Below are 51,052 nucleotides of genomic sequence, written 5' to 3'. Positions count from 1 at the left end.
CTCGCACTCCACCGTTCGGAGGCTCAGCGACCGGTTGGGTCGGCATTGTCTGCTGTTCCACGAGTCCATGCGGCCGAATACGTGCCCGAACGAGCCCCTCGTTCTGGACGGCTTCCGGACCTTCGAGCACAGCCCGTACTGGCCGATGGACCTGAACCTGGTCGTGGGAAGAAGCCTTTTCGTCTACGGCTTCAACGAGGCCGAGCTTCGTCGAAGCGGCACGATGAGGCCTTCTCAGGCCGTGAAACGACAGATCCTGGAGAAGAGATTCGGCCGCCCGGACCCGCAGGCGACGCGGAAGCGGGTGGAGGAGCTACTTCGCCGAGTCGTCCCGCCGAGAGGCGTCGTGGAGCTACGGAGCGACGAGCACCAGGCCTACCCGCGGGCGATGGCGCGTCTTACGGATCGGAAGTTCGTTCATGGGCAGACGAGCTCGAAGGAAGCGAGGACGCCCGAGAACCCGCTCTTCCCGGTGAACCTGTCGGACCTGCTGATCCGCCACTGCAGTGCGAACCACAAGCGAGAAACGATCGCGTTCTCGAAGCGGCGGCAGTCGGCGCTGTACCGGATGGCGATCTGGGCGGTGTGGCGGAACTACCTGAAGGATCGGTCGGAGAACCGAAGGAAAGGGACACCGGCGCAGGCGTTGGGGATCACGAGGCGGGTGCTGGAACTGAAGGACGTGCTTCGTGAGCGGCTGTTCGCAGGTCGGATCGCTTCGGTCCGGGGCTGGCTGGCGGAGTGTTACTTCGGTCGGATCCGGACGCGGGCGATCGAGAACTGCCGAGAGCATCGGGCGAGGTTCGCGATCTAGGGAGTTCGGGGGGGGAGACGTCGCGTTCCGGGCGAGTCTGGTCAGGTGAGGCGCAATCATCGGTCCACGTCTCACGGATCGGGCCCTTGACCGGCCCGTTCGTCCCAGCGGGGCGAACGAACGGAAGGGCCGACTCGTCTACGGAGTCGTCGACGACCGCATGGGCGATGAGATCCGCGCGCTCCGCATAGAGAGGTTCCCGAACAACCACCCAATCACCACGTTCCCCACAAGATCGGGAGTCGGCGCTGGGTTAGGTGTGTTTCAGGAGGAACACGCATGCCTCGCTTCTACCGTGTTCACACGATTTTCTTCGTCCTCGCGCTACCCCTGGGACTCCTGGGGCTCGGACCGCAGGGAGTCGCCGCCGCGACGGTCTTCGGTGGCGATCAGTCGATCACCGCGACCGCCACGCAGCCGGCGCAGGCCGTGCCCGCGGACCTCGACGGCGACGGTGACCTCGACGTCCTGACGACCGCTTCCGGCGACGACACGGTGGCCTGGTTCGAGAACGTCGACGGAGCCGGACTCTTCGGGCCGGAGCGGGCCCTCTCGGCCCTGGCCGACGGCGCCTGGGGCGTGGCGGCCGCTGATCTCGACGGCGACGGAGACCTCGACGTGCTGGTGGGCGCGGAAATCGCAGACACCGTTCTCTGGTACGAGAACACAGACGGTGATGGCACCTTCGGACCCGCGCAGACGGTGGTGGCCTCGGTGAACGGCCCCCGCTTCGTGGCCGCCGCGGACGTCGACGGCGACGGCGACCTCGACGTGGTGGCGACCGCCCGCGGCTCGGACGCGGTCTTCTGGTATGCGAATACCGACGGTCTCGGCAACTTCGCGGCCGGCGTGCCGGTCGCCTCGGGTCCGAATGATCCGATCTGGGCCGAGCCCGCGGACGTGGACGGCGACGGCGACCTCGACGTGCTGGTCTCGTCGTCCCAGGACGCTACCCACGCCTGGTACGAGAACCTCGACGGGGCGGGCAGCTTCGCGCTGGGCGGGACGATCACGACCGGGGCGAACTCGGCGCGCGCGGTGGGCGCCGTCGACGTGGACGGGGACGGCGATCTGGACGCCGTGGGCAGCGCCGGCTCGGGCGATCGGCTGGCGTGGTACGAGAATCTCGACGGCGACGGCAGCTTCGGTACCGCGCAGAGCATGCCCGGGAGCCTCGCGCCGCAGTCCGCCATGGCCGCCGATCTGGACCAGGACGGAGACCTCGACCTGGTCGCCGCCGAGTTCGGTCAGGACCGCCTCGCGTGGTTCGAGAACACCGACGGCGACGGCACCTTCGCGGGACCGCTCGTCCTCTCGACCGCCGTCGACGGCGCGATCGACGTGCGCGTGGCCGACCTCGACGGCGACGGCGACGCGGACGTGCTCGGCTCGGCCCGACTCGGCGGCGACGTCGTGTGGCTGGCCAACGAATCGATCGGCCGCCGCGTGGCGTTCGGGCGAGCGGGCGAGCGGTGGGATCCGAAGTCGTTCTCCGAAGGCGTTCGGCTCGCGGCGGGCGACCTGGACGCGGACGGCGACACCGACGGCGTCGTCGTTCGCAGATATCGCGACCCTTCCACCAACGAGCTTCGATCCACGCTCGCCTGGTACCCCAACCTCGACGGCCGCGGCGGGATGGGCGTCGAGCAGGCCGTCGCGACGACAGCGGCACAAGAGCTGTTCGCCCACGTCGTCGTGGTCGACATGGATCTCGACCGTGACCTCGACCTGCTCGCGACGCTCCAGCCCTCGGGCGAGATCCTCTGGTACGAGAACGAGGACGGCGCGGGCACCTTCGGCTCGGTCCGGACGGTCTCGGATCTCGTTCCCCACACGAATCGGGTCTGCGCCGCCGACCTCGACGGCGACACGGACGTCGATGTCGTCGCGTCCTCGAACGCGCAGACGATCTACTGGTACGAGAACGCGGACTTCGCCGGGGGGGCCTGGGTCCAGCGGATCATCACGAGCAGCGCCGGAGGGCACTGGGGAACCGGCGGCCCCTCCTGTGCCGATCTCGACGCCGACGGCGACCTCGACGTGATCGCGAGCCACTACCCGGGATTCGGCGGACCGACCGAGCTCTTCTGGTACGAGAACACCGACAGCGAAGGGAGCTTCGGCGCGCCCCAACCGGTGTCGCCCGGCGCGATCGTCAGTGTGCTGTTCGGGCTCGCCGCCGACTACGATGGCGACGGGGACCTCGACGTCGCTTCGCTCAGCATCACGTCGCCGGGCAGGGTCGACTGGCACGAGAACACCGACGGTCAGGGCACGTTCGGCGCGACCCATCCGGTCACCCCGGGCGACGGCCCCACCTTTGCCGTCACGGGTCTCGAGGCTGCGGACCTGGACGCGGATGGGGACGTCGACTTCCTCGCGACCCGTGAGTCCAACGGTGCCGCGATCTGGTTCGAGAACGTCGACGGCCTGGGCTCGTTCGCGGAGGCGCGCGTCGTCGAAGGGGGCCGCCAGGGACGCAACGCCGCCTTTCCGGCCGACATGGACGGCGACGGCGACATCGACGCCCTCACGGCGTTCCAGCTCGGAAGCGGCGCCGACGCCTACTCCGAGCTCGCCTGGTACGAGATCCGCGAAACCGAATCGCCCGCGATCCGGGCTCCGACGATCGCCGGCTCGCAGAGCCTGCCGACCGACGCGCTCGACATCGGCGACCTCGATGGCGACGGCGACGACGACGTGCTCACCGCGTCCACACTGGGGGGCACCCTACGTTGGTACGGCAACCCGCAGGGCGAGGACTGGAGCTGGACCGGCGAGACCCTGACGTTCACGGCTTTCGGCCCGAGCGCCGTGCGAGCGGCCGACATCGACGGCGACGGCGACCTCGACTTCCTCGCCGCGACGGCCGACGACGACACGGTCGTCTGGTACGAGAACATCGCCGGATCCCGGCTCTATGACACGTCGCCGCAGGTCGTGACGACGGTCGCGGACGGCGCGCGAACGCTCGAGCCTGCGGACGTCGATCGTGACGGCGACGTCGACGTGATCGTCGGATCCGCCCTGGACGACGTGGTGGCCTGGTACGAAAACACGGACGGGCTCGGCAGCTTCGGTGTCCGACGGGTCATCTCGGGCGGCGCCGGGTCGGTCCGAACCGTCGCAGCGGCGGACCTCGACGGCGACGGCGACCTCGACGTGCTCTCGACGTCGCCCGACGACGACACGGTCGACTGGTACGAGAACATCGACGGCCTGGGCGGCTTCGGGATTCGCACGGTGACGACCAACCTCGACGAGGCCTGGGCGCTCGCCGTCGCCGATTTCGACGGCGACGGCGACCCCGACGTCGCCGCGACGGGCTCGACGGAGCTGGCGTGGTACGAGAACACGGACGGACAGGCGACCTTCGGACCGGCGCAGTCGATCACGCCGATCGCGGGCGCTGCCGGCCAGCTCGTCGCGACCGACTTCGACGTCGACGGCGACCTCGATCTGCTGGTGTCCTCGAGCGCGAGCGGCACGGTCTCCTGGCTCGAGAACACCGACGGCCTCGGCAGCTTCGCACCCGCTGAGGAGCTCACGCGCAACGCGGGCGGCGTCGAGGCGATCGCCTCGACCGACCTCGACCGGGACGGCAACCCCGACCTGATCTACGCGGCGCCCCCGCTCGACAGGGGGATCCGTTGGAGGCCGAGTCGAGCCGGCCAGTACTCGATGGCGACGACGAACGTGGCGCCCGCGACCGCCGGAGACGCCGAGGTGATCGAGCTGCTCACCCTCGACTTCCAGCACGAGGGAGAGGCCGGCGATCCCGACCTCGAGGTCGCTTCGATCGCGCTGCGGCTCGAGCGTGCTCCGCGAACGAGCGTGGACGTCGAGCCGACGCCGGCGCTCACCGTCGCCGAAGCGAGCGCGCTGATCGATCGCCTCGACGTCTACCGCGACGACGGCTCGGGCGCCTTCGAGGTCGGCCTCGACGCCCGGGTCGGGGACGTCGTCGCGTTCTCTCTGGTGAACGGCGTCCAGACGATCGCGCTCGACGACGGAGCGCCCGAGGCGCGACTCGCCGCCGGCGCCGGCGGTCGGTTCTTCGTCATCGCCACGCTCGGCGCCGCAGCGAGCGCCGCGGACCCGATCGCCTTGCGGATCCGCCCGCTCGCCGACGGCACAGTCGCGGAGTACGTGGGAACGCAGGTCGCGCTCCGCCGCGGTCCCGGGCCGGGCGCACTCCCGCGCGTCGTGGATCTGCCCGAGCCCGGGACCGGATCCCTGCTCGTCGCCGGCGCGCTCCTGCTCGCGGCGTTTGCGCGCTGGCGGTGATTGCCGACGGGGTGACGATCGCCGACCTCACTGGCGCGAGGACGACGATGCGCGCGACCGGAAGACGCGCAAGCACCGCCAGAGAGAAGGAGACGGCGCGAGATCTCGATCGAAACTCCCGAAGCGGGGAGGCACGCCCCCACCCCTTCGTGGCGGCCGGTTCCCCGCATGCGACCTGCTCGGCCCGGCAGGCATTCCGGACGAACTGCCTCGTGTCACCGTTGCCCGAAACGCAGCTCGAATCGGTCGTTCGCCACCGCGTCGTGTGGCTACGCCCGGCTCTCGCTTGCACGCATCGAGGCCGCGACCCGTCGTTCGAGCGCCACCGCCCCCTGCGCCTGTGCGAGCGCGAGCGCCTGTTCGAGTCGGTCCCGACCGGCCGACGGCTCGCCGCGCCGTTCCGCCAGCTCGGCATCGAGCCGCAGCAGCTCGGCGTCGACGAAACGTCCGGTCTCCTTCGCGAGCGCGAGGCCGAGCGCGATCGTCCGGGACGCATCGTCGTCGAGGCCGGCCCGGATCTGCACGCGGGCGAGGCAGGCCATCATCAGGGGCGCGCCGGACCGGTTCCCGGAGTCGCCCATCCCCCCGAGCGCGGCCGCGAAGACCTGCGCGGATCGTGCCGCCTGCGCGGCGTCTCCGCACATGCCTTCCGTCATGGCGACCACCATCCGCGCCACGGAGTCGACGACCGCGTAGCGCTCGCTCGTCGCGACCTCGAGAGACTCGCTCGCGAGTCGAGCGGCGGCCTGCCATTGCTCGCAGAGCACCTCGAAGACGGCGCTCCACATCAGGGAGTAGGCGAGTGCGAAGGAGTCACGGCCCCGCGCGAGCGCGACCGCCTCGGCGAGCGCTGCCCGGCCGGCGTCGGTCTCTCCCGTGAACCACGACGACCATCCGAGCCACTGTCGCAGGGTCACATGACAGTCCTCGGAGAATCCCGACGCGCCGAAATCGTCGCTCGGGAGGACCAGCCCGAGGCCGTTCCGCGCGTTGGCGACGCTCTCCGCGGCGCGGCCGAGATAGAGCAGCGGACCCGCCCGCACGCAGCCCGCCACCTGGAGCATGCGGTCGTCCGCGCGGTCTCCCAGCACCAGGATCTCGTCGTAGCGGTGCAGGGCCTCTTCCATCCGCCCGAGGCTCAGCAGGCCGGCCGCGAGACCGAAGCGGACGATGCCCTCGCGCCGCGCCTCCCCGTGGCGCGCACAGAGCTCTCCCGCTCGCTGCCAGGCGGCGAGGGTCTCGCCGCCCCAGCCCTGGGAGCGGGCCATGGCGCGCGCCAGCGTCATGTGCAGCTCGATCTCGAACTGGTCTCGTGTGCGACCGTCGTCGAGGTGACCCAGCGCGTCGAAGCCCCGTCGCACGTGCAGGAAAGAGGTGTCGCGCCAGTCCTGACTCTGGTCGTCCCCGTCCTGCATCCAAGCGAGCGGGTCGGTGTCCGCGGACGGGTCCTCGAGGTGGTGACCCACGCGGCGGTGGATCTCGACGCGGCGATCCGGGGGCAGCTCGGCGTAGATCGCTTCCCGCACGAGCGGCGACGCGAAGAGGAAGTCGCCGTCCGGCGCGAGGCGGCCGAGCAGGGAGCGATCCGCCGCGGCGAGCGAATCCCTTGCCGCGTCGACGGGACACTTGGCGGCGAACGCGACGTACTCCGCCCCCACCGATTCACTCCCCGTCGCGGCGGCGCCGAGGATCTCGGTTCGGGCGGGTCCGAGCGAGGCCAGTCGACCGCGCACTTCGTCTCGGACCGCGTCGGGCGGCGTCTGGTCCTCGAGCGCGACGGCGAGACCGCGCGGATCCGAGATCAGCGCGCCAAGCTGGAAGGGATTGCCGGCGGTCCGCTCTCGCAGCCGATCGACGAGCGCTTCGCTCGGCGACTCGAGGCCGAGAGGCTCCGCCAACGTCCGGATCGCATCGGCGTCGAGTCCGTCGAGGCGTAGCAGTGCGCACCACGGATGACGGTGGAGGTTCGCGAGGGTGGAAGCGATCGGATCCGAAGCGCGCGGACGCGACGTCCGCAGCGTGCCGATCACCAGGCAGGAGCCGTCGGGCAGCTCGGGCAGGATCCGCTCGAGCACGCGAAGGGAGACGCGGTCGACGAGATCGACGTCCTCGAAGACCAATACCGTCGGTCGACGCCGGGCGAAGCGCTGCACGGCCTCGACGAGCGCGGTCTCCACCGCGTTCCGGCTCGCGAGATCGTCCGGGTCGAGCTGCCCCGAGACGAGTTGCTCGAGCGCGTCCCGCGCAGCCGCGGACGCGGTGTCACCGGCTTCCCGGTCGATTGCGAGATCGGCTCGCGCGATCGGCTCCCAGAATGACAGGGGCCGCTCCTCGAGGCCGGTTCGCCCCCAGCCGCGCAGGAGATGAATGTCCTCGGACGGGGTGGCTTCGAGCAGGCGCTCGATGAGGAACGATTTGCCGATCCCCGGCTCGCCCGAGAGCAGCACCATCCGCCCCTGACCGTCGACCGCCGAGCGCATGGCCGCGTGAAGCGTCTCGAGCTCGGGTTTCCGCCCGAACGACCGATCGCGATCCACGGTGGGGGTCTCGTCGTCCGCGCTGCCGAGCGCCGCCGCCGGCGCGACGAAGCGATAGCCGCGGCCCCTGCGCGACTCGATCCAGTGCGGGTCGCTGCCGCGATCCCCGAGCGCCCGACGCACGTGCTTGAGGGCGGTAGAGAGGGCAGTGTCGGAGACCGCTACCCCCGGCCAGACGCAGTCGAGCAGCTCGTCCTTGGCGATCAGCCGATCCCGATGCTGCACGAGATAGACGAGCAGCTCGAAGGGGCGCGGCTCGAGGGCGACGGCCTCGTCCCCCCGTCGCAGCTCGAGATTCTGCAGGTCGAGGACGAACTCGCCCGAGGCCCCGAGCTTCAGGCGGAGGGGCGGTGAGGCGCGCAGCTCGCTCGACGGCGACGACATGACGCCAGTATAGAAAGTCGAGCCACCCCGGGGTGGACCGAATCCAGGGCGCGTTCTGGTCGTCGATGCGCAAGAACCAGCGGATCCCCACGTTTCCGCCAAGCAGCGCCAGGACTCCCCGAATAATCTGACAGCGTCGAGACGGCGGCGGACACCGAACGAACGAAGCGTCCGCCGGCGGTGAGCCACCCTCGGGGGTGGCGAGGGAGCGCGGGACGATGCGGAATTCCACGAGAGCAAGCGGGCGGCGGATCATGAGGCACGCGGCGCGGCTGGGCGCCATGCGGTCGAGGGTGCAGACCATGGGCAACGAGCTGCTTGCCGGGCGCCACACCCGGGCGAGGGTGGCGTGTCTCGTGATGACCGCGAGCTTCGGCTGGACGGCGGCGGTCCACGCAGAGGTGCGTCCCTATGTCGCGGACCCGGACACGGATCTGCTGTATTCGTTCGAAGAGCCGATCGGTTCGATCAGCGACCCCGGCGATCCCTTCTACGTGGTCGACGAATCGACGAATCAGCTCGATCTGAGAAACAGCGGGGGTTCGAGCCCCTTTCTCGGCACACCGGGACCGTCCGGTCTGGGCCGCGCCCTGACGGCCACCGACGCCTATCGCACCTTTCGCGGCTACACGTCCGACGTGACCGACGCGTCGCTCATCGCGGTCGACGAGTTCACCGCCGAGGCCTGGGTGCGCAACGTGGCGCCGGACGCGGGGGGACAGGCGACCGTCTTCACCGTGCACACGAGTGACTCCGTGGCCGGGCCGCCCACCTCCTTCAACGAGCTGGTCCAGCTTCAGTTCGTCGAGGAATCTCCGAGCGGAGAAACGCGGCTCCGATTGCTCTACTTCTCGTCGGGTGGGGCGGAGCAGGTGTTCTCGGACGTGCTTCCGACGCTCCTACCGGACGTGTGGTACCACGTCGCCGTCACGTACGAGGGAAACGCGCCGGGTCTGGACGACGGCGTCGCCCGCTTCTACCTCGACGCGGAGACGGATGCGGGTTCGGATCCGCTTCGACCGGGCACGCTGCTCACGACCGTGTCCGGTCTGGCGGACGTCACGCCCTTCGACGGCGCAGCCAACGGCGACATCCTCATCGGCTATACGCTCCTCGGGAGCACGCGCGCTCTCGGCGGTGAGCTGGACGAGTTTCGCTACTCCTCGGCCGTGCGAACGGAGTTCGAGCTGGCGTTCGAACCGCCCGCGAACGTTCCCGGCCTCGGGCTCGTCGGCGGCGCGCTCGCATTGCTCGCGGCCGGAGGACTCGGGGCGCGAAGTCGGGCTGTGGCGCGGGCGCACCCTGAGAGTCCTTCGCGGTCGAAATCGGCGAGCGAGACGCCGATCAGCCGAACACGATCTCGGCCAGCCCATCCAGATGCACGAGATCCGGCGTGGTCGGGACGAAGATGAACTCGTCGCACCCGATGTCCTCGAAGCGCTTGACCGTATCCCTGATCGCTTCCGGCGTGACGGTTCGGACGGCGGCGAGCAGCTGGTCGACCTGGCCGGGAAGGACGTTCGGGTAGTACTCCCGGAAGTACGCCTCGAGGTCTTCCGCGGCGCGCGGGCCGGCCGAGTAGTAGCAGCCGCAGACGAGGCGCGGCTTGCCTTCTCGCTCGGACTCGCGCCAGGAGTCTTCGGCGACGTCGAACATGCCGCGGGCCTCGACCGGGTCCGCGCCGAAGCTCCAGGTCACGACGCCGTCGCAGAAGGGGCCGGTCCGACGGAGCGCCTTGTGGCCATTCGATCCGAGCAGGATCTCGGGGCCGCCCGGGCGGACCGGGGCGGGGCCGATCGCGCGGGTTCCCTCGACGAGGGACTCGCCCTTGAAGAGCTCACGGATCGTCCGGAGGCTCTCCTCGAAACGCTGACCGCGACCTTCGCGCGGGATCGGCGCGACGTCGTAGTCGTCGAGGGGCGTGCCCAGGCCGACGCCGAGGGAGAATCGCCCGCCCGAGTAGTCGTCCAGGCTGAGCGCCTGCTTGGCGACGACGCCGGGCGGATGGATCGGCAGGATGATCACGTTCGAGAGGAGGCGGATCGTGTTCGTGACGCTCGCGGCCGCCGTGAGCGACAACACCCAGTCGTAGCCCGAGTACGTCAGGCGCTCGCCCATGCAGAGCGAGGCGAAGCCCGCCTCTTCGGCGCGCCTCGACCAATCGAGGACCAGGTCCCGGCTCGTGCCGCGCAGGTTGGTGGGTAGACCGACTCCGACTTCCATCGTTTCTCCCGTCTCGTTCGAGGTCGGAGTGAACGCTAGCGCTCGAACGGCCGCGGCGACGGCCCGGATCGGCACGGCAAAGACGCTCGCGGTCGTCCGGCGCGGCTGCGATCCTGTCGGCTCGGACAGCAAGGAGAAGATCCATGAGCGCGATCACCGAGAGCTACATCGAGATCATGAACCTCGTCTACGCCTACCCGGAGCGGATCGACGCGGGGGACTTCGAGGGGGTGGGCGAACTCTTCGCCGACGCGGTCTTCGAGACCGAGGGGGGCGAGCCGCTCGTGGGCGCGAAGGCCGTCCAGGAGAATTTCGAGCGCTGGACGCGCCGCTATCCCGACGACGGCACGCCCCACACGCGCCACTGTGTGATGAACCCGATCGTCGAGATCGACGAGCCCGGGAACACGGCGGCCGTCCGCTACTACGTGACCGTCTTCCAGCGGACCGACGCCTTCCCGCTCCAGCCGGTCTGGGCCAACCGCTACGAGGACCGCTTCGTCCGCGAGAACGGGAAGTGGCGCTACGCCCACCGCCGCGGCTTCGGACACCTGCCCGGCGACGTGCGCGCCCACCTGCTGGACACGCCGCCGCAGGTCGACTGATGGCGACGGAGGGGAAGGGCGACGACGAAGGGGAAGCGCCCGAGAGCGAGCGCCCCGTCGATCTCGACAGCGCCGGCGTCTACTACGTCAGCCTCGAAGAGTTCGGTGGCTCGTGGGCCGGACTGCGGCGCGTGGGCGACGCGGAGACGGACGCGCCGCCCGAGGCGGCGTCGCCCGGGCGGCCGTCGTCTCCGAGTCCCGCGTCCTCGGCTAGCCGACGAGATACTTGATGTCGGCGTGGAAGGTCGGGTAGGCGTAGACCCGCTCGCGGAGCTCCGACGCCTTCATGCCCTTCTCGATCGCGAGAGCGAAGGTGTGGATCGTCTCCTCCGCGCCGTGGCCGACCAGGTGGGCCCCGAGGATCCGGTCCGAGCCGCGTTCCACGAGGACCTTCGCCCAGGCGGTCTCCTCGGCGTGGGTCCGCGCCGAACGCCATTCGCGGAGGTCGTTCACGTGGGCGTCGAAGGCGAGCCCGCGCTCTCGGGCCGCTTCTTCGGTCAGCCCGACCGTCGCGACCGACGGGATCGTGTAGATCGCGGCGGGCTGGTAGCCGTACTCCGCGGCGATCGGCGTCTCGTGGGTCAGGTTGTACCCGACGACGCGTCCCTCGTAGCTCGCCAGCGGCGAGAGCTGAGGCACGCCCGTCAGCGCATCGCCCGCGAAGTAGACGTCGGGGTTCTCGAGACTCCGGAGCGCGTCGTCGCGCTTCACCTGGCCTCGATCGAGGGTGATCCCGGCGAAGTGCAGGTCGAGCCTGGAGAGGTTGGCGACGCGACCGGCACCGTTCGCGGCGACGGTGCTCGAGATGCGTCGCGGGGATCCCTTCCGGGTCCGGTAGTCGATGTCGATGCCGTCCCGGGTCGCGGCCACGCGTTCGATCGAGACGCCCGACTCGATGTTCACACCGAGCTTGCGCGTCGCGTCCTCGATCACCCGCGCCGCGTCGGCGTCGAGCGCGGGCAGGACCCGGTCGGCGACCTCGAGGAGCGTGACCCGCGTCCCCGCGCGCGCCAGGACATGGGCGAACTCGAAGGCGATCACGCCGGCGCCGACGAAGCTGATCGACTCGGGGAGCGCGGCGAGCTCGAGCAGATCGTCGCTCGTGAGCAGATGCTCCGCGCCCGGGATCGGGAGCGGGCGAGGGGACGAGCCGGTCGCGACGACGAAGCGCTCCGCGCGGAATTCGCTTCCTTCGACACAGACCGCGTTACGTTCCACGAAGCGTGCCGTTCCGCGCACGAAATCGATTCCTCGTCGCTCGAGGCTCGCCTCGAACTCGGCGGGGACGCCATCGACGAAGGTCTCCTTCCGTTCGATGAGGCTCGGCCAGTCGAGCGTCGCCGGTCCGACCGCGATCTGGTGGGACGAGGCGCGGGCGATCGCGTCGAGGGCCTGCGCCGCGGCGACGAGCACCTTCTTGGGGACGCAGCCTCGGTTCGGGCAGACGCCGCCGGCGTCCTGCGCTTCGACGATCAGCGTTCGAAGTCCTGCTTCCTGCGCCGCGCTCGCGGCGGCCATGCCCGCGTTGCCCGCGCCGAGCACGATCACATCGTATTCGTTGGTCATGTCCGATTCTCCTCGTGGTTCGTGGAACTGACCAAGCAGGAGTCGTGCCAATCGCCTCGGGCTCGAATATCCTTTGGATTCGCGCCGCCTTCCGCGCGACGGACGATCCGTCGCCACGAGGACTCGTCGTACAACGACGAATCGTCGCCCTGATGAGGATTCGATCGCGATGCAGGCCACGACGCTCGAGCTCTACGAATCGATCCAGGATCTCCTGCTCGATCTCGCGGGGCAGCGAGAGCTCGGAGCGCTTCTCGAACTCGTCGTGAAGCGCCTCGCGGCGATCGACGAAGTCGCGCTCGCCCGGGTCTGGCTCGTCCGGGAGGACGAGGCGGATTCGAAGCCCTACCTCCAGCTCGTGGCCTCCGCGGGTGCGCCGCTCGACGCGAGCAGCGGAGAATGGAGCCGGATCGACGGCGACTTCTCGCGCTTCGCGATCGGCGAGCGGAAGGTCGGGAGCGTCGCCGAGAACTCCGCAACGGTCTGGGTCCGTGATACCCGGGAGGACTCGTCGTGGATCTCGCGACCCGAGTGGGCGGAGAAGGAAGGCATCCTCGGCTTCGGCGGGCAGCCGCTCGTCTTCCGGGGCGAAGTCCTGGGCGTGCTCGGCGTCTTCACCCGTGAGGTCCTCGCCGAGGCGCCGCTCACTTCTCTCCGGGTCGTCGCCGACCACGTCGCCGCGGCCCTCGCGACGGCCCGCGCCTTCGAGGAGAACGCCCGTCTCCGCCAGCAGCTCGAAGCCGAGAACGAGTACCTGCGCGAGGAGATCGAGGACGCGCAGGCCTTCGGCGACATCCTCGGCGTGAGCCCCGCGATCCGGGACGTCGCCCAGCAGATCCGCCAGGTGGCGTCGACCGACGCATCGGTCCTGATCCTGGGCGAGTCGGGCTCGGGCAAGGAGCTCGTGGCGCGCGAGGTCCATTGCGCCAGCGACCGCTCGGAACACCCGCTCGTTCGCGTGAACTGCGCCTCGGTTCCGAAGGAGCTCTACGAGAGCGAGTTCTTCGGTCACGTTCGCGGAGCGTTCACCGGTGCCGTCAAGGATCGCGTCGGCCGCTTCGCCGCGGCGGATGGAGGCACGCTCTTCCTCGACGAGGTGGGCGAGATCCCGCTCGAACTCCAGAGCAAGCTTCTGCGTGTCCTGCAGGAGGGGCAGTTCGAGCGCGTCGGCGAGGACCGGACGCGAACCGTCGACGTGCGGATCGTGGCCGCCACGAATCGCGACCTCGCGGTCGAGGTCAAGGAGGGCCGCTTCCGCGAGGACCTCTACTATCGGCTGAACGTGTTCCCGATCCAGGTTCCGCCGCTCCGCGAACGCCGCGAGGACATCCCGCTCCTCGCCGAGCACTTCCTGGCGCGACTGACCCGGAAGCACCGCCGCCCCGCCGAGCTCGACGAAGCCAATCGCCGCGCGCTCGCGGCCTACGACTGGCCGGGCAACGTTCGCGAGCTCCAGAACGCGATCGAGCGCGCCGTCATCACGTCGCAGGCGGGCGCGCTCACGTTCCACTTCCCGGGCGCGCCTTCCGCGGCCGCCTCCCCCGAAGTGGAAGCTTCCGGTCGCGTTCTGACCGACGCGGAGCTCCGGGACATCGAGCGACGCAACCTGCTCGCCGCCGTCGAGCAGGCGGAGGGGCGGATCTACGGCCCCGGCGGCGCCGCCGAGCTCCTCGGCATGAAGCCGACGACCGTGACCTCCCGGCTCGCGAAGATCCGCGAGCAGGAAGGCGCCTGACGGCCTCCGCCGGCGGACGTCACATGTAGCGGTGCGGGATCGCGCACAGCGCGAAGTAGCCCCCCGCGATCGCGCCGCCAACGAGCTGGCGCCAGAGCTCGGCGTCCGGGAACGCGAACTGCGCGTAGAACGGACCGACGAGCGGGCCCGCGATCAGACAGACCGTCGGCAGCGGGTTCTCGCGAACCCAGGTCTTCACTCTTCCTCTTCGATCGGGCTCCTGCATTCGAGCATCCTCCTCGAACATCCCTGAGAGCAAGTCGCGTGCCGAGCGCTCGATGGCTCCTGGACGCTCTCCACCGGCGAGCCTCGGGGCGCGCCACGAAGGCGCGTTGTGGCCGCGGCCCGACAACGGCCTTTCGGTGCGCCACGACGGGTCGTCGTCGCATGCGGCGCCAGGTGGCGTTTCACGCCTGCTCGGGGCTGGCACGGGCCTTGCTCTATCGAAGATCGCGCTCGTTCCGGATCGGGCGGGAGACCCGCCCCGAAGAGGAGGTTCGACATGCGAATCGGTCTCGGAATCCTTCTGGCTCTGACCCTCTCTGGCCCGGCCTTCGCTTCGGGCGACGCGTCCCCGGTCGCCGAGGGCGACGACGCGTCCGCGCAGGCGATCATCCACACCTTCGAGGAGGCCTCCCCGGCGCGCGAGGCGAGCCCGGCTTCACCGAGCGTGGCTCGGGAGGCGGGGGCGGAGCTCCCCGTCCTCCATCCAGGCGGCGATCCGCTCTTCCATCTCGACGATGACGCGGTGGACGTGTTCTCCCTGCGGCGGTCTTTCACGCCTCGAAACGTGCTCGAAGCCTGTCTCGAGTCCCGGGACGCGCGTTGCATCGGCGTCGCCGGGCCCCGGCTCGGAGGGGAGATCGGGCACGGCCTCGTACAGCGGCCGGCTTGCCGCGTGCGTTCGGACGGCACCCCTTCACACGCGGAGGCCGTCGCCCGGGCTCGCGTCTTCGAGCGTCAGGCGCCGTTTCTGCTCGCGATCCCGATCGACGGTGTGAAGACCCGACCGATCGAACGCGCCTCGACCTGCTGAACCCGCTCCGAAGCGCTGCTTCGAGGAGACCGTCATGGACGAATCCCGGCCCCCGCTCCCGCCCTTCACCGCCGAGTCCGCTGCCGAGAAGGTCCGTCTCGCCGAGGACGCGTGGAACACACGCGATCCCGCCCGCGTGGCCCTCGCCTACACGGAGGACAGCGAGTGGCGAAACCGCTCGGAGTTTCTCCGCGGTCGCGCCGAGATCGTGCCGTTCCTCGAGCGGAAGTGGTCGCGCGAGCTCGACTATCGACTGATCAAGGAGCTCTGGGCGTTCGCGGAGAACCGGATCGCCGTCCGCTTCGCCTACGAGTGGCGAGACGACGACGACGAGTGGTTCCGCTCCTACGGAAACGAGAACTGGGAGTTCGACGAGCGCGGCCTGATGCGGCGACGGATCGCGAGCATCAACGACCTCTCGATCACGAGCGCCGAGCGCGTCTTCCTCTGGCCGCTGGGGAGCCGCCCCGAAGGTCATCCGGGCCTGGGCGCGCTGGGCCTGTGAACCCACCAAAACCATCTTCTTGGAAGGATTCATCTGATGTCTCAGTTCACGATTCTCCGCATCGATGCGAGCGCGAGGACATCGCGATCGCTCTCTCGAAGTCTTGCCGACGATTTCGTTCGAGGCTGGCAGGAGCGCCGTCCAGGTGACCGCATCCTGCTGCGCGACGTCGGGGTCGCTCCGCCGCCGCCGGTCTCCGAGCCGTGGATCGATGCGGCATTCACTTCGGACTCGGAGCGGACGCCTCGGCAGCGGGCGGTACTCTCGCTCTCCGACGAGCTGATCGGAGAGGTGCGGCAGGCGAATCTGCTGCTGATCGCGTCGCCCCTGTACAACTATGGGATGCCCGCGAGCTTGAAGGCGTGGGTCGATCAGGTCGTCCGCGTGCAGGAGACCTTCAGCTTCGATCTGGCGCGCGGCGACTGGCCGATCGAGCCGGTCCTCGAGGGGAAGACGCTCGTGCTGCTCACCTCGAGTGGCGAGTTCGGATTCGCGCCGGGCGGCGTGCGAGCCGAGCACGACCACCTCACACCCCATCTACGCACGGTCTCCCGCTACTTCGGCGTCGCCGAGATGCACCGCGTCGCCATCGAGTACCAGGAATTCGGGGACGACCGTCATCGTCGATCGGTGGAGGCGGCCCACGTCGAAGTCGGTCGGCTCGTCGACCACCTCTCGCGACACGTCACCTCCGAAGCCGCATGAAACGCGTCAGTCGATCGGCTCCGGTGCGGCCCAGATGTCCGCCGGCCACGGATCCTCGGTCGAACCGAGCTTCTCGTACTGCCGCTTCTCGGACAGGAAGGCCTGGGCGCGACCGAACCCTTCGCGGTTCGAAGTCTCGAAGCAGGGACGAAGCGTCTCCCGCGCCGCCTCGCAGGCGGCTTCGTCGTCGTAGTCGGCGTCCTCGTCGGCGTCGGTCTCGACCATGGCCCAGGCGAGCGCCTCGATCAGGTCCTCGGTCGCGTGGTGGTCGTGAACGACGTGGATGCGGTCCTGGAGACGCTCCCACTCGAGGGCGGAGAGGCCGCAGTCGGAGAGCCAGGCGTTCCGGACCTCGTCGTCGATGAAGCAGGTCATCGCGCCGCGCCACAGGTCCTGGATCAGCTCGATCGACGCCTCGCTCGGGGGCGTCTGGCCCGACAGCTCGGCGATCCGTTCGATCTCGGACCGGAGGACGCCGCCGCGTGCGATCCGCCAGTCCATCTCCTGCGCGTAGAACTCCGTGTAGACCTCGACGAATTCCTCGGGAGAGGAGGGGGTCGCCTCGAGGCCGATGGCTTCGTGGGCGAGCCGGCCGTGGAGCGCGGCCGCGTAGCCCGCCTCCGTGATCTCCGCGTCGACGCGGAAGAGCTTCGCGTGGAGCGGGCGGTCCATTCCGGTCTCGGGTGCCGTCGAGACCGTGACCGAAGTCCCGTCGAGGAATTCCTGGAACGCATCGGCCCAGAGTCCGGCCTCCGGATGGTCGTAGAGCGCGACCCAGGTGCCCGCTTCGCGGTTCCACATCGCGCGCAGCCGCACGCCTTCCATCTCGCGGATGTCGAAGTCTCCGACCGGCGTGTAGCCGATGGACTCGAAGTCGGCGGTCGCCGCGTCGATCGTCTCGCGGTCACTCCACTCGGGCGCCGCGTTGGCGTCGAGATGGATCCGGAAGGGCGGGATGCCTCCCGCCTGGACGAGCCGTGCGATCGAGTCGCAGAAGTCGCCGAGCTTCCGCTTGAGGAAGCCGAACCCGAGCACGACGAGAACGAGGACACCGAGGACGACGCCGGCGGCGACGAGCAGGATGGTCTGCATGGGGACCCTTCCGATCCGTTCGCTCCCGAACGGACTCGGGAGAGAGGTCCAGTCGGAATCGGTCGAACGCTCCAGGTGACTGACGACACGACGCGGAGATGCCGATCGGCTGCGGGCTCGCTGCCGGGCGGTCACGCCCAGCTGTCGGAAACCGGGTCCCGGGTCCTCGGTCAGCCGCGGATCGGCTAGCTCACCTCGGCCGCGTCGAGCTCCGCCGCGATCCGTTGGAACGTCGTGTAGAGCTGGGTCGCGATCGGGAAGCCGGCGTAGTGGGCGAAGTGGGCGGCGAACTCGCCCATCTCTTCGCGCGAGAGGTCTCCGCTCTCGAGCGCCGATCGGACGTGAACCTCCATCGCCGTGGCCGCCCCCGTCATGGCGATCGTCGTCAGCGTGATGAGGCGCCGCTCCTTGCGCGTCAGCCCCGGTCGCGTCCACACGTCCCCGAAGATGTGGTCGAGGGTCGTCTCCTGGAAGAAGTCCGGCGGATCCGGGGCAGGGAACCCGTTCACCTCCTCGAACATCGCCTTCGCCCTCGATCGCCGCGCGTCGTCGCTCATCGAATTCGCCTCCTCGACCGGGGACGGTAGGTGGACCCGGGGCGGCGGGGCAATCGCGCCCGCCGTCCGGGTCGTCGCTAGGCCGCGTCGATCACGCGCCGTCCGACGCGCCCGCTTCGCCGGCTCCGGACGGACGCGGCGAGCTCGCGGAGGAGGCCGTCGGTCTCTTCGAAGCCGATGCAGGCATCGGTGATCGAGACTCCGTACCGGAGCTCCCTGCCGGGCTTCCAGTCCTGGCGCCCCTCTTCGAGGTGGCTCTCGAGCATGATCCCGAGGACGTCGTTCGAGCCGTTCCGGATCTGCCGGGCGACGTCCCGGAGCGCTTCGCCCTGGAGGGCGGGGTCCTTCTTCGAGTTGCCGTGGGAGCAGTCGACCATGACCCCGCGCTTGTCGAGCTTCTCGGCGACGGCCAGGACGCTCTCGCGGTCGTAGTTCGTACGGCCGCCCCCGCCGCGCAGCACGACGTGGGTGTCGGGGTTGCCGGCGGTCTTGACGACGGCTGCGGTCCCGTCCGCGCGGACCCCCAGGAAGGAATGCGGCGCACTCGAAGCGGTCATCGCGTCGATCGCGACCTGGTGTCCCCCGTCCGTTCCGTTCTTGAACCCGACGGGCATGGACAGACCGCTCGCCATCTCGCGGTGGGTCTGGCTTTCGGTCGTGCGGGCACCGATGGCAGCCCAGGCGATCGCGTCGGCGAGGAACTGCGGCGCGAACGGATCGAGGAACTCGGTCGCGCAGGGGAGGCCCAGGTCGTTGACCTCGAGGAGCAGCTGCCGCGCGAGGGCGAGGCCTTCGTCGACGTGACACGAGCCGTCGAGGCGCGGGTCGTTCACCAGCCCCTTCCAGCCGACGGTCGTCCGCGGCTTCTCGAAGTAGGTCCGCATCACGACGATCAGCTCGCCCTCGAGCTCCTTCGCCAGCGGAACCAGGCGCTGCGCGTACTCGATCGCCGCCTCGGGGTCGTGGAGCGAGCAAGGGCCCACGATCGCCACGAGGCGGTTCGGATCGCGTCCGTGCATCGCGTCCCGGATCGCCGTCCGGGCGCGCAGGACCGTCCGCGCCCCGTTCGTCGAGATGGGATGGGCGGTCTTCAGCTCTGCCGGAGTGGGCAGGGGGTCGATCGCCGTCAGGTTGCGGTCTTCCAGGGAACTCATCGGAATCTCCGTGCTTCGTCTCGGCCGCGCCGTCCGTGCTTTCCGGCGTCGGCGAGGCCCGAAAAAGAAACGGCCCCGAGAGGTCTGTCCTCTCGGGGCCGTGAAAGCTTCGGTGGCCGTCTTCTCTTCGGTCTGTCCTGCGCTTCTCGCGTCTAGACCTCTGCTCTGAGACGGGCGCATCCTTCCACGGCCCCTTCCGCGGCGCCAAAGGCATACCAGCCCCGGGCGTCCATAAAGAAGGGATACGAAAAGAAGGTCGCCGCCATGGCCGGGTGTATACACCCGGCCGTCGGAGCGGGCAAGCGAGCGCGCCGAGGCGCGCCTGAGCGCCGTCTCATCCGGCCGCCGCCGCGTTCCAGCCCTCGACGAGCTGGGCGCTCTCGTGGATCGCGCCCTCCTTGACGGCATCGGCGATCGGGAAGGGCTCCGGTCCCTTCGACTGGACGTCGCGCCAGGACTTCGTGAGCTCCGTGCCGCCGCCCTTCGCCTCGAGCGCCCAGTCCTCGACCATCGTGAAGACCGTGTTCTCCTCGATCCGCTCGCGCGTGAACGGCGCCTCGAGACCGAAGGCGGTCGAGACCTTCACGACGACGACCGCGTCCGTCGTCTCCGCCTCGACGACCTCGAGCATCGACACGCCCATCTCGCCCCGGCACCAGATCGCGCGGCCCGGCTCGAGGACGCCGCCCTCCACGGGCTGCGGGAAGTAGTCGAGGATGCGGTCGGGCGTCATGATGAAGGCGCGGACCTGCTCCGGGGTGGCGTTCAGCTGCATGACTTCGGTGTGGACGAGACTCATTGCGTTCCTCGGCGGACGGGGGTGATTCGGGGCGATCGAGCGTAGCCGGTCGGACGTCGGTGTCGCACACTCGCGCGATGCCCCTCGATCCTTCGATCTGGTCCGATCGCTCCTTCGGCCCGGCCGCCTTCTCGCTGGAAGGCCGGGTCGCCCTGGTGACCGGCGCGGCTGCAGGGCTGGGGCGCGCGACGGCCCTCGGGCTCGCGCGCTGCGGGGCCGACGTCTCGATCTGTGATCGGGACGAGGCGGGGTTGGCGGATTGCGCGAGGTCGATCGAGGCCCTCGGGCGCCGCAGTCACTCGGCGACGATCGACGTACGCGAAGAGCAAGCCGTCGACGCGTGGGTCGAGGCGGCGGTAAGCGCACTCGGTTCCGTCGACGTGCTGGTGAACAACGCGGGGGGTGGCTTCTGGTCTCCGTTCCTCGACGTGAGCGCGAAGGGAGAGCACGCCCTCGTGCGCGAGAATTTCGGGACGGTGACCGGGTGCATCCGTGCGGCCGTTCCGCACATGCGCGCGGGGGGCTCGATCGTGAACGTGACGAGCGTCGAGGCCCACCGTGCCGGGCCGGGCTTCGCCGTCTACTCCGCCATGAAGTCCGCGGTCGCGAGTCTGACGAAGAGCCTCGCCCTCGAGCTCGCGCCGCGGCGGATCCGGATCAACTGCATCGCCCCCGACATGATTCCGACCGGCGGGATCGACGCGGTGGGCGGGGATGCGGATCCGGGGATCCCCGGGATCGAGCCGACGCCCTGGCCCGAAGCCGGACATCCCGACGACTGCGCCGCCACGGTCGTGTTTCTCGCGAGCGACGCGTCGCGCTTCATGACCGGCTCGACGATCCACCTCGACGGCGGGACCTGGGCGGCGGGCGGCTGGAAACGACGGGACGACGACGGGTTCGCCCTCTAGAAGATCGAGACAAGGAGAACACGATGCACGCCTTCCTGACCCACATGCGCGCCAAGCCCGGACAGCGCGACGAAGTGATCCGCCTGACGACGGGCATGCTCGAACAGACCCAGGGCGAGGACGGGATCCCGGTCTACGTGTTCTCCACCGCGCAGGACAGCCCCGACGACTTCTACTTCTACGACATCTACGAGTCGGAGGAGGCGCGCAAGGCCCACGAATCGACGGACAAGTTCCGGGAGACGATGCCCGCGCTCATGCAGGTCGCGGAGCTGGTCTCGGTCACGCTCCTCGATCCCTACGGTCCGATGAAGATCACGCCGCCCGGGAGCTGAATCGCGTCAGACGACGAAGTCGGCGAGCCAGGTCTCGAGCGGGACGTGGAACCCCGACGCGTTCTTGTGGCCGCCGCCGCCGTAGCGCACGGCGACCTCGGACACGTCGAGGTCGCCGATCGAGTAGATCGTCGCGAAGACCTCTGCCCCCTCGACCCGATAGACGATCCCCCACTCCTTGCCGTAGGCGGCACGCTTCGCGATCTCGTGGCCGATTCGGGACCGGTTGATCGAGGCGTTGACGCCTTCGATCCGTTCGTTTCCGAGGGCGATCGGGCGGACGTGCTCGAGGCGGCGCGCGATCTCCATCCGGTTGGCGCGCAGGATCGGCTCGCCCTCGGCCACGAGCCGCTCGACCGGCCAGGTGGCGAGGCGGTCCCAGGTCTCCCAGTCGCGGGGATAGGAAGCGATCGCGGCGTTCACCGCTTCGGAGTCGGGCAGGGCCCAGTTCCAGAGGTCCTGGTCCTCGATGTAGCGGAGCAGGTCCGGCGTCTCGGTCTCCGGATGGAAGGCCTGCCAGGCGAGCACGGACCCCGAGTGGCCCATGTCGAAGTGGAGGACGTGGCCGTCGGCTTCGTACTCGTTGACGACGCTCGGGTCGCTCGCGAGGCGATCCCGGGCGGTCACGTGGTGGTCGAGGATCAGGACCTGGGCGGCGACGTCCGCGAGCGCGCGGAGCTCGTCCTCCGCCGGGGCGATGTCGACGAAGGCGACGAGGGCGTCCTCGTGGTCGGCGAGGGTGACGCGATCGTCGTGGTTGCGCGCGATGTACCACGCGTCGTCGCCCCACGCCTGGCGGACGGACCACGCCGCGCCGAATCCGTCCGGACAGCCCGCGTGATAGATGCAGCGTTTCTTCAAGTCGGTGGTTCCGCCGAGTCCGGTCGGGCTTCGTCACGGGAGGTCGGAAGAGTGTAGCGGCCCGGAATCACAGGGGAATCGCCGGGATTCGATGACGCCGGGTGGGGCGCGAGCTAGCTTCCGCCCGCCCCTGGAGTCCGGATGTTCCACCCCATCGAACGAATCGCCCTCGCGGCCCTCGACCGGCCCGCCCAGGCCGCCGAGTGGCTCCGGATCGTCGATGGTCTGCACGCGGATCCGGGCTTCTGGTGGCTCGACAGCGCCCTCGAAGCGGGCCGGCTGGGTCGGACCTCCTTCGCCGGAACGGACCCCTACCTGCGGCTGTCGGCGCGCGTCGAACGAGACGGCGACGCGCTCGTCGAGATCGACGTCCAGCGAGGCGTGCGCGCCGGCCTCGATCGCGGGTACCACCGCGTCGAAGCCGATCCGATCGAGACCGCGCGCGCGCTCCTTCCGCGTGCGGACTCCCTCGTGTACTCCACGCGGACCTCGAGTCGTTCCGGCAATCGACGATGGCACGAGGTCGCGGGACTCTCGGCGGGGCTCGACCTGCCGTTCCTGGGCGGCGCGGTCGGGTACTTCGGCTACGAGCTCGGGAGCGCCATCGAAGAGCGGATGCACTTCGGCAATCCCGACGACGTCGGTCTCCCGGATCTCTCCCTGGCCTTCGTCGATCGCGTGCTCGCCTACGACCACGAAGCGGAGCGCCTCTGGGTCTTCGGTCTCGGCTTCGGCGACGCGCGGTCGAGCGACGGCGCCGGACCGCGCGAGACGGCGATCGCCCGCTCGCGGCACGTGGTCGACGAGGTGGCGGCCCGGATCGAGTGGATCCTCTCCGAGGGGCCGACACCGAAGCGTGTTCCCAAGCCGCTCCCGCCCCTCGAGCTCGAGATCGATTCGACGGTCGACGCGAGTGGCTACGTGAAAGCGGTCGACACGGTTCTCCAGGAGATCGGGAAGGGGAACGTCTACCAGGCGAACTTCAGCCAGCGCCTCTCGGTTCCGGTCTCGTCACCGCCCTTCGATCTCTACCAGCGGCTTCGCGACCACAATCCGGCGCCCTTCGGCGCCTACCTCTCGCTTCCGGAGGCGACGATCCTGTCGAGTTCGCCGGAGCGGTTCCTGCGCGTCGACCAGGCCCGGCGGGTCGAGAGTCGCCCGATCAAGGGCACCCGGGCGCGCGGCGCCGACCCGGAAGAGGACGACCGGCTCGCTCGGGATCTGGCCGCGAGCCTGAAGGATCGCGCCGAGAACCTGATGATCGTCGATCTCGTGCGGAACGATCTCGGGCGGGTCTGCAAGCCCGGCTCGATCGACGTGCCGGAGCTCATGAAGATCGAGACCTATGCCGCGGTCTTCCAGATGGTCTCGACCGTGGTCGGCGAGCTGGCGACCGGACGCGATGCCTTCGATCTCGTGCGCGCGACCTTCCCGCCGGGCTCGATGACCGGCGCACCGAAGCTCGCGGCGGTTCAGCTCCTCGAAGAGCTCGAATCCGTCCGACGCGGGGTCTACGCCGGGGCGCTCGGGTACTTCGACGTCCGCGGTGGACTGGACCTGTCGGTCGTCATCCGGACGATCGTCCACGACGGAACGCAGGCCCACCTCCACGTGGGCGGCGGGATCGTCGCCGACTCGAAGCCCGAGGCGGAGTACGTCGAATCCCTCGACAAGGCCAAGGCGCCGCTGGCCGCGCTCGCCGCGCGCCCCCGCGCCACGTGAGGATCTACGTCGACATCGACGACGTCCTCGCGCGGACGATCGAGTCCCTGATCGATCTGCTCGACGAGACCCACGGCCGCCGTGTCGAGGTCGAGGAGGTCCGGCACTTCGATCTCGAGAAGTCCTTCGCGCTCGACGAGGCGGAGATCCGGGCGTTCATGGCGCGCGCCCACGAGGACGAAGTCCTCGAGCGGATCGAGCCCGTCGGCGAAGGCGTGCGGACCGTCGGCGACTGGCACGGAGCCGGGCACGAGGTCCATCTGGTGACGGGCCGTCCGCCCGCGTCCAACGCCGCCTCGCGACGTTGGCTCGCGCGCTACGACGTGGCCCACACGGCCCTCCATCACCTCGACAAGTGGTCGCGGCCGACCTGGAACGAAGCGGGCCTGCCGGCGCTCCGTTTCGACGAGCTTCGGACGATGGAGTTCGACTTCGCCGTCGAAGACAGCCTGGATACGGCCGTCCGTCTCGTCGAGGAGTTCGACCTGCCGGTCGCGCTCATGGATCGGCCCTGGAATCGGGATCTCTCCCGGGTGCCCGCGTCGACCCGGTCGCGCCTCACGCGCTGCATCGGATGGGGATCCGTGACCGGCGTGATCTCGACGCTTCGCTAGGCGAACGTCATCCGCCCGGCCCCTCGGCGGCGCGAACGAGGGCGGCCAGGCCCGATACGATCGGCGTGTCGACGCCCGCCTCCTGCCCGAGTCGCTCGACCGCTCCGCACAGGGCGTCGATCTCGGTCCGTCGTCCCGCCCGCAGATCCTGGAGCATCGACGATTCGTGCTGGGCCGTCGGTGGGATCAGCACGTCGTGGAAGTGCTTGGTGTACGCCCCGGCCTCCGACCAGCCCACCGGGATCTCCGCGACCTCGAGGACGGCGAAGATCTCGCGGATCACGCCGTCGACCAGCCGCCGCGTCGTCGGGTCCTCCGTCAGCTCGCCGTAGCGTCGTCCGGTCAGCGCCCCGATCGGGTTGAGCGCGCAGTTGTAGAGCATCTTGCCCCAGAGGACGGCGCGCATGTCCGCGGTGGTCTCGGCGGGGATTCCGCCGCGGGAGACCCGGTGGGCGAGGGCGTCGAGGCCGGGGACGGAACCCGGATCGACGCCGAAGACACTCCCGAAGGCGATGGGGGACGCGTGGGCCGTGACTTCGACGCGGCTCGGACTGCGCCGGTGGAAGCCGGTGATGACGCGCGCGTGGAAGAGACGCTCCCGGGGCCAGAAGGGCAGGAAGGGCGCTTCGTTGCCCCAGCCGTTCTGGCATAGGACGATGCGGGTCGTATCGGGGAGGGACGCATGGAGCGGTGCGAGCGCTTCGGCCACGTCCGCGGACGCGAAGGCCTTGGTGCAGACGAGGATCCACTCGGGCGCCACGTCGACCAGGGCGGCCGGGTCCCGGCTCGGCGCGAGCCCGCGCGCGGGGACGTGCCGTTCGCCGAAGATCCCGGTTCGCGTGAGGCCATCCCGTTCGATCGCAGCGATCGTCTCGGGATCGCGTCCGACGATCAGGAGGCGCTCGCCTTCGCGCGCGAGGCACGTGGCGAGCCCGAGGCCGACGGATCCTGCTCCCCAGATCGCGATGTCCAACGTCGTCCCGCCTTCCTCCCGAGTGCCCTCACCGGCGCACCGGGCGGGCTAGTCTTGCACGAACCGTCGGGTCGGGGGAGTCGAGAGGGAATGCGCGGAGTGGAGAGGGCAATCGAACGTCGAGGGCGTCAGGGGCTCACCGTCCTCGCTCTCCTGATCGCGACTTGTTTCGCGCTCGCTCCCGCGGTGATTGCAGGGCCGCTCCACGAAGGGCCCGGCGGTGCGGATCCGCTCGCCGCGCTCACCCCGGCCCAGCGCGCCGGCGCGAAGGCGCTCGGCATGGCGCGCGCCCACCTCGACGCGGGCCGGATCGCGAAGGCGCGCGCGACCCTCGCGCACGTGCGTCCCGCGGAAGCGCTCGCCGGCTACGCGGAGCTGCTTCGCGTGCGGATCCTGATCGCAGAAGGGCGCGGGGACGAAGCGGTTCGCGTCGCTTCGAGCGCGCTCGAGGACCCGATGGCGGCGAAGAGCGATGCGCTGCGCGCGGCGCTCGGCGTGCTGCGCGGGGAGGCGCTCGCGATGGGCGGGGATCCGCGGGGCGCCGAGCTCGCCTGGAACGCGGTGCTCGGAGAGGCCGGGCCCGAGGATCAGGCCGTTCGCGAGTCGATCCAGCTCGCGATCGTCGAGTCGCGCCAGCGAACCGGCAGCCTCGAGGCCGGCGTCGATCCGCGCGTATTGCTCGATCGAAACTTCGGGGACGTCGCGGTCGCGACCGAGCAGGTGCCGGCCTCTCTGCTCGCCGGGCCGGTCGTGCTCGAGCGCGCGCAGGCCGCCCTCGAGGCGGGCCATCCGGGCGAGGCGCTCGAGCTCTACGAAACGGCGATCGCGAAGACCCTCGATCCGTCGCAGGTGCGCCGTGCGAAGATGGGCCGGGCGCGGGCGCTCTTCCGCGAACGCAAGTACCCCTCCGCTGCGAAGGCGTTCGGATCCCTCCTTCCCGATGTCGAGGCCCGGTTCTGGCGTGCCCGCAGCCTGGCGCGGAGCGGAGACGTCGACGGGTCCCTCGAAGAGTTCGCACGCGTGGCCGAGGGGGACGATCGCGAGCTCGCCAGCTGGGCGCTCTATCTGGCAGGGACGCTCTACGAGGATCGCGCCGAGATGGATCGCGCCATCGACCGGTTCCGTCTGGCCGCGGCGATCGACGTGAATCCGAAGCGGACGCGACTCGCGCTCTGGCGGGAGGGCTGGGCGCAGTTCAAGACGGAAGCGTTCGGCGATGCGCGGGACACGTTCTCGGTCCTCGTCGAACGGACCGACGATCCGATCGCCGCGCTCCGGCCGACCTACTGGCGGGCACGTGCGGCGGGAAGGGCGGGGGACCGGAAGGCGGAGCGAAGCGGGCTCGAAGCGCTCGCCCGCGACTTCCCGCTCACGTACTACGGCTGGCGCGCCCGCGAGCGACTCGGCCTCGACGACGGGGGGCTCGCGCCGGAGGGGCGAGCGCTCGCGGAGGGGACGCGCCGGATCGACGACGAGACGATCGAGCGCGCGGCCCTGTTGATCGAGGCGGGGCTCGACGACCTCGCCCGGGACGAGCTGCGCTTCGCCGCGAGGCGGGTGCGCGGCTTCCACGACCGCACGCAGGTCGGCGTCCTGCTCGCGCGGGTCGGCGACTACCACCGCGCGAACGAGCTCGTGGTGATCGCCTACGCGGATTCGCTCGCCCGCGGACTCCAGCCCGGACGCGAAGCCCTCTGGTGGCTCGCCTGGCCGCCGGCCCACCGCGAGACGATCGAGGCGGTCTTCCCGGCGGAGGCGTCGATCGAGCCCGCGCTCGTCCAGGCGATCATGCGCGAGGAGAGCCACTACCGCGTCGACGCGCGCTCCTCGGTCGGCGCGCTGGGTCTCCTCCAGCTCATGCCCTCGACCGCGACGCAGCTCGCCCGCCAGCACGATCGCCCGGACTTCGAGGTCGAGGACCTCTTCGACCCGGAGACCAACATCGCCCTCGGCGCGCGTTATCTCGACCAGCTGGCCCGCCGTTTCGACGGACGACTCTCCGCAGCGATCGCGAGCTACAACGCGGGACCGCGGCGGGTCTCGATCTGGCTGCAGGGCGACGCCGGGAAGCTCGAGGACGACGTCTGGGTCGAGAACATCCCCTACGACCAGACGCGCGCGTACGTGAAGCGCGTTCAGCGGAGCCTCCACGTCTACGAGCGCTTCTACCGCTAGCCGGACCGCGTGGTCTCCGGTCGAGCCAGCGCCTACCGTTGGACGGCGAGGAGACCGAGGCTCTCCTCGCGAGGGAGAGCATCCATGTCCGAGCTGAACTACGACGAAGCGGTCGCGCGCATCACCGGTCCCGGGAGCCCCTTCGAGCTCGCTCTCGAGGACGTGCGCGGGGTCCGAATGCCCGTGTTCAAGAACCGACCGCGGAACCTGCGCGAAGTACTCGTGAATTCGCTCGAGCACGGAGACGCCGATCTCGCGATCTGGGACACCGGCGAGCGCTGGACCTTCGCGTCGCACGAGCGCATGGTCGCTTCGGTCGCCGCCGCGCTCGCAGAGAAGCACGGGATCGGACAAGGCAGCCGCGTCGCGATCCTCGCCGCGAACTGCCCCGAGTGGATCCTGACCGCCTGGGGGACGCTCGTGCTCGGCGGCACGGTCGTCGCGATGAACGGGTGGTGGCAGGGTGACGAGATCGAGTACGGCGTCGAGCTCGGTGAGCCCGACGTCCTCTTCGTGGACCGGGGTCGCCTGAAGCGGTTCGAGGGCAAGGACTTCGGGGTTCCGACCGTCCTCTTCGAAGACGCGTTCGACGCGTACGTGAACCACGACCAGGGGGCGCCGCTTCCGGACACGCCGATCGACGAAGACGACTGCGCGGCGCTCATGTTCACGAGCGGGACGACGGGACGGCCGAAGGGGGCGATGATCTCCCACCGCAACTTCATCGCCTTCCTGCAGATCAACTTCTGCAATGGTGCGGTCAAGTTCATGATGAACCCGCCGGGACCGGAGGCGCAGAACCTTCCGCCGCTGGTCGGGATCGCCTCGAATCCGCTCTTCCACGTGTCGGGGTTCCAGAGCGGTGCGCTCATGGGGCCGGCCGCCGGAATGAAGTCCGTGTGGACGACCGGGCGATTCGACGAGGAGAAGATCTTCCGTCTGACGGAGGAAGAGGGCGTGACGCGTTGGGGCGGGATCACGACCCAGCTCTGGCGGCTGCTCGAGCATCCTTCCTTCGACCCGAAGCGATTCGCGCACGTGCGATCGGTCGGCGGCGGCGGCTCCGCGTTCTCCCCCGACCTCCAGCGCACGATCCGGGAGAAGCTCCCGAACGCCGCGAAGGACTTCAACGTCGGGTACGGCCTGACCGAGTGCGGCGGGCTGTGCTCGATGGCGCTCGGCCCGATGCTCGCGGAGCATCCGGATACGGCCGGCCGGACCCTGCCGGGCAACGACGTGGCGATCTTCGACGACGAGGGCAAGCGCCTGCCGGACGGGGTCGACGGCAATATCTGCGTTCGCGGCCCGAACGTGATGCTCGGCTATTGGCGAAACGAAGCGGCGACGAAGGAGACCTTCTTCGACGACGGCTGGCTGCGCACCGGGGACATCGGACAGATGCGCGACGGTCTGCTCTTCCTGGCCTCGCGTAAGCGCGACATGATCATCCGCGGCGGGGAGAACATCTATCCGCTCGAGATCGAGAACCGGATCGACGACCACCCCGCCGTCGAGGAGGTCGCGGTCGTCGGCGTCGAGCACCGCACGCTCGGCCAGGAGGTGAAGGCGATCGTCCGCCTGCGAGCCGGGCAGACCCTCGACGAGCAGACGCTCAAGGACTTCGTCGCCGAGACCCTCGCCTACTACAAGGTCCCGACCTACGTGGAGTTCACCGACGAGCCGCTCCCGCGCAACGCGACGGGGAAGGTCCTGAAGGCGGTGCTCACGGGCGAGGCGGAGAACACCTTCGAGGAGTAGGGCGCCGCGCGATCGGCACGTTCGGCTCGAGAATCCGAACGCCGAATTGCCCGGCGGCCTCGCGTGTCGCGTCTCGTTCCGGCGCCTCTGGCTACCGAACTCGGCCGTTTCGCAGGGTCTCCCTCGACGCCGATCGCCTGCCGCGGAATCGGGTATGCTCGCGCACCCATTCCAACCCGCGCACGGAGAATCGCTCGATGTCCACTGGCCCCCTCGCTGGCGTGAAAGTCCTCGAAATCCAGGGCATCGGCCCCGGCCCCTTCTGCTGCATGATGCTCGCCGACATGGGGGCGGACGTCGTGCGAATCGATCGCGCCGGCAACGTTCGCGAGATGAGCGGGCCGTCGAAGGACGTGCTCGCCCGAGGACGTCGGAGCGTCGCGGTCGATCTCAAGTCGCCCGACGGAATCGAGACCGTGCTCAAGATGGTCGAGCAGGCGGACGTGATCGTCGAAGGCTTCCGGCCGGGCGTGATGGAACGCCTCGGACTCGGGCCGGACGTCTGCCTCGAGCGCAACCCGAAGATCGTCTTCGGTCGCATGACGGGCTGGGGGCAGGAAGGTCCGATGGCCCACGCTGCCGGCCACGACATCAACTACATCGCCCTCGCCGGGGCCCTCGAGGGAATCGGCCGCCAGGGCGAGAACCCGGTGCCGCCCCTCAACCTGGTCGGCGACTTCGGCGGTGGCGGCATGCTCCTCGCGTTCGGCGTGGCCTGCGCGTTGGCGGAGCGGGCGAACTCGGGGAAGGGGCAGGTCGTCGACGCGGCGATGGTCGACGGCGCATCGACGCTGATGGCCTTCTTCTCGGGGATGAAGGCCATGGGCGGTTGGGGCGACGGCGGTCGCGGGACCAACCTCCTGGATACCGGCGCCCACTTCTACGAGACCTACGAGACGAGCGACGGGAAATTCATCTCCCTCGGTTCGATCGAACCCCAGTTCTACGCGGAGCTGATGGACAAGCTCGGCCTCGCCGACGACAAGAACGTGCCCGCCCAGATGGACCGGTCCGGCTGGCCGCTCCTCAAGGCCCGCTTCGAGACGCTCTTCAAGACGCGGACCCGGGATCAGTGGTGTGAGCTGATGGAGGGGACCGACATCTGCTTCGCCCCCGTCCTCTCGTTGGACGAGGCGCCGGACCATCCGCACATCAAGGCGCGCAAGACCTACGTGGATTTCGCCGGCGTGGTCCAGCCCGCGCCGTCGCCGCGCTTCAGCCGCACCGAGGCGACCCTCGAGCGTGTGCCGCCCCACCCGGGCGATCAGACCGACGAGGTCCTCGGCGACTTCGGCTTCTCGAACGAAGACATCGCGAAGCTGAGAGACGCCAAGGCCATCGCCTGACGCGCCGCTGGCCGCTGGCGACACCCCGCCTAGCCTCGTTCCGGTTCGGACGCCCGTACGCGGATCTGATAGAGTCCGCCACGGTCGGTCGGCCCGGACCGGTCGCTTGGAGGGGTCCTCGTGAATCCGAAGTTCGCCATCATTCTTCTCGCCGCGCTGCTCGTGCTCATGTTCGGCCAGCGTTTCCTGCACGCCGTGCCCGCTGGCCACGTCGGTGTCGCGATCCTCTTCGGTGAGGTCCACGACGAGTCCTATCCCGAAGGTCTCCACTTCGTGAACCCGCTCCTCTCGTGGAAGGACCTCGACGCTCGCCAGGACACGTACCAGCTGTCGAAGATGGAGGTCCCGACTCGCGATCAGCTCCTCTCGACGGTCGACCTCTCGATCCAGTGGCGCCTCGACGCGACCCGCGCCGCCGAGATCATCCGTGATACCGGCGACAAGGAGCGCCTGAAGGACGTCCATCTCAAGCCGACCGTCCGGTCGCTGGTGCGCGAGCTCGGCACGACCGTCGAACGCGCAGAGGACCTCTTCAAGGACGAGGTCCGCGTCGCCCTCGCGGCAGAGATCCAGAAGCAGCTCTCCGAGTACGTCGCGTCGAAGGGCATCCTCGTCGAAGAGGTCCTGCTCCGGAACATCAACTTGCCGCTCGTGCTCGCCGAGGCGATCGGCCGGAAGAAGGAGCGCGAGCAGGAGGTCGAGCGCCAGCGTGCCGAGCTCGAACGCGTGAAGCTCGAGCAGGAGCAGCAGGTGGCCCAGTCCGTCGCGTCGCGTCGCGCCGCGGAAGAAGACGCCAAGCGACTCCGGATCCTCGCCGACGCGAAGGCCTACGAGATCGCGACGATCAACAAGGCGGCGTCCGGGAACCCGGCCTACATCCAGCTCCAGAGCCTCGAGGCCCTCAAGAAGATGGCCGAGGACCCGGCGGCGAAGCTCTACTTCATGGACTCGAACTCACCGTCGCCGCTTCCGCTTCTGAACCTGGGCGGCGCCGGCAAGTAGTCGCCTTCGACAGGCCGGAGGATCGCCCGTGCACACGTTCGCCGACCCGCTTCGACACGCGCTGCGAACCCATGCCGAGCGGACCGCAACGGTCTGCAGAAACGAGCGCCACACGTACGCCGAGTTCGTGGGGCGGTGTCGTCGGCTCGGTGGCGTCCTCGACGAGCTCGGGATCGGTCGCGGCGACCGTGTCGCGATCTGGGCGGACAACAGCCGTCAGTACGTCGAGGTCTACGCCGCCGTTCCCGCCCACGGGCGCGTGGTGGTTCCGCTCAACACGCGACACGCCGAGCCGGAGCTCGTCTACGCCTTGAACGACGCGGGCGCGAAGGTCCTGCTCACGGATCGCGAGCCGGGCAAGCTGGCCGATTGCGTCGACCGCGTGATCCGGATTCCCGACGAGTGGGAGTCGCTGTTGGCCGCTGCGGATCAAGCCGACTTCGCCACGGACGTCGTGGAGGACGACCTCGCGGGCCTCTTCTATACGGGCGGGACGACCGGGGCGTCGAAGGGCGTGATGCTCAGCCACCGCAACCTGCTCGCGAATACCTGGCACTGGTTGAACGCGATTCCGCAGCGGGCGAGCGATTCGATGCTCGTGATGGCGCCCCTCTTCCATGCGGCCGGGTCGAACGGCGTGATGGGGAGCATCTGGACCGGGGGGAAGCAGGTGCTGCTTCCCGCGTTCGCCCCCGACGCGGCCCTCGACCTGATCGAGCAGGAGGCCTGCACCGGCACGATCGGGGTGCCGACGATGCTGGGCGCGATGGTCGAAGCGCAGAAGGCGCGACCTCGACGTTTGGACTCGATGCGATGGATCGCCCACGGCGGCTCGCCGATCGCGAGTCCCCTCCTGAAACGCGTCCACGAGGCGATTCCTTCGGCCGAGCTGGTGGAGATCTACGGCGCGACGGAGCTGTCGCCCCTCGCGACCGTGTTTCGTGGGGAGCAGGATCTCTTCGACGACGACCGCATCCGATCCTGTGGGCCAGCGGCGGTCGGCGTCGCGATCGAGATCCTCGCGGAAGATGGGTCGCCGCTGCAGGCGGGCGCGGTCGGCGAGGTCGTCGTACGCGGGCCGAACGTGATGCAGGGCTATTGGAACAAGCCCGAGCAGACGGCGGAGGCCTTGCGCGACGGCGCCTACTGGACCGGCGATCTCGGCTACATGGACGAGGGCGGCTACGTCTTCCTGGTCGACCGTTCGAAGGACATGATCGTGTCCGGCGGAGAGAACGTCTATTCGACCGAGGTCGAAGAGGTGCTCTACAGACATCCCGACGTGCTCGAGGCCGCCGTCTTCGGCGTGCCGGACGAGAAGTGGGGCGAGGCGGTCTACGCCGCGGTCCATCTCCGACCGGGCACCGGGGGCGTGACGCCCGAGGATCTCGTCGAGTTCTGCCGGGCTTCTCTCGGCGGCTACAAGGTTCCGAAGGGCATCGATCTGCACGACGACGTGCTGCCGAAGTCGGGCCCCGGAAAATTCCTCAAGCGGAACCTCCGCGCGCCGTACTGGGAAGGCCGCGACCGCGCGGTGAACTGATCTCTCAGAGGAGCGCCGATTTCGGGTCGAGGCCCATGAAGGCGCGGCCGACTTCGCCGAAGGCATTCTCGTTGGCGAAGGCGTGCTGGGAGATGGTGGCGGAGTCGCGGAAGTAGCGATCGAGGGGGCTCTTCCGGTAGAGCGCGGATCCGCCCCCCGACTGGTACATGTCGGCGACGATCCGCTGGCCGGTCTTGAAGGCGTGGACACCGGCCACGCGGAAGTGGGCGCGCTCCTCCATCGAAGGCTCGCGGCCCTCGCAGAGTCGGCCCCACATCGTGGCCGTCGCGTCGTAGATGTAGGCACGAGCCGCAGCGAGCTCGGCCTCGGCGCGGCCGACGCGGGTCTGGACGTGGAGGTCGTCTTCGAGGCGGCCGCCGCCCATGGTGGTCTTCTCGTGGGCGAGCTCGACGAGCGCGTCGATCGAGGCGCGCGCGAGCCCGAGGGCCACGCCCGGGGTGTTCGAGATGAGGAGCCACGGGAACGCGTAGAGCGGGCGATCGATTCGCGCGGGCTCGAAGATGGAGAGCGTCCGATCCGCGGGCACGAAGACGTCGTCGACGCTCCAGTCGTTGCTGCAGCTTCCGGTCAGGCCCGTCGTGTGCCAGTTGTCGTGGACGGTGACGTCGCGGGCGGGGAAGAAGAATGTCCGGATGTTCGGCGGGGCCCCCTCGGCGGGCTTCCCGTCCGGGTCGACGATCAGGCAGCTGCCGCCGAACCAGGCGGCGTGGAGGCTGCTGCTGCCGAAGCCCCAGTGGCCGGAGACGCGGTAGCCGCCGTCGACCGGGCGGGCGATGCCCTTGGGAACGAGGACGCTCGCCGTGATCGTCTCGCGGTCCTCGAACATCTCTTCCGCCGTCGCCTGGGGAAGGCGCGCGGCGTAGAAGCCGGTATCCGAGGCGATCGTGACGATCCAGCCGACCGAGGCGTCCGCTCTCGACAGGGTCTCCGAGACCTCGAACTGCGTGATCGGATCCGCCTCGGGGCCGCCCATTGCCTGGGGCATCGCCATGCCGAAGACGCCCGCGTCGCGGAGCGCGTCCACGACGCCTTCGGTCATCCGGCCGAGCTTCTCGATCTCGTCGGCGGCGGCTCGAATCGGTTCGTGGAGGGCACGGACGGCTTCGACGATGTGCTGGCCGCTTCGCGGAACGGAGTCGAGGGGCATGCGCATCTCCCGGGCCCGGTCTATTTCCAGGCGAAGAGGGGTTGTTCGTAGTGGGCGACGCGCGTGTCGCGCCCGTTCAGGACGACTTCGCGCATCTGGTAGAGGACGGCGGCGGTCGGGCTATGGATCAGCGTCCCGAGCATCGGGATCGACAGGACGGGCCGATCGCTCTCCGGGATCTCTCGCAGGACCGGCACCTCGGGCTTCTCGAGCTCGTCGAGGGGCACGACGTGGAGTCGCTCGACCTCCTCGGGATTCGGGCGTAGGGTCTGCCCCGGCTCGCACCAGCAGACGATCGGCGTCATCCGGAATCCGGAGCGCGTCGGGAAATCGTCGAGCCGGCCGAGCACGTTCTCCTCGGAGAGCGTCAATCCGATCTCCTCGTGGGTCTCGCGGAGCGCTGCCTGGACCGCGGTCTCGCCTTCATCGAGGCGACCGCCCGGCAGCGCCCACTGTCCCGCGTGGCGACGGAGGTTGCCCGGCCGACGGGTGATCAGGAAGCAGGCGCGGCCCTCGGCGTCGGCGGTGATGACGAGGGCGACGGCGGCGGGGCGGAGGTCCGGACGCGCGTCGGCGAGGCAGCGGGATTCGAATCCGTCGAGGTGCGTACCCACGCGGGTTCGGAGCGAAGAATCGAAGGCATGCAGGGGGTTCGGCACGAGGCGAGCATAGGCCGTTCGCACGGGTCCGGGCGCGGAATCGATCGGAACAGGCCGGCGGGGCGACCCCGGCTGGGCAGGGGACGGGCGACGTGGCGACGGTGCAGGAGACCGACTGGGGCGAGGCCTGGGCGAGCGCCCGGAAGACGCTCTCGGGGATCACGCGGACGCGGGTGCCCGGGGCGAGCGACGACGTCGAGATCGCGCTGATCGACTGGGGCGGCGAGGGGCCGCTGGCCTTCTTCCATCACGCCAATGGCTTCTGCGCCGAGACGCTGGCGCCGATCGCGCATGCGCTCCGGGACCGCTTCCGGGTGGTCGCGATGGACTGTCGGGGACACGGCAACTCGACCCCCGTCGTGCCGGAGCGCGACGCGTACCACTGGGATGTCCTCGCGCGCGACGTCGAACGGGCAGTCGCAGCCGCGCGCGAGCAGACCGGTCAGGACCGGGTCGCGCTGGCCCTGGGCCACTCCTTCGGCGGCGCGTTGCTCCTGCGGGCCGCGAGCCTGGGGCGGACCCCGATCGACCGGCTCCTGCTCTGCGATCCCGTCCTCCGTCCGAAGCCCGTCGAGGGAGGCACGCACGCTCGCCGTGGGTCCGGTCTCGCCGAGGCGACGCGCAAGCGCCGGGACCGCTTCCCGTCCTTCGCCGCGGCCTACGACCACTGTCGCACCCGCGGACTCTTCGCCGACTTCACGCCCGAAGCGCTCGCGCTCTACGTCGGCGAGGGGATGGTCGAGACCGACGACGGGGACGAGATCAGGCTCAAGTGCGATCGCGAGATCGAGGCGGCGATCTTCGACGGCGACAGCTCGAGCGTCTGTGCCGAGGACGTCGAGGACGTGCGCGCCCGCACTTTGTTCGTCCACGCCCAGCGCGGTAATTTCGCGCTCGCGACCTACGAGGCGATCGCGGCGCGGATGCCGGACGCGTGGGTGGAGAGCCGGGACCTCGGCCATCTCTTCCCGCTCGAAGCACCGCAGGCGGCGCTCGACTGCGTGGCCGCGCTCCTACGAGACGATCGATCGGGTCGCGCTATTCCCTGAATCACCCAGAATCGCCTCGAACCCTTCGCGACCGTTCGCCACGAAATGGAAGATCTCATGCCCGACCTGCCCGAACATCCGGATACCCTGCGCCCCGAATCCTTCGCCGTCTTCAAGGACGAGAAGATGGGCAAGTCGACGTTGTTCGAGTCCGACCGGATCCTGGTCGGACTGAACTGCTTCGAGCCCGGGCAGGAGCACGCGCTGCACGCGCACGAGGGCATGGACAAGGTCTATCAGGTGCTCGAGGGAAGGGGCACGTTCCTGCTCGAGGATCGTGAGCTGCCGATGGAGCCCGGCGTCATGCTGATCGCGCCCTCCGGCGTCCCGCACGGGATCCGCAACGACGGGGGCGCGCGGCTCGTCGTCTCCGCGATCCTGGCGCCGGGACCGGGCAAGAAGTAGCCCGGCTCGCCCGGCCCGGGAGATCGTCCCGCGCGAGCCGCTACGGACGCGGCTTGCGCCGTCCCGGGCGGAAGGCCGAGACCCATCGCGTCGGCCGTGTGCCTTCGGAAGCCTCGAAGTACCGGTAGGGCAGGTCGGGGGCCTTCGTGATCCCGACCCGGGGACCGGCGGCGACGGAGACCGCGTCTTCCTCCCGCGCGTGGAGCGTCAGCACGCCACCGAGGAGGGAGCGACCGTCGTCGGCGAGAGAGAGTCCCAGCGCCTGGCCGAGTCGACCCGGACCGACGGTGAGCTGGGTTCGGCGCGCTTCCACCGGCAGGCCGCGCCGGTGCCGCATGGCCTCGAGGCCGGCGAGGGGCTCCGCCGCACGGAGCAGGACCGCCGCCGCCCGCCCCTCGACCTCGCAGACGACGTTCACGCAGGTGTGGATGCCATAGCTTCGATAGGCGTACAGCCGCCCGGCCGGGCCGAACATCGTGCGGTTGCGCGGGGTCGGTCCCGGGTGCGCGTGCGAGGCGGGGTCGGAGCCGTCGCCGAGATAGGCTTCGACTTCGGTCAGTCGGACGATCAGGCGTTCACCGTCCGGGAGGCGGTGGACCAGGCGACAGCCGATCAGCGCGGGGCCGACGTCGCGGGCGTCCCGGGCGTAGAAGGAGCGGCGGAGAGGCGGACCGAGGGGCACGCCCGGATTATCGGTCGAGGCGGGTCGGCCTGGCCAGCGGAAACCGGGCTTTCCCGGGGTTGAGAATCGCGCCGCGCGCGCCGATGGCTTGTATGCTCCCCTCGTTCCCGAGGCCGCGACCCACCCCCCGCGCTCGTCCGCGAACGTAGAGGCCCAGATGGCAAAGTCCGACGCGAACCCGTCCCACTCGAACGCGGAGGCCGAGCTCGACGAGCCGGTGGCTCCGGATTCGCCCTACCTCCAGCAGTTCGGCATCAACGCGGGCTGGGTCGAGGAGGTCGAGGACCAGTACCGGGTCGACGCCCGCTCCGTGGACGAGAGCTGGCGCGTGGAGTTTGGCGGCGTGGTCGACCCTCGCGCCGTCCGCGACGAGATCCGACGCGCCGCGCCCGCCGCGCCCGTCGCGCCCGCCCAGGCGGCCCCCGCACCGCCGTCGACGCCGGGTCCCGCGGCGCCGGTCGCTGCTCCCGCCTCGATCGGAACGACCGAGTCGTCGAGCGAGGGACCGAGCATCGGTGTCCTCGATGCCCTGGCTTCGGCGCCGGCGGCCCCGGGCGCAGTGACCGACCACACGACGCTCCTTCACACCGCCGACAAGCACGCCCGCGTCCTGCGCATGATCCATTCCTATCGCGCCCGCGGTCACCGCATCGCCCAGAGCGATCCGCTCGGCGGCCAGTCGACCTACTTCCCGGAGCTCGATCCGGCCCACTATGGCTTCGGCAACGAGAACCTCGACGAGCCCTTCATCGCCGGCGACCTGCCCGGCGGCTCCGTCCAGACCCTGCGCCAGATCCTCACGCGCCTCGGCAAGACCTACTGCGGTCCGATCGGCGTCGAGTTCACCCACGTCCAGGATCCCGGTCGCAAGGCCTGGCTGCGCGAGGTGATGGAAGAAGGGCAGAACCATCCGAACCTCGACGACGGCGAACGTCGCCGGATCCTCGAGCAGCTCGCCGCCGCGGAGCTCTTCGAAGGCTTCCTCCACACGAAGTTCCTCGGGCAGAAGCGCTTCTCCCTCGAAGGCGGCGAGTCGCTGATCCCGCTCCTCGACCACATCGTCGAGAACTCGCCGTCCTTCGGCGTGCGCGAGATCGTGATCGGCATGGCCCATCGCGGCCGCCTGAACGTCCTCGCGAACACCCTCGGCAAGAGCTACGAGCAGATCTTCTCCGAGTTCGAGGATTCCCCCGACGTCGACGCCCCGTTCGGCTCGGGCGACGTGAAGTACCACAAGGGCTTCTCGAGCGATCGCCGGACCCAGAGCGGGGAACGGGTCCACCTGACCCTCACCTCGAACCCGTCCCATCTCGAAGCGGTCGACCCGGTCGTCGAGGGGCGCGCGAAGGCCAAGCAGGTGCGCGCCGGCGACGCGGACGGCGAGACGATCGTTCCCGTCATCATCCACGGCGATGCCGCCTTCGCCGGGCAGGGGATCGTCGCCGAGACCCTCAACCTCTCGCAGCTCGTCGGCTATTGCACCGGCGGCACGATCCACGTGATCGTGAACAACCAGATCGGGTACACGACGACCCCCGCCGAGGCGCGATCGACCCTCTACTGCACCGACGTCGCGAAGATGATCCAGGTGCCGATCTTCCACGTGAACGGGGACCATCCGGAAGCGGTGATCCACGTGACGAAGCTCGCGATGGCCTATCGCCAGCGCTTCGGCGACGACGTCGTGATCGATCTCGTCTGCTACCGGAAGCACGGCCACAACGAGGGCGACGAGCCCGCGTTCACCCAGCCGCGCCTCTACCGGAAGATCCGGGAGAAGAAGTCGGTCAAGACGCTCTATCTCGAGAAGCTCGTGACCGGCGGGCGCGTGTCCCGGGAAGAGGCGTCCCGGATCGACGAGCAGCAGAACGAGGCGCTGCAGGAAGCGCTCAAGTCGATCCACACGCGGCCGCCCGGGCCGGACGAGCCCTTCGAGCCGCGCGGGCCGTGGACCGGGTTCTCGCGAACCCGTCCCGACGAGGTGGTCGAGACGGCGGTCCCCGCGGAGCGTCTCGCGGAGATCGCGGCGGGGACGGCGCGCGTTCCGTCCTACTTCAACGTGCACAAGAAGCTGCAGGCGATTCTCGACGCGCGAGCGAAATGCGCCACCGACGGGACCGGCATCGACTGGGGCCTCGGCGAGGCCCTCGCCTTCGGCTCGCTCCTGCTCGAAGGCACGCCGGTCCGACTCTCGGGCCAGGACTCGTCGCGCGGGACCTTCGCCCATCGCCACGCGGTCCTCGTCGATCAGGACTCGGGCGAGGAATACGCGCCGCTCGATCACGTCTCGGACAACCAGGCGCGCTTCGAGGTCTACGACAGCCTGCTCTCCGAGGCCGCCGTCCTGGGTTTCGAGTACGGCTACAGCCTGGCGGATCCCTCGTCCCTCGTCCTCTGGGAGGCGCAGTTCGGCGATTTCGTGAACGGCGCCCAGGTGATCATCGACCAGTTCATCTCTTCCGCCCACGTGAAGTGGGGCCGGATGAGTGGCCTGGTCATGCTCCTGCCCCACGGCTACGAAGGGCAGGGACCCGAGCATTCGAGCGCGCGGGTCGAGCGCTTCCTGCAGACCTGCGCGGAAGACGCGATGCAGGTCGTGAACTGCACCAATCCGGCCCAGTACTTCCACGTCCTGCGCCGTCAGATGCGTCGCGGCTATCGCGCGCCCCTGGTCGTCTTCACGCCCAAGAGCCTGCTCCGTCATCCCAAGGCCGCATCGCAGCTCGAGGACTTCACGAGTGGCACCTTCCAGGAGGTGATCGACGATCCGATCGCCGCCGAGCGCGCCGACGACGTCCGTCGCGTGATCGCCTGCACGGGCAAGGTCTACTACGACCTGATCGAGTCGCGCGCCCAGCGCCTCCCGGGGCGTGAGCACGAGGTCGCGATCATCCGGATCGAGCAGCCCTACCCCTGGCCCGAAGCGCAGCTCGCCGGGATCTACGGTCGATATGCGCGCGCCGAGTCCCGGGTCTGGGCCCAGGAAGAGCCGAAGAACATGGGCGCCTGGACCTTCGTTCGCGATCGCCTGCAGGCGATCATCGGCGACAAGCGCCACCTCGAGGTCGCCGGTCGGCCGGAGGCGGCCAGTCCCGCGGTCGGCTCGCCCCGGATCCACCGCGCCCAGCTCGCGGCGCTCCTCGACGAGGCCTTCGGCGAAGCCTGAGCCTCGGTTCGAGTGCGCGTCACCGCACGCGCGGTCCTCTCCGAGGGCCGGCGTGCGCCATTGACGGCGCTCGCTCCACCTACGAGACTCCGTCTTCCGCCCGCGCGACCTGCCGTCGCGCTCGGCGAGAGACCCGCCCCCCGGTCGACACGGCTCGGGGTGCGCGAGCACGGAGTCGACCGACCATGGACTTAAGCTACGGCGAAGAACTCGAATCCTTCCGCAAGGAAGTACAGGCCTTCCTCGCGGACAACTGGCCGCCGAAAGACGACGGAAACCGCGACGACCAGACCCGCGCCTTCCGCCGCAAGGCGACCGAGGCGGGCTACCTGAACCGCCACATCCCGAAGCAGTACGGCGGCGCCGAGCAGCCCCCCGACTCGATGAAGGGCGCCGTGATCTCGGAAGAGTTCACGAAGGCGCGTGCGCCGATGGAGCCCCGCGGTATCGGGACGATGATGCTCGTGCCGACGCTCCTCGAGCGCGGTGAAGATTGGATGAAGGAGAAGTGGGTCCAGGCGACGATCGAAGGCGACGTCACCTGGTGCCAGGGCTACAGCGAGCCCGGCTCCGGCTCCGATCTCGCGAGCCTCAAGACCAAGGGCGAGCTCGTGGACGGCGAGTGGGTCATCAATGGTCAGAAGATCTGGACCAGCTCGGCGATGGAGGCGGACTTCATGTTCTGCCTCGTCCGGACGGAGCCCGATGCGGCCAAGCACGCGGGCATCTCCTACCTGCTGATCGACATGAAGCAGCCGGGGATCGACGTCCGCCCGCTCAAGCAGATGACCGGGTCCTCTGAGTTCAACGAGGTCTTCTTCAACGACGTCAAGACGCCGGAGGACTGGATCGTCGGCAACCGCGGCGAAGGCTGGCTCGTCTCGCGGACGACGCTCAAGCACGAGCGCAACGGGATCGGGGCCGCCGGGCAGGTGGTGAACCTCTTCAACGGCCTCGTGAAGCTCGCGAAGGAGAAGAAGATCGACGGCAAGCCGGCGATCGAGGACGCGAGCATCCGCCGCGGTCTCGCCGAGCTCGAGGGATACGTGAAGTCCCACCAGTACTCGGGCTTCCTCCAGATGACCAAGGACCTGAAGGGCGAGTCCGCGGGCGTGATCCAGCTCATGAACAAGGTCAACTCGACCAACATGGGCAACATGGTCGCCAAGCTCGCGATGGAGATCCTCGGCGACGACGGCGTCGCGGCGCCCGATGGTCGCGGCATCGTCGGCCTCGCCTCGGGGGCCGGCGACGTCGACGGTCTCTGGACCTCGCAGTACATGTCGAGCCTCGGCGTCGCGATCGCCGGCGGAACGGCCAACATCCAGAAGAACGTGATCGCCGAACGCGGGTTCGGTCTGCCCCGCGACGCGGCTGCCCAGCGCTCCAAGTAAGAGCCCCGCGCTCGAAGTAGCGCGAAGGCGAAAGGAAACACTCATGGACTTCGATCTCTCCGAAGAACAGCAACTCCTCCAGGAGACCGTCGGGCAATTCATCGAGAACGAGTGCCCGATGGCCCGCCTCCGCGAGCTCTTCGACGACGACTCGGGCTACGACCCGGTCCTGTGGAAGGGGCTCGTCGAGATGGGACTCGCCGGGATCCACCTCCCCGCAGATTTCGGGGGCAGCGAGCTCGAGATCCTCGACCTCGCCGTCGTCGCCGAGACCCTCGGCGAGCACGCCGCGCCCGTCCCCTTCCTGGGTCACGCCCTCGCGACCGAGTCGATCAACCGCGCGGGCAACGACGAGCAGCGCGCCCGGATGCTGCCCTCCCTGGCGAGCGGTGAGCATCTCGCGAGCGTCGCCTTCGCCGAAGACGGCGGCGTCTGGCTGCCCGAACAGTGGACCCTCGCCGCGCCGAGCGGCACGACGGGGGCGATCTCCGGAACCAAGGAGATCGTCGAGTTCGGCGAGCAGGCGGACTACTTCGTCGTCGGCCTCGCCGGGGGTCGGATGGCCGTCGTGGATCGAAACGCCGCGGGCGTCGAGATCCAGCGCTACGAGGGTGCCGACCGCACGCGGCGCCTCGCGATCGTGACCTTCGAGAACGCCGAGTGCGAGGTGCTCGAGAACAGCGACCTCGAGACGGCGGGTCGCGTCCGCGACGTCGGTCTCGTCCTGATCGCCGCCGACGCCTTCGGCGGCGCTCGCAAGCTGGTCGACATGAGCGTCGAGTACGCCAAGAGCCGCGAGCAGTTCGGCGTCACGATCGGCCACTTCCAGGCGCTGAAGCATCAGCTCGCCGACATGGCGATCGACATCGAGCCGGCCCGCGCGCTCTACTGGTTCGCGGCCCACGCCCTCGACCACGTGCCGGACGAGGCCGTTCGAACGGCGGCGATTGCGAAGAGCCACCTCTGCGACCGCTACTCCCGGATCGCGCGCGACGCGACCGAAGCCCACGGCGGCATCGGCTACACCTGGGAGGGCGACACCCAGATCTGGTTCAAGCGCGCCATGCAGAACCGCGTGTTCCTCGGAACGCCGCGCCTCCATCGGGATCGCGCCGCGGATCTGGCGGGCTGGTAGAGGGCGAGCACCGCTTCTCCAGTTCTGCTCAGCGTTCCCTCGAGGCAGGCCAGGTCACCGGTATCGGCGACTCGCCTGCCTCGATGCGTTTCAGCGCGCGGCCACCCGCAGCGACCGCATCCGGTTGATCGCGCTCGCGATCTCGAAGCGTCGCGGGCGGGCGAAGGCGCCCGGGTGTCGGCCCGGCCGGTGGAAGGGATCGAGTCCGTCGAGGCCTTCTTCGTCGAGGAAGGCTTCGAGGCGATCGAGCACCTGCGCCAGGCTGCGTTCCCCGTCCACGAAGTGCTCCGCCGCGAAATGGAGGGCGCCGGCGATGGCGCGGGTCTGGCTCGGGTCGAAGAGCTGCGGGACAGCGCGCAGGTCGATCCCGGTCGTGCCGTAGACGATCTCCTCGCGGTCGCGGCTCGAGAACTTGACGTCGCGGCGGCCACGGCGGGCATCGAAGCTCTCGCGGAACGGGACGCGATCCGCGGGTCGGCGGAGCGGGGTCGATGGGGCAGGGCGTTCCCCGTCCGGCGCCTCGGCCGCGATCGCGTGGGCCCGCTCGGTCACGTCTCGCGGCCGGTAGCCCTTGAGCTCGATCACGGCGTCGGCGAGTCCGAAGTAGTCGCCCGACCCGCCCATCACGAGGACGGTGGAGAGACCGAGCTCGTCGTGGAGCGCGCGCACGCGATCGACGAAGGGGGTGATCGGCTCGTCCTTCGGGTGGATCAGCGCCTGCATCCTCGCGTCGCGGACCATGAAGTTCGTGGCCGAGGTGTCCTCGTCGACGAGGAGTCCGGTCGCCCCCGCCTCGATCGCCTCGGCGATGTTCGCGGCCTGACTCGTGCTGCCGCTGGCGTCGGTCGTGGAGAACGCGGCGGTGTCCTTCGGTGGAGCGTCGCCGGCGCCCGGAGGCAAGCGGTCGATGAAGCCCTGGATGTCGACGCCCGTGACGGCGCGGCCGTCCTCCGCGCGGACCTTGACCATGGCCGGGTCGGTCACGACGGTCTCGCGACCATCGCCAGGCACGTGCGGGACCACGCCGTGCTCGAGCGCACGGAGCAGCGTCGACTTGCCGTGATAGCCCCCGCCGACGAGCAGGACGACGCCGCGCGGGACCCCCATCCCGCGCCAGAGGGCGCCCGGCATGCCCGCGTCGGCGTGGGGCACCTCGAGCTCGACCGCGAAGGCGTCCGGCGGCTCGAACGGAATCGCGGCGTCGGCGGCCATCGGTCGCTCGCTCGCGCCGCTCTCGCGAGGGAGGATCGCGCCTTCGCCGACGAAGGCGACGAGTCCGTGCTCGGCGAGCCGCCCGCGGATGGCCTCCTGGTTCGAGACGCAGTCGACGAAGTGGACGAGCCGCGCATCGTCCTCGGCGGACCGGTCGATCCAGCTCCGGGTCACGATCTCGGGCAGGGCGCGCGTGAGCAGCACCGCCGCCTCCCGACCGAGCGCGCGGCGGCCGGCGGCGGGGAGGCCGACTTCGATGCGGGCTTCGATCCAGCCGTCGCCGAACACGACGGCGGTCCGCTCGAGGACCTCGGGGCCGCCTGCGTCGATCGCGATCAGGCCTCCCTTTCCGGTGCCGGTTCGCCTCGGGCCGACCGCGCGGATCGCTTCGCGGAAGGCGCGCGCGAGCCAGCTGGCACTCGCGATCTCGCGGGTCCGGTCGGTCTGCAGACCGCCCGGAAGGGCGGCGACCTCCGCGTCGACGCGGATCCGGAGCTTCGACGGCGCGGCGAAGGGATCGCTCTGGACGCGGTCGACGAAGAGGGTGGACTCGGCGAAATTCCACGCGCCCTCGATGTCGCGATAGGCCTTGTAGCCCCGGCCGTCGAGGCGTTCGAGGGTCGTGGCGAGTCGGGCGGCATCCGCCAAGGTCGGGTCTCCGGAAGGGCGCGCCGAGGCGAGAGGGCGCGACGCGCCGGAGTGTACGCCGCCGTCGCGTGGCCGCCTCCTCCCGACGCGGCGTTCCGCGCCCGGCCCGGTCGCCCGTGCTATCCGTCGATCTCGCAGCCGGCGCCGCGGCCCGCGGCTGCGCGCTCGCTCCGATCCGCCCGTGCCGCCAGGAGCCCCCCATGAGCACCTTCTGCGAAGACCGCGTCTGCATCGTGACCGGCGCCGGCCGAGGCATCGGTCGCGAATACGCCCTCATGCTCGCCGCCCACGGCGCGAAGGTCGTCGTCAACGACTTCGGGGGCGCCCGCGACGGGACGGGCAGCGACATGGGGCCGGCCGACGAGGTCGTGGCCGAGATCAAGGCGGCCGGCGGCGAAGCGGTCGCGAACGGGGCGGACGTCTCCGACTTCCAGCAGGCGAAGCAGATGATCGAGCAGGCGGTCGACACCTTCGGCGGGCTCGACGTCGTGGTCAACAACGCGGGCATCCTGCGCGACCGCATGCTGGTCAACATGAAGGAAGAGGAGTGGGATGCGGTCATCCAGGTGCACATGAAGGGCACCTTCTCCCCGGCGCACCACGCCGGCGCCTATTGGCGGAACCAGAGCAAGGCCGGCCAGCCCGTCGACGCGCGGCTCATCAACACGGCGAGCGTCTCCGGCATCTACGGCAACGTCGGTCAGACGAACTACGGCGCAGCGAAGGCCGGGATCGCGTCGTTCTCGATCATCGCGAGCCGCGAGCTCAAGCGGTACGGCGTGACCGTGAACTGCATCGCGCCCGGCGCCCTCACGCGCCTGACCGAGGACCTGCACCCCGGCGAGATCACCGACGAGATGCGCGAACGGCAGAGCCCGCGCTGGGTCGCGCCGATCGTGACCTGGCTGGCGAGTCGCGAGTCGAGCGACGTGACCGGCCGGGTCTTCGAGTCGAGCGGCAACGTCCTCGCCGTCGCCGAGGGCTGGCACCGCGGCCCCTCGACCGAGCCCGTCGACGACCCCACGACCCTCGGCCCGATCGTGCGTGACCTCGTGTCGAAGGCGCGCCTCAACGCGGACATGCAGGGAAAGGACTCGGACGGCGGCCTCGGCTGATCGCCCGTCGCCTCGTGTCGCACCCCCGATCCGAAGGAGTCTCTCCACCATGGCCAAGCCCCGAATCCTCGAGCCCCAGTGCACCTGGCGCGCCGCCGACGTCGCCGACGAGTCCGTCTGGACGGAGATGCTCTCCCAGGCCGAGCTCGAAGAACTCGACGCCGCACTGCGTGCCGCACTCGAGAAGTCGAACGACGTCCTCGAGATCACGCGCGACGACTTCCCGCTGCCCGGGCTCGCGACGCGCCTCGCTGCGATCGAGCGCGAGCTGATCGACGGTCGGGGCTTCGTCCGGATCCGAGGGATCGACCGGGATCGCTACGACCAGACCGAGATGGAGATGCTCTACTGGGGGATCGGCATGCACCTCGGCGCCCCGTGGCCCCAGAACAAGTACGGCCACGTGCTGGGCGACGTGACCGACCAGGGGAAGGCGGCGGACGACCCGACCGCCCGGGGCAACGAGATCGGCGGGTCCGCGCTGCCCTTCCACTGCGACGGTTCGGATCTCGTCGGGCTCATGTGTCTGCAGGACGGACTCGAGGGCGGGCTCTCCGCCGTGGCGAACACGGTCGCGATCCACAATCTCATGGTCGAAGAGAGCCCGGAGCTGGCCGAGGCGCTCTACGCACCGCTGCCCTACGACTACCGGGGCGAGCAGGCGGAGGGCGGCAAGCCCTGGTACACCGTTCCGTGCTTCACCGAGTGGAACGATCGCCTCTTCGTTCGCTGCATCCCGCCGTACATCGCGGCCTCCCAACGCCATCCGGAAGCGCCGCGCCTGTCCGAAGACGAGAAGGCGGGGCTCGCGCGCGTCGTCGAGCTCGCGGACGACCCGGACTTCCATGTCCACATGAGGCTCGAGCCGGGCGACATCCAGTTCATCAACAACTTCCACGTGATGCATGGACGGACGGCCTACGAGGACGCTCGCGGCGAGGGGCGGGTGCGCCACCTGAAGCGACTCTGGCTCGAGACTTCGGTCCTCGCCGATCGCCCGCCGCCGTTCCAGGGCGCCGGGGGCATGTCCCACTGGAACGACCAACGCAGCGCGAGCCGCATGCAGGTGAACTGAGCGCCGCCGGCCGCGGCGGTCGATCGGGGCTCAGCGCCCTTCAGAGGTCGAGGTCGAGCTGGGTCCCGCCGGGCTTGCGGAAGGAAGCCGCCGACAGCTCCGGCGGCGGCTGGTCGAGGCCGTAGCGCTTCTTCATCAGCTCGAAGAGGCCGCTGATCTGTTCGGCGAAGCGCCCCTCGCCGCGCATTCGGGTCCCGAATCGCGGATCGTTCAGCTTGCCGCCGCGCAGGGACTCCAGGCGATGGAGGACCTTCTCGCGGCGCATCGGGCGGTGGGTCAACAGCCAGTCGTCGAAGAGCTCGCGCAGGCCGTGGGGCAGACGCAGGACGATGTGTCCGGCGTGGTGGGCGCCGGCGTCGGCGGCGGCCTGCAGGAGGGCCGGCGTCTCGGCGTCGGTCAGCCCCGGAATGATCGGCGCGATCATCACGCCGACGGGGATGCCCGCCTTCGCGAGCTTCTCGACGGCGCGCAGACGCTCGTGGGGCGCGGAGGCGCGTGGCTCGAGGGCGCGCTGGAGCCGCGCGTCGAGGGTGGTGATGCTCAGGTTCACCGAGACGGCGTTCACCTCGGCGAGGGGGCGGAAGAGGTCGAGGTCGCGGGCGACGAGGGCGTTCTTCGTGATGATGCCGATCGGATTCAGGAACTCGGCGAAGACCTCGACGCATCGGCGCGTGATCTCGAGCTTCCGTTCGAGGGGTTGATACGCGTCGGTCACCCCGGAGAGCACGACGACCCGGGGCTTCCATCGAGGCGCGGAGAGCTCCCTGCGGAGCAGCTCCGGCGCGCGTTCCTTGACGAGGATCTTGGTCTCGAAGTCGAGTCCCGCCGAATAGCCGAGGTACTCGTGGGTCGGCCGCGCATAACAGTACGCACAGCCGTGCTCGCAGCCTCGATACGGGTTCAGGCTCGCGTCGAAGGGAATGTCCGGGCTGTCGTTCGTCGTGATCGCGGTCCGCGACGGGTCCGGGATCGCCTGGGTCCGCGACTTGCGTTCCGCCCCATCCCGCGGATCCGTCGGGTCGTCCCCGGGCTCCGGGGCGTCGCCGGAGAGCCAGTCCGCGAGCGCATCGAGATCGGGCTCGATCCGCGCCCGCTCGAACCGGCCGGTCGGATTGGTCCGGGCCCCCCGTCCCTTGCGCGCCGGCTGGAGCGCCGCGGGCTCGGTCTCCTGGAGGACCGCACGCCGGGGTCGGGCGGGCTCGCTCCGCTCGCGACGCGTGCTCCGGCGCGGCGTCTGGGCCGCCGGAGGGCGCCTCCGCGGGCTCGTCCGGGGGGGCTGGGGTTGCGGGGAGGGCGTCTTCTCGGGCGACGGGCTCGACGGCGACTGGGGGGAGCGCATGGAGGCGAAAGTATGACGAAAGTCCGCCCGGCGCAATGACCGGGATCAGGTTCCGCCCAGAGCGTCCCGAAGCGCGCGCCCCGCGTGCCGCTGGACGGAGCGGGCGAGGGCGAGCTCCTCGTCGATCTGACGCAGCACCCGGTCCCCGGCCGCGAGGGGGTGGGTCTCGAAGAAGCGCCGGATCGTTCGCGCCTCCTCGAGCGGCAGGGCGCCCGCCGTTTCCCCCGCGAGCCGCGCCAGCAGGATCGGCGGCATCTCGCCCTCGAGTCGCGGCCAGGCGGCCTGGAGATGCCGCCAGGTCGCACTCGCCGTCTCCCGGGCGGCGAGCAGCTGCATGAGCAGCGTCGCCCGGTCGACCGCCGGTGCGAGCCGGCGGTCCAGGCTCGCCTTCAGGGTCCGCTGGACCCGGGCCGGGTGGGTGAAGCCCGCGAGCGCGAAGAGCGGACGTCGGCGCGCCTGCGGACTCGTCGCCGCGCGTGCCGCGTCGAGGAGTGCGCGCTGCAGCGCGGCGTCGCCCGCCCGCGCGGCGAGGGTGAGCACGATCTGCTCGGCGCCGCGCGTGAGGGCGCGACCCTCGGCCAGGTGCGCGCGGGCCTGATCGAGGCAGCGCGACGCGAGCCCTTCGCTGCCCGCGAGCCCGCCGACGATCGACAGGAGGCGCGCGCGTCGTCGCGTCGTGGCCGTCGGCTCGTCCCGCTTCGCGCGGAGCCCGAGTGCGCCGACCTGATGACCGAACTGGCGCGCGATCCAGCCCTGCAAGCGCTCCGCGGTGTCCTCTCCGGCTTCCGGCGCCAGCCGGCGGAGCAGGCCGCCGAGGACGCGTTCGATGGCGAGCAGGACTTCGGGCTCGGTCTCGTCGCGATGCGCGGCGATCAGATCGAGGAGCGAGGTCACGTCCGCTCGGCCGGTCCGCACCATCGCCCATTGGTGACCGACCCAGCCGATCCGCTCGGTCGCGGCGAGGGAGGCGACGCGACCGAGGAGGGCATCCGTTCCTTCGGCGCCGTGGTCGATCCGGAAGAAGCCCGCTTCGTCGGCGTTCGCGTAGAGCCAGTCGACGTCGCCTTCGATGGGCGTGTGTCGGCGCGTGAGCACCTGCCGTTCGAGTCGGCTCTTCCGGCCGTGCCCCGCCCGACCGATCCACGGCACCGTCCAGGGCGGCTCCTCCGCCCAACGCTTTCTCGGCAACAGGCCGAAGCGCGTCTGCTCGAGGGAGAGGCGACCGTTTCGACCCTGGCGTGCGCGAAGCACCGGATGTCCCGTGCGGCTCGTCCACGGCCCGACGATCTTCCCGACCGGCTCGCCGGAGGCCGCCTCGAGCGCGCGCCACAGGTCGGCGGCGACGGCGGCGTCCTCGCGGTGGCTCCGGATGTAGCGACGGACGCCGTCGCGGAAGGCACGTCGTCCGAGGTAGCGCTCGAGCATGCGCAGGACCGACGCGCCCTTGGTGTACGTGATCGCGTCGAAATTCTCCTGGGCCTCGTCGGCGGTCTCGACCGGCGGCGCGATCGGATGGCTGCTCGGGAGGGCATCGAGCTCGAGGGCGTTCTCGCGCCGGTTCACGAACTCGTGCCAGATCGACCACTCGGGCTTCCAGTCGTCGACGATCTCGTAGGCCATCCAGGTCGCGAAGGATTCGTTCAGCCAGAGGTCGTTCCACCAGGCCATGGTGACCAGGTTCCCGAACCACATGTGCGCGAGCTCGTGGGCGATCGTCTCCGCCGCCCGCAGCCGATCCTCCGGGCTCGCGGTCTTCTCGTCGAGCAGCAGCACCGAGTCGCGGAAGAAGACCGCCCCTGCGTTCTCCATCGCCCCGAAGGCGAAATCCGGGATCGCGAGCAGGTCGAGCTTCGCGTAGGGATGGCGCATCCCGAACCACTTCTCGAGCCGCACGAGACTCTCGACCGCGGCCTCTCGTGCGAAGCGGCCGAGCCTGCGTCCGCCGGGCAGGGTGATCACGCGGATCGGGGTCGAGCCCGCGTGGGCGACGCGAGAGACCTCGAAAGGTCCGACCGCGAGGGCGACCAGGTAGACGGAGAGCGGCGGCGTCTCCTCGAAGCGCCACGTCCGGAGCCCGTCGCGGGCGGGACCGCGCCTGGCGACGGGCGCGTTCGCGAGGACGAACAGATCCGCCGGGGCCGTCACCTCGATCGCGTAGCGCGCCTTGGTGCCCGGCTCGTCGAGGCAGGGGAAGAAGCGGCGCGCGTCGGTCGGGCAGAGCTGGGTCGCCAGGTAGGGCGTGCGCCGGTCGCTGCCGCGATACAGACCGCGCAGGTCGTCCCGGACGTGCCCCGAAAACGACAGCGAGACGCGTACCTCGCCGGGGGCGATTCGCGCAGCGAAGCGGAGCACGATCGTCTCGCACTCGGGGTGCGCCTCGACGGCCGCTTCGACGACGCGGTCTCCGATCTGCGCGCGCACGTTCCGGACGTCGAGTTCGACCGCGTGGAGCTCGATCCAGGCCGTCGCCTGGCCCAGGACCAGGTCGTAGTCGGCCTCGCCTCGGAACCGTCGCTTCGTGGGATCGAGCTCGAGGCGGAGCTCGATGCGTTCGGCGCGGACGCTCTCCGGGAGTCGGATCGTCTTGCGCGGCTTCGGTCGCGGGGTCTTTCGCGCAGCGTTGCGCGGGTTCGGTCGCGGGGTCTTTCGCGCAGCGTTGCGCGGCTTCGGTCGCGGGGTCTTTCGCGCAGCGTTGCGCGGCTTCGGTCGGATCCCCCCCCCCCCGCGCGAGAGCACATGTTCAGTGGTGCCTTACGTTGCTTGGTT

The 51,052-nt window shown here is 69.9% G+C and carries 40 protein-coding genes; 24 read left to right on the top strand and 16 right to left on the bottom strand.

Annotated features, from left to right (window positions below):
• On the top strand, positions 1-814 hold an 814-nt coding region (locus NXI30_28135), incomplete at its 5' end, for a hypothetical protein (protein MCR9098108.1).
• A 279-nt stretch (positions 815-1,093) separates the two neighbouring features.
• Positions 1,094-5,101 (top strand): VCBS repeat-containing protein, encoded by a 4,008-nt coding sequence (locus NXI30_28130; protein MCR9098107.1) that lies wholly within the window; start codon positions 1,094-1,096, stop codon positions 5,099-5,101.
• Positions 5,102-5,370: 269 nt separating this feature from the next.
• Here the strand turns inward: NXI30_28130 and NXI30_28125 are convergent, their stop codons facing one another.
• Complete coding sequence (locus NXI30_28125) at positions 5,371-8,022, bottom strand: AAA family ATPase (GenBank protein ID MCR9098106.1); 2,652 nt, start codon at positions 8,020-8,022, stop codon at positions 5,371-5,373.
• Between the two features lie 302 nt (positions 8,023-8,324).
• Here NXI30_28125 and NXI30_28120 point away from each other — a divergent pair, with 302 nt between their 5' ends.
• Positions 8,325-9,434 (top strand): LamG domain-containing protein, encoded by a 1,110-nt coding sequence (locus NXI30_28120; protein ID MCR9098105.1) that lies wholly within the window; start codon positions 8,325-8,327, stop codon positions 9,432-9,434.
• Here NXI30_28120 and NXI30_28115 read toward each other — a convergent pair.
• Complete coding sequence (locus NXI30_28115) at positions 9,367-10,245, bottom strand: LLM class flavin-dependent oxidoreductase (GenBank protein MCR9098104.1); 879 nt, start codon at positions 10,243-10,245, stop codon at positions 9,367-9,369. The genes NXI30_28120 and NXI30_28115 overlap by 68 nt on opposite strands.
• A gap of 143 nt (positions 10,246-10,388) precedes the next feature.
• On the opposite strand from NXI30_28115, the gene NXI30_28110 reads away from it, so the two are divergent.
• A complete protein-coding gene (locus tag NXI30_28110) occupies positions 10,389-10,850 on the top strand; it encodes a nuclear transport factor 2 family protein (protein ID MCR9098103.1) in 462 nt (153 codons plus the stop codon).
• Between the two features lie 210 nt (positions 10,851-11,060).
• Here the strand turns inward: NXI30_28110 and NXI30_28105 are convergent, their stop codons facing one another.
• Positions 11,061-12,416 carry an NAD(P)/FAD-dependent oxidoreductase gene (locus NXI30_28105; GenBank protein ID MCR9098102.1) on the bottom strand — a complete coding sequence of 452 codons (1,356 nt, stop codon included), beginning with the start codon at positions 12,414-12,416 and terminating at the stop codon, positions 11,061-11,063.
• 169 nt (positions 12,417-12,585) lie between these two features.
• On the opposite strand from NXI30_28105, the gene NXI30_28100 reads away from it, so the two are divergent.
• Complete coding sequence (locus tag NXI30_28100; GenBank protein MCR9098101.1) at positions 12,586-14,151, top strand: sigma 54-interacting transcriptional regulator; 1,566 nt, start codon at positions 12,586-12,588, stop codon at positions 14,149-14,151.
• Positions 14,152-14,170: 19 nt separating this feature from the next.
• On the opposite strand, the gene NXI30_28095 is transcribed toward NXI30_28100, so the two are convergent.
• Entirely contained in the window at positions 14,171-14,377 is a 207-nt protein-coding gene (locus tag NXI30_28095) for a hypothetical protein (protein ID MCR9098100.1), read from the bottom strand.
• A 276-nt stretch (positions 14,378-14,653) separates the two neighbouring features.
• Between NXI30_28095 and NXI30_28090 the strand changes: the two genes are divergently transcribed.
• Genes NXI30_28090 through NXI30_28080 form a run of 3 tightly spaced genes read left to right on the top strand, consistent with a single transcriptional unit; the run spans position 14,654 to position 16,397 of the window.
• The gene (locus NXI30_28090) at positions 14,654-15,187 is read left to right on the top strand and encodes a hypothetical protein (protein MCR9098099.1); all 534 of its coding nucleotides are present in this window, start codon (positions 14,654-14,656) and stop codon (positions 15,185-15,187) included.
• A 34-nt stretch (positions 15,188-15,221) separates the two neighbouring features.
• On the top strand, positions 15,222-15,692 hold the full coding sequence (locus NXI30_28085; protein ID MCR9098098.1) for a nuclear transport factor 2 family protein: 471 nt from the start codon (positions 15,222-15,224) through the stop codon (positions 15,690-15,692).
• A 36-nt stretch (positions 15,693-15,728) separates the two neighbouring features.
• The gene (locus tag NXI30_28080; protein MCR9098097.1) at positions 15,729-16,397 is read left to right on the top strand and encodes an NAD(P)H-dependent oxidoreductase; all 669 of its coding nucleotides are present in this window, start codon (positions 15,729-15,731) and stop codon (positions 16,395-16,397) included.
• Positions 16,398-16,403: 6 nt separating this feature from the next.
• Here the strand turns inward: NXI30_28080 and NXI30_28075 are convergent, their stop codons facing one another.
• The 4 genes from NXI30_28075 to NXI30_28060 all read right to left on the bottom strand — a co-directional run bounded on the left by NXI30_28075 (position 16,404) and on the right by NXI30_28060 (position 19,999).
• The gene (locus tag NXI30_28075; protein MCR9098096.1) at positions 16,404-17,489 is read right to left on the bottom strand and encodes a hypothetical protein; all 1,086 of its coding nucleotides are present in this window, start codon (positions 17,487-17,489) and stop codon (positions 16,404-16,406) included.
• A gap of 185 nt (positions 17,490-17,674) precedes the next feature.
• Positions 17,675-18,046 (bottom strand): carboxymuconolactone decarboxylase family protein, encoded by a 372-nt coding sequence (locus NXI30_28070; GenBank protein ID MCR9098095.1) that lies wholly within the window; start codon positions 18,044-18,046, stop codon positions 17,675-17,677.
• 77 nt (positions 18,047-18,123) lie between these two features.
• Positions 18,124-19,206, bottom strand: coding sequence for a 3-deoxy-7-phosphoheptulonate synthase (locus NXI30_28065; GenBank protein MCR9098094.1), 1,083 nt, complete (start codon positions 19,204-19,206; stop codon positions 18,124-18,126).
• 328 nt (positions 19,207-19,534) lie between these two features.
• Positions 19,535-19,999, bottom strand: coding sequence for a hypothetical protein (locus NXI30_28060; protein MCR9098093.1), 465 nt, complete (start codon positions 19,997-19,999; stop codon positions 19,535-19,537).
• Between the two features lie 77 nt (positions 20,000-20,076).
• On the opposite strand from NXI30_28060, the gene NXI30_28055 reads away from it, so the two are divergent.
• On the top strand, positions 20,077-20,910 hold the full coding sequence (locus tag NXI30_28055) for an SDR family oxidoreductase (protein ID MCR9098092.1): 834 nt from the start codon (positions 20,077-20,079) through the stop codon (positions 20,908-20,910).
• A gap of 23 nt (positions 20,911-20,933) precedes the next feature.
• Positions 20,934-21,245: an antibiotic biosynthesis monooxygenase gene (locus NXI30_28050; GenBank protein ID MCR9098091.1), complete on the top strand. Its 312-nt coding sequence runs from the start codon at positions 20,934-20,936 to the stop codon at positions 21,243-21,245.
• A gap of 6 nt (positions 21,246-21,251) precedes the next feature.
• Here the strand turns inward: NXI30_28050 and NXI30_28045 are convergent, their stop codons facing one another.
• A complete protein-coding gene (locus NXI30_28045; GenBank protein ID MCR9098090.1) occupies positions 21,252-22,106 on the bottom strand; it encodes a hypothetical protein in 855 nt (284 codons plus the stop codon).
• 141 nt (positions 22,107-22,247) lie between these two features.
• Here NXI30_28045 and pabB point away from each other — a divergent pair, with 141 nt between their 5' ends.
• Positions 22,248-23,828, top strand: a complete 1,581-nt coding sequence (pabB, locus tag NXI30_28040) for an aminodeoxychorismate synthase component I (protein ID MCR9098089.1) — start codon at positions 22,248-22,250, stop codon at positions 23,826-23,828.
• A complete protein-coding gene (locus tag NXI30_28035; protein MCR9098088.1) occupies positions 23,825-24,442 on the top strand; it encodes a hypothetical protein in 618 nt (205 codons plus the stop codon). Before pabB ends, NXI30_28035 begins: the two co-directional genes overlap by 4 nt.
• A 7-nt stretch (positions 24,443-24,449) precedes the next feature.
• Here NXI30_28035 and NXI30_28030 read toward each other — a convergent pair whose 3' ends face one another.
• On the bottom strand, positions 24,450-25,415 hold the full coding sequence (locus NXI30_28030) for a 2-dehydropantoate 2-reductase (GenBank protein MCR9098087.1): 966 nt from the start codon (positions 25,413-25,415) through the stop codon (positions 24,450-24,452).
• Between the two features lie 99 nt (positions 25,416-25,514).
• On the opposite strand from NXI30_28030, the gene NXI30_28025 reads away from it, so the two are divergent.
• The 5 genes from NXI30_28025 to NXI30_28005 all read left to right on the top strand — a co-directional run bounded on the left by NXI30_28025 (position 25,515) and on the right by NXI30_28005 (position 33,239).
• Complete coding sequence (locus NXI30_28025) at positions 25,515-27,590, top strand: transglycosylase SLT domain-containing protein (protein MCR9098086.1); 2,076 nt, start codon at positions 25,515-25,517, stop codon at positions 27,588-27,590.
• 84 nt (positions 27,591-27,674) lie between these two features.
• The gene (locus NXI30_28020; GenBank protein ID MCR9098085.1) at positions 27,675-29,348 is read left to right on the top strand and encodes an acyl--CoA ligase; all 1,674 of its coding nucleotides are present in this window, start codon (positions 27,675-27,677) and stop codon (positions 29,346-29,348) included.
• Between the two features lie 197 nt (positions 29,349-29,545).
• Positions 29,546-30,694: a CoA transferase gene (locus NXI30_28015; protein MCR9098084.1), complete on the top strand. Its 1,149-nt coding sequence runs from the start codon at positions 29,546-29,548 to the stop codon at positions 30,692-30,694.
• A 120-nt stretch (positions 30,695-30,814) separates the two neighbouring features.
• Positions 30,815-31,696 (top strand): SPFH domain-containing protein, encoded by an 882-nt coding sequence (locus NXI30_28010; GenBank protein ID MCR9098083.1) that lies wholly within the window; start codon positions 30,815-30,817, stop codon positions 31,694-31,696.
• Between the two features lie 28 nt (positions 31,697-31,724).
• Positions 31,725-33,239, top strand: a complete 1,515-nt coding sequence (locus NXI30_28005; protein MCR9098082.1) for an AMP-binding protein — start codon at positions 31,725-31,727, stop codon at positions 33,237-33,239.
• A gap of 4 nt (positions 33,240-33,243) precedes the next feature.
• Here NXI30_28005 and NXI30_28000 read toward each other — a convergent pair whose 3' ends face one another.
• Positions 33,244-34,407, bottom strand: a complete 1,164-nt coding sequence (locus NXI30_28000; GenBank protein MCR9098081.1) for an acyl-CoA dehydrogenase family protein — start codon at positions 34,405-34,407, stop codon at positions 33,244-33,246.
• A gap of 20 nt (positions 34,408-34,427) precedes the next feature.
• Positions 34,428-35,066: a CoA pyrophosphatase gene (locus NXI30_27995; protein ID MCR9098080.1), complete on the bottom strand. Its 639-nt coding sequence runs from the start codon at positions 35,064-35,066 to the stop codon at positions 34,428-34,430.
• Between the two features lie 92 nt (positions 35,067-35,158).
• Between NXI30_27995 and NXI30_27990 the strand changes: the two genes are divergently transcribed.
• Positions 35,159-36,115, top strand: coding sequence for an alpha/beta hydrolase (locus NXI30_27990; protein ID MCR9098079.1), 957 nt, complete (start codon positions 35,159-35,161; stop codon positions 36,113-36,115).
• Positions 36,116-36,172: 57 nt separating this feature from the next.
• On the top strand, positions 36,173-36,520 hold the full coding sequence (locus NXI30_27985; protein ID MCR9098078.1) for a cupin domain-containing protein: 348 nt from the start codon (positions 36,173-36,175) through the stop codon (positions 36,518-36,520).
• 40 nt (positions 36,521-36,560) lie between these two features.
• Here NXI30_27985 and NXI30_27980 read toward each other — a convergent pair whose 3' ends face one another.
• On the bottom strand, positions 36,561-37,202 hold the full coding sequence (locus NXI30_27980) for a DNA-3-methyladenine glycosylase (GenBank protein MCR9098077.1): 642 nt from the start codon (positions 37,200-37,202) through the stop codon (positions 36,561-36,563).
• A 157-nt stretch (positions 37,203-37,359) separates the two neighbouring features.
• On the opposite strand from NXI30_27980, the gene NXI30_27975 reads away from it, so the two are divergent.
• The 3 genes from NXI30_27975 (at position 37,360) to NXI30_27965 (ending at position 42,897) form a co-directional block, all read left to right on the top strand.
• On the top strand, positions 37,360-40,368 hold the full coding sequence (locus NXI30_27975; protein ID MCR9098076.1) for a 2-oxoglutarate dehydrogenase E1 component: 3,009 nt from the start codon (positions 37,360-37,362) through the stop codon (positions 40,366-40,368).
• Between the two features lie 185 nt (positions 40,369-40,553).
• Entirely contained in the window at positions 40,554-41,762 is a 1,209-nt protein-coding gene (locus tag NXI30_27970; protein ID MCR9098075.1) for an acyl-CoA dehydrogenase family protein, read from the top strand.
• Positions 41,763-41,805: 43 nt separating this feature from the next.
• Positions 41,806-42,897, top strand: coding sequence for an acyl-CoA/acyl-ACP dehydrogenase (locus tag NXI30_27965; GenBank protein MCR9098074.1), 1,092 nt, complete (start codon positions 41,806-41,808; stop codon positions 42,895-42,897).
• Between the two features lie 90 nt (positions 42,898-42,987).
• Here the strand turns inward: NXI30_27965 and NXI30_27960 are convergent, their stop codons facing one another.
• Positions 42,988-44,757, bottom strand: coding sequence for an ABC-ATPase domain-containing protein (locus NXI30_27960; GenBank protein MCR9098073.1), 1,770 nt, complete (start codon positions 44,755-44,757; stop codon positions 42,988-42,990).
• Between the two features lie 200 nt (positions 44,758-44,957).
• On the opposite strand from NXI30_27960, the gene NXI30_27955 reads away from it, so the two are divergent.
• Together NXI30_27955 and NXI30_27950 are read left to right on the top strand one after the other, a co-directional pair.
• Positions 44,958-45,872 (top strand): SDR family oxidoreductase, encoded by a 915-nt coding sequence (locus NXI30_27955; GenBank protein ID MCR9098072.1) that lies wholly within the window; start codon positions 44,958-44,960, stop codon positions 45,870-45,872.
• 49 nt (positions 45,873-45,921) lie between these two features.
• On the top strand, positions 45,922-46,947 hold the full coding sequence (locus NXI30_27950) for a TauD/TfdA family dioxygenase (GenBank protein ID MCR9098071.1): 1,026 nt from the start codon (positions 45,922-45,924) through the stop codon (positions 46,945-46,947).
• Positions 46,948-46,987: 40 nt separating this feature from the next.
• On the opposite strand, the gene NXI30_27945 is transcribed toward NXI30_27950, so the two are convergent.
• Both NXI30_27945 and NXI30_27940 read right to left on the bottom strand, forming a co-directional pair.
• A complete protein-coding gene (locus NXI30_27945; protein MCR9098070.1) occupies positions 46,988-48,286 on the bottom strand; it encodes a PA0069 family radical SAM protein in 1,299 nt (432 codons plus the stop codon).
• A 45-nt stretch (positions 48,287-48,331) separates the two neighbouring features.
• The gene (locus tag NXI30_27940) at positions 48,332-51,022 is read right to left on the bottom strand and encodes a M1 family metallopeptidase (GenBank protein ID MCR9098069.1); all 2,691 of its coding nucleotides are present in this window, start codon (positions 51,020-51,022) and stop codon (positions 48,332-48,334) included.
• Between the last annotated feature and the right edge of the window lie 30 nt (positions 51,023-51,052).

The organism is bacterium (assembly GCA_024742285.1).
Lineage (GTDB): Bacteria > Myxococcota_A > UBA9160 > UBA9160 > UBA4427 > UBA4427.
The sequence above is the reverse complement of the archived record's forward strand: the minus strand, read 5'-3'. Positions and strand labels throughout refer to the sequence as shown.

What these genes read in the sequence shown, in the direction of transcription:
- NXI30_28055 (MCR9098092.1), top strand. Translation starts at nt 20,077, where the DNA reads ATGCCCCTCGATCCTTCGATCTGGTCCGATCGCTCCTTCGGCCCGGCC.
- NXI30_28080 (MCR9098097.1), top strand. Translation starts at nt 15,729, where the DNA reads ATGTCTCAGTTCACGATTCTCCGCATCGATGCGAGCGCGAGGACATCG.
- NXI30_28060 (MCR9098093.1), bottom strand. Translation starts at nt 19,999, where the DNA reads ATGAGTCTCGTCCACACCGAAGTCATGCAGCTGAACGCCACCCCGGAG.
- NXI30_27965 (MCR9098074.1), top strand. Translation starts at nt 41,806, where the DNA reads ATGGACTTCGATCTCTCCGAAGAACAGCAACTCCTCCAGGAGACCGTC.
- NXI30_27985 (MCR9098078.1), top strand. Translation starts at nt 36,173, where the DNA reads ATGCCCGACCTGCCCGAACATCCGGATACCCTGCGCCCCGAATCCTTC.
- NXI30_28090 (MCR9098099.1), top strand. Translation starts at nt 14,654, where the DNA reads ATGCGAATCGGTCTCGGAATCCTTCTGGCTCTGACCCTCTCTGGCCCG.
- NXI30_28115 (MCR9098104.1), bottom strand. Translation starts at nt 10,245, where the DNA reads ATGGAAGTCGGAGTCGGTCTACCCACCAACCTGCGCGGCACGAGCCGG.
- NXI30_27975 (MCR9098076.1), top strand. Translation starts at nt 37,360, where the DNA reads ATGGCAAAGTCCGACGCGAACCCGTCCCACTCGAACGCGGAGGCCGAG.
- NXI30_28120 (MCR9098105.1), top strand. Translation starts at nt 8,325, where the DNA reads ATGGGCAACGAGCTGCTTGCCGGGCGCCACACCCGGGCGAGGGTGGCG.
- NXI30_28125 (MCR9098106.1), bottom strand. Translation starts at nt 8,022, where the DNA reads ATGTCGTCGCCGTCGAGCGAGCTGCGCGCCTCACCGCCCCTCCGCCTG.
- NXI30_28095 (MCR9098100.1), bottom strand. Translation starts at nt 14,377, where the DNA reads ATGCAGGAGCCCGATCGAAGAGGAAGAGTGAAGACCTGGGTTCGCGAG.
- NXI30_27955 (MCR9098072.1), top strand. Translation starts at nt 44,958, where the DNA reads ATGAGCACCTTCTGCGAAGACCGCGTCTGCATCGTGACCGGCGCCGGC.
- NXI30_28050 (MCR9098091.1), top strand. Translation starts at nt 20,934, where the DNA reads ATGCACGCCTTCCTGACCCACATGCGCGCCAAGCCCGGACAGCGCGAC.
- NXI30_28110 (MCR9098103.1), top strand. Translation starts at nt 10,389, where the DNA reads ATGAGCGCGATCACCGAGAGCTACATCGAGATCATGAACCTCGTCTAC.
- NXI30_28130 (MCR9098107.1), top strand. Translation starts at nt 1,094, where the DNA reads ATGCCTCGCTTCTACCGTGTTCACACGATTTTCTTCGTCCTCGCGCTA.
- NXI30_28075 (MCR9098096.1), bottom strand. Translation starts at nt 17,489, where the DNA reads ATGCAGACCATCCTGCTCGTCGCCGCCGGCGTCGTCCTCGGTGTCCTC.
- NXI30_28100 (MCR9098101.1), top strand. Translation starts at nt 12,586, where the DNA reads ATGCAGGCCACGACGCTCGAGCTCTACGAATCGATCCAGGATCTCCTG.
- NXI30_27950 (MCR9098071.1), top strand. Translation starts at nt 45,922, where the DNA reads ATGGCCAAGCCCCGAATCCTCGAGCCCCAGTGCACCTGGCGCGCCGCC.
- NXI30_28015 (MCR9098084.1), top strand. Translation starts at nt 29,546, where the DNA reads ATGTCCACTGGCCCCCTCGCTGGCGTGAAAGTCCTCGAAATCCAGGGC.
- NXI30_28020 (MCR9098085.1), top strand. Translation starts at nt 27,675, where the DNA reads ATGTCCGAGCTGAACTACGACGAAGCGGTCGCGCGCATCACCGGTCCC.
- NXI30_28070 (MCR9098095.1), bottom strand. Translation starts at nt 18,046, where the DNA reads ATGAGCGACGACGCGCGGCGATCGAGGGCGAAGGCGATGTTCGAGGAG.
- NXI30_28085 (MCR9098098.1), top strand. Translation starts at nt 15,222, where the DNA reads ATGGACGAATCCCGGCCCCCGCTCCCGCCCTTCACCGCCGAGTCCGCT.
- NXI30_27970 (MCR9098075.1), top strand. Translation starts at nt 40,554, where the DNA reads ATGGACTTAAGCTACGGCGAAGAACTCGAATCCTTCCGCAAGGAAGTA.
- NXI30_28105 (MCR9098102.1), bottom strand. Translation starts at nt 12,416, where the DNA reads ATGACCAACGAATACGATGTGATCGTGCTCGGCGCGGGCAACGCGGGC.
- NXI30_28000 (MCR9098081.1), bottom strand. Translation starts at nt 34,407, where the DNA reads ATGCCCCTCGACTCCGTTCCGCGAAGCGGCCAGCACATCGTCGAAGCC.
- NXI30_27945 (MCR9098070.1), bottom strand. Translation starts at nt 48,286, where the DNA reads ATGCGCTCCCCCCAGTCGCCGTCGAGCCCGTCGCCCGAGAAGACGCCC.
- pabB (MCR9098089.1), top strand. Translation starts at nt 22,248, where the DNA reads ATGTTCCACCCCATCGAACGAATCGCCCTCGCGGCCCTCGACCGGCCC.